Here is a 44,968-nt window from a genome sequence, read left to right on the forward strand (position 1 = left end):
GGCATCATTTGAAGAACAGCCCAGTCTCTGAAGTCATCGTCATAACGCTTCGGCATTGCTAGACACCTTCGCCCCCATGAATGGTTGAGTCAATCAACAGAGGTGACAGGTAGGCTGACACGGGGGGGCTTGTAAAAAAGTAAGTCGCCGTCAGGCGAAACCGCCAGCCGCAGCTCCCGAAGCAACGGATATGCCCCCAAGAGCAAGATCAAAAGCTAACCCCCTCACCCCAACCCTCTCCCCCAAGGGGGCGAGGGGGAAAGGGAGCCGATCTTCATGCAACGCAAAATCCGGCCCGACTCAAAATCAGTCACGGAGAAATTCAGCCACCTTCTGCGCAGCACCCGCCAAATGATCGGAGTGCGTAAACCCAGAAACCTTCAGCGGCTTCAAATCATGATCCCCCGCCACCAACCAAAACACCTCAATCCCCGGCGCTAACGAATACCCCTCAACCGCCTCGCGATTCCCCAGAGCATCCCGCTCCCCCTGCACAATCAACGTCCGAGTCTTCAAACCAGCCAAATGCTCAACCCGAGGCTTCTCCGGCTTCCCCACCGCATAAAACGGATACCCCAGACACACCAACGCATCCACCCCCAACTCATCCGCCACCAGACTCGCCATCCGCCCGCCCATCGACTTGCCGCCAACAGCCAAAACCCCAGCGACATGACGCCGCACAACCGCAAACACCTCCCGCCAGCAATCCAACAGTTTCGGCGCAGGATTCGGCGGCCGCTTCACCCCATCCACCCGCCGCTGCGCCATATAGGGAAACTCAAACCGCAACACGTTGACCCCAAGCCCGGCAAGGCGCCCAGCCATGTCGTTCATCCACTCGCTGTCCATCGGCGCCCCCGCCCCGTGGGCCAGAATCAGCGTTGCCGAAGCCTCACCAACAGCGGCATCCCAAAGCCACCCATGATCGAGCACACACTGCGCCCATTGATCCCCGTCAATACTGGCCTTGTGCTGTTTGTCCATGCTTGCCTCGCTTTTAGTCTGCCTATAACTCCAGGCGAAGGATTCGCGCCGTTTGCGCGCTCACTTCGGCTGAACCGTGGATGGGGAACCATGAACACTTCTATCAGTACCGCCTACAACTACAAGGTGGTCCGCCAATTCGCCATTATGACGGTGGTGTGGGGCATCGTCGGCATGGGCCTCGGGGTTTTTCTCGCGGCGCAATTGGTCTGGCCGGAACTCAACTTCAATTTGCCCTGGACCAGTTTCGGCCGTCTGCGCCCGCTGCACACCAACGGGGTGATCTTCGCCTTCGGTGGCTGCGCGCTGTTCGCCAGCTCTTTTTATTCGGTGCAACGCACCTGCCAGACGCAATTGTTCGCGCCGCAAATCGCCGCGTTCTGCTTCTGGGGCTGGCAACTGGTGATCCTGTTGGCGGCGATCAGCCTGCCGTTGGGTTACACCAGTTCTAAGGAATATGCCGAACTGGAATGGCCGATCGACATCCTGATCACCATCGTCTGGGTCGCCTACGCGATCGTGTTCTTCGGCACGATCATGCAGCGCAAAACCAAACACATCTACGTGGGCAACTGGTTTTTCGGCGCGTTCATCATCACCGTGGCGATTCTGCACATCGTCAACAACCTTGAGTTGCCGGTGAGTTTCACCAAGTCCTACTCGGTGTACGCCGGTGCAACCGACGCGATGGTGCAATGGTGGTATGGCCACAACGCCGTAGGCTTTTTCCTCACCGCCGGCTTCCTCGGCATGATGTATTACTTCGTGCCGAAACAGGCCGAGCGTCCGGTGTACTCCTATCGCCTGTCGATCGTGCACTTCTGGGCCTTGATCACCCTGTACATCTGGGCCGGCCCGCACCACTTGCACTACACCGCGCTGCCGGACTGGGCGCAGTCGCTGGGCATGGTGATGTCGCTGATCCTGCTGGCACCGAGCTGGGGCGGTATGATCAACGGCATGATGACCCTCTCGGGCGCCTGGCATAAGTTGCGCAGCGACCCGATCCTGCGCTTTCTCGTGGTGTCGCTGGCGTTCTACGGCATGTCGACCTTCGAAGGGCCGATGATGGCCATCAAGACTGTCAACGCCCTCTCCCACTACACCGACTGGACCATCGGCCACGTTCACGCCGGCGCGCTCGGCTGGGTGGCGATGATCTCGATCGGCGCGCTGTACCACATGATCCCGAAAATCTTCGGCAAGGCGCAGATGCACAGCGTCGGTTTGATCAACGCGCACTTCTGGCTGGCAACCATCGGCACCGTGCTCTACATCGCCTCGATGTGGGTCAACGGCATCGCCCAGGGCCTGATGTGGCGCGCAGTCAACGAGGACGGCACGCTGACTTACTCCTTCGTCGAAACCCTGGTGGCCAGCCATCCGGGCTTTGTCGTGCGACTGATCGGCGGGGCGATTTTCTTAAGCGGCATGTTGCTGATGGCTTACAACACCTGGCGCACCGTGCGGGCCTCGCAGCCTGCTGATGTCGTCGCTGCCGCGCAGATGGCCTGAGGAGTCCGCCATGAAACACGAAACGATTGAAAAGAACGTCGGCCTGCTGATGCTGCTGATGGTGTTCGCCGTGAGCATCGGCGGCCTGACCCAGATCGTCCCGCTGTTCTTCCAGGACGTCACCAACAAACCGGTGGAAGGCATGAAGCCCTACACCGCGCTGCAACTGGAAGGTCGCGACATCTACATCCGCGAAGGCTGCGTCGGTTGCCACTCGCAGATGATCCGCCCGTTCCGCGCCGAAACCGAACGCTACGGGCACTACTCGGTTGCCGGCGAAAGCGTCTGGGATCACCCGTTCCTGTGGGGTTCGAAACGTACCGGTCCGGACCTTGCACGGGTCGGCGCGCGCTACTCGGATGACTGGCACCGCGCGCACTTGTACAACCCGCGCAACGTCGTGCCGGAATCAAAGATGCCGGCCTATCCGTGGCTGGTCACCCAAGCGGTCGACAGCAGCCACACCGAAACCAAGCTGAAAACCATGCGCACCCTCGGCGTGCCGTACACCGACGACGACATCAGCGGCGCGGTCGCCAGCCTCAAGGGCAAGACCGAAATGGACGCCCTCGTTTCCTATCTGCAAGTGCTCGGCACTGCGATCAAGAGCAAGAGGTGAGCCATGGTCATTGAAATGAGTGCAGGCCTGATCCGCGGCCTCGGCACGGTCGTGGTGTTCGTCGCCTTCATCGGTTTGACCTTGTGGGTGTTCAACCGCAAGCGCACCCCGGAATTCGCCGAAGCACGCCTGCTGCCGTTCGCCGACGAGCCACTATCCGAAACAATTTCAGCCCCTGAAACAAGGAGTACCCGGCCATGACCACCTTCTGGAGTACGTGGATCTGCGTACTGACCATTGGCAGCCTGATCGGCCTGACCTGGCTGCTGATCGGCACCCGTCGGGGCGAGACCAAGGGCAGCGTCGACCAGACCATGGGCCACAGCTTCGACGGCATCGAGGAGTACGACAACCCGCTGCCGCAGTGGTGGTTCATGCTGTTCGCCGGCACGCTGGTGTTCTCGGTGGGTTATCTGATTCTCTATCCGGGCCTGGGCAACTGGAAAGGCATCCTGCCCGGCTATGAGGATGGCTGGACCGGCGTGCACGAATGGGAAAAGGAAATGAACAAGGCCGACGCACGGTTCGGGCCGATCTTCGCCAAATTCGCGGCGATGCCCCTGGAAGAAGTGGCCAAGGATCCGCAGGCGCTGAAAATGGGCGGTCGTCTGTTCGCCTCCAATTGCTCGGTGTGCCACGGCTCGGATGCCAAGGGCGCGTTCGGCTTCCCTAACCTTGCTGACAGCGACTGGCGCTGGGGCGGCGATGCCGAGACGATCAAGACCACCATCATGGGTGGGCGGATGGCGGCAATGCCGGCCTGGGGCGAAGTGCTCGGTGAGGCCGGGGTGAAAAACGTTGCCGCTTATGTGCGCCACGAACTGGCCGGCCTGCCGCTACCTGCCGACAGCAAGGCGGATCTGCAAGCCGGGCAGCAAGCCTTCAGCACCACTTGCGTGGCTTGCCACGGCGCAACTGGCCAAGGCACCCCTGCCATGGGCGCACCGAATCTTACTCACCCGGCCGGCTTCATTTATGGCACCAGCCTGACCCAACTGGAACAGACCATTCGCCATGGTCGTCAGGGGCATATGCCAGCGCAGAACGAATTGCTGGGCAACGATAAAGTGCAACTGCTTGCCGCTTATGTGTACAGCCTGAGCAACGGATTGAACACAGAAAAACTGATAACTGAAGACAACAAGAAATAGCGATTGCGCACACCACTGCCGCAGCTTTCTCGCTGCGGCAGTTTCCCGCCCCTTTGCGACGCATTGTCGCACCCCTCGGATCCTCTCCTTTCGGAACCCCGGATTCGGGTCTACGCTTCATCGAAGCGGACCGGCTGAAGTCGGTTTCCAGATCAATCCCGAACGATGCACGCCGTGAACCGGCTGATGGATTCGCCGCAAACGCAGGTAGATAACGGCTGTTGCGCCGATTGCCCGCAATTCCCCGATCACGACCCGTGAACGGGCACCGTTGATGGCGATCCGGATTGCGAGCTTTTTACGCGCACTGCGACATTTTGTCAGAGGCCATTTTTGACCCTACGCGGCGCATGGAAAGGCCGCAGAATCAGCGTTGGAAAGCATTGACCCAGGTCATGGCGCGTTGCAATGACCCCCTGCTTTATACATACTTGCGGCCGATTTTATCCCTATAAAAATACCCAAACCGTGGAACCTTAGAATGAGCACAGCAATCAGTCCGACTGCTTATAACTATAAGGTAGTCCGCCAGTTCGCCATCATGACGGTGGTCTGGGGGATCCTTGGCATGGGGCTCGGTGTCTTCATCGCCTCGCAACTGGTCTGGCCGGAACTGAACTTCGGTCTGCCGTGGACGAGCTTTGGACGCTTGCGCCCGTTGCACACAAACCTGGTGATTTTCGCCTTCGGCGGTTGTGCACTGTTTGCCACTTCCTACTATGTCGTGCAGCGAACCTGCCAGACGCGACTGATTTCCGACAGCCTCGCTGCCTTCACCTTCTGGGGCTGGCAAGCGGTCATCGTCGGCGCCATCATCACCTTGCCGCTGGGTTACACCACCACCAAGGAATACGCCGAGCTGGAATGGCCGATCGCCATTCTGCTGGCGATTGTCTGGGTCACTTACGGTCTGGTGTTCTTCGGCACCATCACCAAGCGCAAAACCAAGCACATCTACGTCGGCAACTGGTTCTACGGCGCGTTCATTGTCGTCACCGCGATGCTGCACATCGTCAACCACATGTCGCTGCCGGTCAGCCTGTTCAAGTCGTATTCGGCCTACTCCGGTGCCACTGACGCGATGATCCAGTGGTGGTACGGCCACAACGCGGTGGGTTTCTTCCTGACCACCGGTTTCCTCGGGATGATGTACTACTTCGTGCCGAAACAGGCCGAACGCCCGATCTACTCCTATCGTCTGTCGATCGTGCACTTCTGGGCGCTGATCACCCTGTATATCTGGGCCGGCCCGCACCACCTGCACTACACCGCCCTGCCGGACTGGGCACAATCGCTGGGCATGGCGATGTCGATCATCCTCCTGGCGCCAAGCTGGGGCGGCATGATCAACGGCATGATGACCCTGTCGGGCGCCTGGCATAAGTTGCGCACCGACCCGATCCTGCGCTTCCTCGTGGTATCGCTGGCGTTCTACGGCATGTCGACCTTCGAAGGGCCGATGATGGCGATCAAGACCGTCAACTCGCTCTCGCACTACACCGACTGGACCATCGGCCACGTACACGCCGGCGCCCTCGGTTGGGTAGCAATGATCTCGATCGGCGCGATCTACCACATGATTCCGAAACTGTTCGGCCGTGCGCAAATGCACAGCACCGGGCTGATCAATGCGCACTTCTGGCTTGCCACTATCGGCACCGTGCTTTACATCGCGTCGATGTGGGTCAACGGCATCACCCAGGGCCTGATGTGGCGTGCAATCAACGATGACGGCACCCTCACCTACTCGTTCGTCGAAGCGCTGCAGGCCAGCCACCCGGGCTTCATCGTCCGTGCGCTGGGCGGTGCTTTCTTTGCCAGCGGCATGCTGCTGATGGCTTACAACGTGTACCGCACCGTTCGCGCGTCGGATCCGGTTGAAGCCGAAGCCGCCGCCAAGATTGCCGTCGTTGGAGCTCACTGATGAAGCATGAAGCTGTCGAGAAGAATATTGGCCTGTTGGCCTTCTTCATGGTCATCGCCGTCAGCGTCGGTGGCCTGACCCAAATCGTTCCGCTGTTCTTCCAGGACGTCACCAACAAGCCGGTCGAGGGCATGAAGCCGCGCTCGGCGCTGGAACTGGAAGGCCGCGACGTGTACATCGCCAACGGTTGTGTCGGCTGCCACTCGCAGATGATCCGCCCGTTCCGCGCTGAAACCGAACGCTATGGCCACTATTCGGTTGCCGGTGAAAGCGTCTGGGACCACCCGTTCCTGTGGGGTTCCAAACGTACCGGTCCGGACCTGGCCCGTGTGGGCGGTCGTTACTCCGATGACTGGCAACGTGCGCACTTGTACAACCCGCGCAACGTGGTCCCCGAGTCGAAAATGCCGGCTTACCCGTTCCTCGTGGAAAACAAGCTCGACGGGAAGGAAACCGCGAAAAAAATGGAAGTCTTGCGCACCCTCGGCGTGCCTTACACCGACGAAGACATCGCCGGTGCACAGGATGCCGTGAAGGGCAAAACCGAAATGGACGCGCTGGTGGCCTATCTGCAAGGCCTGGGCACCATCATCAAAAGCAAACGGTGAATCTGATGGATATCGGGATGATTCGAGGCCTGGGCACCGTGGTCGTGATGGTGGCCTTCATCGGTCTGGCCTTGTGGGTGTTCAGCCCCAAGCGCAAGTCGGAATTCGACGACGCGACCATGCTGCCTTTTGCCGATGATCCCGAAGCCATCAAGCACGTCGAGCAAGCTTCTAGGAGTAACAAAGAATGACTACATTCTGGAGTCTGTACGTCACAGTCCTCAGTCTCGGTACGATCTTCGCCCTGACCTGGCTGCTGCTGTCGACCCGCAAGGGCCAGCGCAGCGAACAGACGGACGAGACGGTCGGCCACTCCTTCGACGGGATCGAGGAGTACGACAACCCGCTGCCGAAATGGTGGTTCATGCTGTTCGTCGGCACCATCATTTTTGCCCTGGGTTATCTGGTGCTGTACCCGGGCCTGGGCAACTGGAAAGGTCTGCTGCCGGGCTACAACTATCTGGATACCGAGAAGCAGACCGCGTTCGCCAACGGCCAGACCGGCTGGACCGGCGTCCACGAGTGGGAAAAGGAAATGGCCCGCTCGGACGCTCGCTTCGGTCCGATTTTCGCCAAGTTCGCGGCGATGCCGATCGAAGAAGTCGCCAAGGATCCGCAAGCACTGAAAATGGGCGGCCGTTTGTTCGCGTCCAACTGCTCGGTGTGCCACGGTTCCGACGCCAAGGGCGCCTATGGCTTCCCCAACCTGACCGACGCCGACTGGCGCTGGGGCGGTGAGCCGGAAACCATCAAGACCACCATCATGGGCGGTCGCCACGCGGTGATGCCGGCGTGGGCTGAAGTGATCGGCGAGCAAGGCGTGGCCGATGTGGCTGCCTACGTGGTCACCAACCTCGATGGCCGTAAATTGCCGGAAGGCACCAAAGCCGACCCGGCCAACGGTCAGAAACTCTTCGCCGCCAACTGCGTCGCCTGCCACGGCCCTGCCGGTAAAGGCACCCCGGCCATGGGCGCGCCTGACCTGACACACCCGGGCGCATTCATCTACGGCTCGAGCTTCGCGCAACTGCAGCAGACCATCCGCTACGGCCGTCAGGGCCAGATGCCGGCGCAGGAACAACTGCAGGGCAACGACAAGGTGCACCTGCTGGCGGCGTATGTTTACAGCCTGTCCCATGGTGAAAAAGCGCCGGAGGCAAAGGCTGAGTAAAGCCAACGCTTGAAGCAAAAAAGGCCCCGCCAATGAGAATTGGCGGGGCCTTTTTGCATCCTGGCATTCATGACTCGAAACGGTTGCTCAATGGATCTGAGCTGATAAACACGGTGCCCTTATGAAAATGACAAACCGATCGTCCTCGACCCGCCTTTCCGATTGCAGGGGAAATCTCAAGGTAGTAACGTTCCTACATCAGAATTTCTGGAGGCCAAACATGATGGCCATCACCACTATTTCAAGCCGCGAGTTCAACCAGGACACCAGTGCAGCCAAAAAAGCCACGCATCAAGGTCCAGTGATCATTACTGACCGAGGCAGGCCTGCCCACGTGTTGCTCAGCATCGAGGAGTACCAGAAACTGACGGGTTGCCAGACCAGCATCGTTGAGCTACTGGCGATGCCGGATGCGCTTGAAATCGAATTCGAACCCGAGCGCGCCGTCATCACTCCTCGCAGCGTGGACCTTTCCTGATGTTTCTGCTGGATACCAATGTAGTTTCCGAGTTGCGGAAGAACCAAGCCGACAGGCATGTGGTGAAATGGGCAAACAGCATTTCCCCAGCCAGCCTGTATCTATCCGCAATCACTGTGCTGGAACTGGAAACGGGCGTCCTGCGTATCGAACGTCGTGACCCTTCACAAGGCCAACTGCTGCGCAACTGGCTGGAACATCACGTCAAACCGGCGTTCTCTGGCAGAATCCTGCCGGTCGATAGCAGCGTCGCCATCCGGTGCGCACGATTGCACGTTCCCGACCGCAGCAATGAATGCGACGCCTTGATCGCCGCCACCGCGCTTGTACACGGGCTTACGCTGGTAACTCGCAACATTGCGGACTTCCAACACAGCGGCGTCAATCTGATCAACCCATGGATCGCTGCCAACACCTGATTGATGAATACCCCGCCCTATCAGCGGCGGGGCTTTTGTCAGGGGCGTTGGGCGAAGATTGAATGCACCACAGTGGTGTCGATCAACGTTCGATTGCGCCATTGGTTGTTCTTCACCAGGTACACCTGGAGTTGCTTGCGATCCTCAGTGAAACTGGCAATCAGATAGGTTTGCTGAGAGGTACTGCCACTCAGGTACATGGGCACGTTACCTTCCTGGTAGGCATCACCTCCGTCCTCGTGCAAATGGCCGGCAAAAATCGCCGTCACTCGATATTTGTTAACCATGTCGTAGAAGCGTTTCTGTTGCGCCTGGGTTCCCATGTGGTTCAACGGTTTATGCATGTTGATGATGATGGCGTAGCCCGACGCTCGCGCCAGCCTGAGATCCGTCTCGAGCCAGTCCAGTGCATCGTTGATTTCGAACGTCGTCGGGTTCAATGGATGAGCAATCCGGGCGGTATAGGTCGGTTCGTTGTTGAGCTGAACCATATGCACTTCGCCAATATTTTTCGAATAGGCGAGACTGCCCGAATAGGTCTTGCTCAGAAAGCCACTGGTAATCTTCAGATCAAAGTTATCGACCTTACCTTCATGATGCTCTTTGAACTCGACGATACTTCCTGCCGCACAGCTATTGCTAAAGCAATCATCGACATTGTTTTCATAGTCGTGATTACCAAGGCCGTAGAGATATTCGCCCTTGAAATGTTTATCCAGCAGTTCCTTCATGAACGAGCGCTGCCAGCCATGCCCGAATGCGGTTATATCACCATTGATCATCAGGGGAACCTGCGCTTGAGGGCCGTGCAGATTTCTGAATTCGGCAATGCTCGCAAGTTGGGTTTCCACCAGCCATTTCGAGCGCTCCTTGAATTCGGAATCGGATTCGGGGATGCGGCGATCGGTCTTGTCCGTCCACGGATATTGAGTATCCGAAGCAAACACCATGTGTTTCGGCATGTCAGTAGTGGCCTGAGCGGTAATAGCCGAAGCTAACATCCAGGCACCCACAAAGATGCTCTTGAGATTATTTAAATTCATGCTTTTAAATTCCATTTAAGTTAACTATCAATACGCAAAAGAATTTCGCGAGAGCAAAACTTATGCGAACACAGCTAAAACTTCAAAGCATTCATAAACAACAATCAAGTTTATATATTTCAGACCCAACACTTGTAACAGGCAGCCAATTCAATCTGTAGCTCTTGTAGCCGAAGTGGCAACGACGGACGGTTTGTCGTTCAACTTGCGACATCGACGGTTGTTGCTTGAACAAGCGATTGAAAAGATGAACTAGCCGCTTCGGCAAAACCGTCCATACTCAACAAGTCAATTGATCTGCGTCAGGCTTTTGCGCAATCGCTACACCATCCGCATTTTTTACCCAACGCGACCAAAGGTCGCACCCTTGAGCCAGAGCGGCAGGCGTATCATCACGCTACTGCAACAGCCCTTTTTGACTTCGGTTGGCACGTATCGACCGAGGCATTTTTCCACTGCCGTGGGATGCAATGATGAGCAATCAGATTCCGGTACACGACGTCACGCCGCCGAGCAAGAACGCGAACAACAGCGTCGACCTTTATGCCTCACGAGAAAAAATCTACACCCGTGCCTTCACCGGCCTGTTCCGCAATCTGCGGATGCTCGGCGGTGCGGCGTTGTTTCTGCTGTATTTCGGCACGGTGTGGCTGAACTGGGGCGGTCACCAGGCAGTGTGGTGGAACCTGCCGGAGCGCAAGTTCTTCATCTTCGGCGCGACCTTCTGGCCACAGGATTTCATCCTGCTCTCGGGCCTGTTGATCATTGCCGCGTTCGGCCTGTTCTTCATCACCGTGTACGCCGGGCGCGTCTGGTGCGGCTATACCTGCCCGCAAAGCGTGTGGACGTGGATTTTCATGTGGTGCGAAAAGGTCACCGAAGGCGACCGCAACCAGCGCATCAAGCTCGACAAGGCGCCGATGAGCGCCAACAAATTCCTGCGCAAACTGGCCAAGCACTCGCTGTGGCTGCTGATCGGTTTTGTCACCGGCATGACCTTTGTCGGCTACTTCTCGCCGATCCGCGAACTGGTCATCGAGTTCTTCACCGGCCAGGCTGATGGCTGGTCGTATTTCTGGGTCGGTTTTTTCACCCTCGCCACGTACGGCAATGCCGGTTGGTTGCGTGAGCAGGTGTGCATCTACATGTGCCCGTATGCGCGCTTCCAGAGCGTTATGTTCGACAAGGACACGCTGATTGTTTCCTACGACCCGCGCCGTGGCGAAAGCCGTGGCCCACGCAAGAAAGGCATCGACTACAAGGCGCTGGGGCTGGGTGATTGCATCGACTGCACGATGTGCGTGCAGGTCTGCCCGACCGGTATCGACATCCGCGATGGCCTGCAGATCGAGTGCATCGGCTGCGCTGCGTGCATCGACGCTTGTGACAGCATCATGGACAAGATGGATTACCCGCGCGGGCTGATCAGCTACACCACCGAGCACAACCTCTCCGGGCAGAAAACCCATAAACTGCGACCACGCCTGATCGGCTACGCCGTGGTGCTGCTGGCGATGATCAGCCTGTTGGTCGCCGCGTTCTTCATGCGCTCGCTGGTCGGTTTCGACGTCAGCAAAGACCGCGTGCTGTACCGCGAAAACGCTGAAGGCCGGATCGAAAACGTCTACAGCCTGAAGATCATGAACAAGGATCAGCGCGACCACACTTACCTGCTGCAAGCCGAGGGTCTGCCGGACCTGCGCCTGCAAGGCAAGCGCGAGATCAAGGTGGCCGCCGGCGATATCGTCAGCATGCCGGTCGAGTTGTCCAGCGCACCGGAACAACTGCCATCGAGCACCAACGAGGTGAAATTCATCCTCAAGGACGCCGATGACAACAGCGTCCACGTTGAAGCCAAGAGCCGATTCATCGGCCCACAAATCCGTTGAGAGAATTTTGAACATGCCCGCTGCAAACGCCGCAAGTCCTTGGTACAAGCACCTCTGGCCGTGGATCATCATCGCGATTCTGGCCTGCTCGGTGGCCTTGACCCTGTCGATGGTGACCATCGCGGTGAACAACCCGGACAATCTGGTCAACGACAACTATTACGAAGCGGGCAAAGGCATCAACCGTTCACTGGATCGCGAACTGCTGGCGCAAACCCTGAAGCTGCGTGCAGCGGTGCATCTGGATGATGTGACCGGGGAAGTCGATCTGCGCTTGAACGGTGACAGCCAGCCGCAAACCCTGGAACTGAACCTGATCTCGCCGACCCAGCCGGAAAAGGATCGCAAGATCGTGCTGACCCGCAGTGGCAGCGAGAGCGGGCGCTACATTGGCCAGTTGAGCGACAAGGTTGAAGGGCGACGGTTTGTCGAGTTGCTTGGCAGCCAGGATGAGCACGTGTGGCGCATGTTTGAAGAAGAACTGGTCAGCCATGACAAGGAGCTGCTGCTGGGTGATGAGCCATTGCAGGGCGCGGAAGATCTGAAAAAATAAGCCTTTTACTCTGATCGTTCCCACGCTCTGCGTGGGAACGCAGCCAGGGACGCTCCGCGTCCCAGCCGAAGCGGACGCGGAGCGTCCGGGGAGGCATTCCCACGCGGAGCGTGGGAACGATCATCGGAACGCGCACCATGACCAGCCCAACCCCCTGCTACCACTGCGCCCTGCCCGTCCCGTCCGGCAGCCGCTTCACCGCCGTCGTCCTCGGGCAGGCCCGCGAATTCTGCTGCCCGGGCTGTCAGGCGGTGGCCGAAGCCATTGTCGCCGGTGGTCTGGAAAGCTATTACCAGCATCGCAGCGAAGCGTCGGCCAATCCCGAAGCGCTGCCCGTGCAACTGAGCGATGAACTGGCGCTGTACGACCGCGCCGACGTGCAGCAACCCTTCGTCCGCCATGAAGGCGATCTGGCCGAAACCACCTTGTTGATGGAAGGCATCAGTTGCGCCGCCTGCGGCTGGCTGATCGAGAAACACCTGCGCACCCTGCCCGCAGTCGCCGAAGCGCGGTTGAACCTGTCCAACCATCGCCTGCACGTGCGTTGGGCCGACGCGCAATTGCCGCTGAGCCAGATCCTCGCCGAGCTGCGCCACATCGGTTACGCCGCCCACCCGTACCAGGCCGACCGCGCCAGCGAACAACTGGCCAGTGAGAATCGCCTGGCCCTGCGCCAACTCGGCGTCGCCGGTCTGCTGTGGTTTCAGGCGATGATGGCGACCATGGCCACCTGGCCGGAATTCAACATCGACCTCAGTCCCGAGCTGCACACGATCCTGCGCTGGGTCGCGCTGTTTCTGACCACACCCATCGTGTTCTACAGCTGCGCGCCGTTCTTCAAAGGCGCAATGCGCGATTTGCGTACCCGCCACCTGACCATGGACGTCTCGGTGTCGCTGGCGATCGGCAGCGCTTACATCGCAGGGATCTGGACGTCCATCACCGGGGTCGGCGAGCTGTACTTCGATGCGGTCGGTATGTTCGCGCTGTTTTTGCTCGCCGGACGCTATCTGGAACGCCGCGCCCGCGAACGCACCGCTGCCGCCACCGCGCAATTGGTCAACCTGTTACCGGCCTCGTGCCTGCGCCTGGATAGCGATGGCCAGAGCGAACGCATCCTGCTCAGCGAGTTGCGTGTGGGCGAGCGGATTCTGGTGCAGCCGGGCTCGATTCTGCCGGCCGACGGCAAGATCATCGATGGCCAGTCGAGCATCGACGAATCGCTGCTGACCGGCGAATACCTGCCACAGCCGCGCACGCTCGGTGATGCGGTCACTGCGGGCACGCTCAACGTCGAAGGCGCATTGACCGTCGAAGTGCAGGCGCTGGGACAGGACACGCGTCTCTCCGCGATCGTGCGCCTTCTTGATCGCGCTCAGGCGGAGAAACCGCGTCTGGCAGAAATCGCCGATCGCGCCGCGCAATGGTTCCTCCTGCTGTCGCTGATTGCTGCGGCAGTGATCGGCCTGCTGTGGTGGCAGCTGGACCCAGCGCGGGCGTTCTGGATCGTCCTCGCCATGCTGGTGGCGACCTGCCCGTGCGCGCTGTCGCTGGCGACGCCGACCGCCCTCACCGCCGCCACCGGCACCCTGCACAAACTCGGCCTGCTGCTGACACGCGGCCATGTGCTGGAAGGCTTGAACCAGATCGACACGGTGATTTTCGACAAGACCGGTACGCTCACCGAAGGCCGCTTGGTGCTGCGCTCGATTCGCCCGCTCGGCAGGCTCGACAGCGAGCAATGCCTGAGCCTTGCCGCTGCGCTGGAAAACCGTTCGGAACACCCGATTGCCCGCGCTTTCGGCCGTGCGCCGCTGGCCGCCGAGGACGTGCACAGTACACCGGGGCTGGGCCTGGAAGGCGTGGTCGGTGCGCAACGCTTGCGCATCGGTCAGGCCGAATTTGCCTGCGCCCTAAGCGGCGCGGCACTGCCGTCAATGCCTGATGAAGCCGGACAATGGTTGCTGCTCGCTGACTCCCACGGGCCGCTGGCGTGGCTAGTGCTCGATGATCGTCTGCGTGACGACGCTCCCGCCCTGCTCGCGGCCTGCAAAGCGCGGGGCTGGCGCACCTTGCTGTTGTCCGGCGACAGTTCGCCGATGGTCGCCAGTGTCGCCGCCGAACTGGGAATCGACGAGGCCCGTGGCGGCTTGCGCCCCGATGACAAACTGCAAGTGCTGCAACAACTGCACACGGAAGGACGCAAAGTGTTGATGCTTGGTGACGGCGTCAACGACGTGCCGGTGCTGGCTGCGGCCGATATCAGCGTGGCCATGGGCTCGGCCACCGATCTGGCGAAAACCAGCGCCGATGCGGTGTTGCTGTCCAACCGCCTCGACGCCTTGGTACAGGCCTTCGCGCTGGCGCGACGCACCCGCCGGGTAATCATCGAAAACCTGCTGTGGGCAGCGCTGTACAATGGCCTTATGTTGCCGTTCGCCGCCCTCGGCTGGATCACTCCGGTGTGGGCGGCGGTCGGCATGTCGATCAGTTCGCTGACCGTGGTGCTCAACGCCCTGCGCTTGACTCGCCTGCCGAGCGCGCCGGCCGCCGGCAGCCCGACCCAAACCCGCCCGCTGCCGGCCTGAGCCGCGCGGGCCTGGAGTTACCGATGCCAGCTCTCTACGTGATGATTCCCGCTGCCTTGCTCATCGTCGCCATCGCCGTGTACATCTTCTTCTGGGCGGTGGACAGCGGCCAGTACGACGACCTCGACGGCCCGGCACACAGCATCCTTTTTGACGATCAGGACCCCAACCACACCGCCGCGGTGGACGAAGCCAACGCCGGCAAACCGGACGACAAGGTGCCGCCCCATGCTTGAACTGGCGCCGCTGCTGGTCTCGGCGCTGATCCTCGGCCTGCTCGGAGGCGGCCACTGTCTGGGAATGTGCGGCGGCCTGATGGGCGCGCTGACCCTGGCGATTCCCAAGGAGCAGCGCAGCCGGCGCTTTCGTCTGTTGCTGGCGTATAACCTCGGGCGGATTCTCAGTTATGCCACGGCGGGATTGCTCATCGGCCTCGCCGGCTGGGCAGTCGCCAACAGCCCGGCGGCGCTGTTCATGCGCGTACTGGCCGGATTGCTGCTGATTGCCATGGGCTTGTACCTGGCCGGTTGGTGGAGCGGGCTCACCCGTATCGAAGCGCTCGGGCGTGGCTTGTGGCGCTTCATTCAACCGCTGGCGAATCGCTTGCTGCCGGTTTCCAGCCTGCCCCGCGCCTTGCTGCTCGGTGCGCTGTGGGGGTGGCTGCCGTGCGGGCTGGTTTACAGCACCTTGCTGTGGAGCGCGAGTCAGGGCAATGCGCTGGACAGTGCGTTGCTGATGCTCGCTTTCGGCCTCGGCACCTGGCCGGTGCTGCTCGCCACCGGGTTGGCGGCTGAGCGGGTGACGGCGATCCTGCGCAAACGCAGCGTGCGCGTGGCGGGTGGCTTGCTGGTGATAGTGTTTGGCCTGTGGACCTTGCCCGGGCCGCATCAGCATTGGCTTATGGGCCATTAAATGTGTGGCGCGGCCTTCGCGAGCAGGCTCGCTCCCACAGGTCTTGAGTACGCTGCAAATCCAATGTGGGAGCGAGCCTGCTCGCGATGACGCCCGCATGGACAACGCAAATCCCCGCCGTTGATGCAAATCAAGATGCCCTGCAATGCCCTCCCCTAGACTCGCCACACTGCCAGCCTATCCGGGGGAATGCCCGCATGCTCGACGCCATTCGTTGGGACTCTGATCTGATCCGCCGCTACGATCTGGCGGGGCCACGCTACACCTCGTACCCGACCGCCGTGCAATTTCACGGTCAGGTCGGCACTTTCGACCTGTTCCACGCCCTACGCGACAGCCGTAAGGCCCAGCGGCCGTTGTCGCTGTACGTGCATGTGCCGTTCTGCGCGAACATTTGCTACTACTGCGCCTGCAACAAGGTCATCACCAAGGATCGCGGTCGCGCGCAGCCGTATCTGCAACGGCTCGAGCAGGAAATCCAGTTGATTGCCTGCCACCTCGACCCGGCGCAAACCGTCGAGCAGCTGCATTTCGGTGGCGGCACGCCGACCTTTCTCAGCCACGACGAATTGCGCCAGCTGATGGCGCACCTGCGCAAGCATTTCAATTTGCTCAACGATGACTCGGGCGATTACGGCATTGAAATCGACCCGCGCGAAGCCGACTGGTCGACCATGGGCCTGTTGCGTGAATTGGGTTTCAACCGGGTCAGCATTGGCCTGCAGGATCTTGACCCGGCGGTGCAGCGCGCGGTCAATCGCCTGCAAAGCCTGGAAGAAACCCGCGCGGTGATCGATGCGGCGCGAACCCTGCAATTTCGCTCGATCAACATCGATCTGATTTATGGCCTGCCCAAGCAGACGCCCGACAATTTCGCCCGCACCGTCGAGGAAGTGATCAGCCTGCAACCGGATCGCCTCTCGGTATTCAACTACGCGCACCTGCCGGAACGCTTCATGCCCCAGCGGCGAATCAACAGCAGCGAACTGCCGAGCCCGGCGCACAAGCTGGAAATGCTCCAGCGCACCATCGAGCAACTGACCGCTGCCGGCTACCGCTACATCGGCATGGACCACTTCGCCCTGCCTGATGACGAGTTGGCGATCGCTCAGGAAGAACACACCCTGCAACGCAACTTTCAGGGCTATACCACTCACGGCCATTGCGACCTGATTGGCCTGGGCGTGTCGGCGATCAGCCAGATCGGCGATTTGTACTGCCAGAACAGCAGCGACCTCACGGCCTATCAGAACAGCCTGGCCAGCGCGCAGCTGGCGACCAGTCGCGGCCTGGTGTGCAACGCTGACGACCGCTTGCGCCGCGCAGTGATTCAGCAACTGATCTGCAATTTCAAACTTGAATTCGCCGAGATCGAGCAGCAGTTCAACATCGATTTTCAAGGCTACTTCGGCGCGCTGTGGCCGCAGTTGCAAGGTATGGCAGAGGATGGCCTGATCAGACTCGAGCGCGAGCGCATTGAGGTGTTGCCAGCGGGCCGATTGCTGGTGCGCTCGGTGTGCATGGTTTTCGATGCGTACCTGGAGCAGCAGAACCGCCAGCGTTTCTCCCGAGTGATTTAAGGCTTGGTCAGCAACGAGCCGACCTTGAGGTTCTGATCAGGATTGAGCGCCGACTGGTTCATCACTTTCGACAAGGAAAGGTTGGCGGTGATCAGGCCGCTGTTGAGGGCGGCGATGGCGCCACGTAATGCGGCGAGCTTGTTGATCTTTTCCTCGTTGGAGAGGGTTCTGTCTGACATGACCGCCGCCATGCGCGCTTTTTTCTCGATGATTTCTTTTTGGATCTTGCGAATCATCTTCAGCAACTGCTGGATGTTCTCCGGCAAGCCACTGTTGTCGATGTCACTGTTTTCGCCGCCGACAGCGGCGGATTTGGCGATGGCCGCGCCGGACAGCGACACTTTGACGCCCTCGACCAAGGTCGGGGTTGCCGTATTCGACAAGGCGTCGTCGCGGTCGATTGCAGCGTCGGGACCGGTTACCTCCGGCGAAGCAGCAATGCCGCTGCTACCGGGGCTTAGCGTGCCAATGGCGGTCATCGGGGCCTTCCTTGGATGAGTACTGATACTGGGTTATCGGCCGCCGGTGCTGCGGCTTTATGTCTGTAGGACAACGCCGCCGCGTGCTGGCCTGAATGTCCTTCCGTGGGTTACCCTTACGGCTTATGTGTGTTTTCCCACAAGGATTGAAGAAATGTCCGAGCCAGTCAAACTGCGCGCTCACAACCAGGCCCACTGCAAGGATTGCAGCCTGGCCCCGCTCTGCCTGCCACTTTCTCTGAATCTGGAAGACATGGATGCGCTCGACGAAATCGTTAAACGCGGCCGCCCGCTGAAGAAGGGCGAATTCCTGTTCCGTCAGGGCGACACCTTCGATTCTGTTTATGCAGTGCGCTCCGGCGCGCTGAAAACTTTCAGCCTGAGCGATGCCGGCGAAGAACAGCTGACCGGCTTCCACCTGCCGAGCGAACTGGTCGGACTGTCGGGCATGGACACCGAAAAACACCCGGTCTCGGCCCAGGCGCTGGAAACCACTTCGGTCTGCGAAATCCCCTTCGAACGCCTCGACGAACTCGCGCTGCAATTACCACAACTGCGCCGCCAGTTGATGCGGGTGATGAGCCGCGAGATCCGCGACGATCAGCAAATGATGTTGCTGCTGTCGAAGAAGACCGCTGACGAGCGCATCGCCACTTTCCTGGTCAACCTGTCGGCACGTTTCCGTGCTCGCGGCTTCTCGGCCAATCAGTTCCGTCTGAGCATGTCGCGCAATGAAATCGGCAATTACCTGGGCCTGGCGGTGGAAACCGTGTCGCGGGTGTTCACCCGCTTTCAGCAGAACGAATTGATCGCCGCCGAGGGCAAAGAGATCCACATCCTCGACCCGATCCAGTTATGCGCGCTGGCCGGCGGTTCGATCGAAGGCTGATCACGACCCGCGGTTGAGCGAATCGTTTCAGCCGCGGGTATACTGCGCCGTTTGCAGCCCTGCCAGGACACCCCGATGGTCTTCGACTCCTTCGACATCAAATCCCTGATCCGCCCCGTGATCGACTTCCCGAAACCGGGCGTGATCTTTCGCGACATCACCCCGCTGTTCCAGTCGCCGACGGCCCTGCGCCTGGTGATGGACAGCTTCGCCCACCGCTACGTCGAAGCCGACTTCACCCACATCGGCGCCATGGATGCCCGTGGTTTTCTGATCGGTTCGGTACTGGCCTACCAGTTGAACAAGCCGCTGGTGCTATTCCGCAAGCAAGGCAAACTGCCGGCGGACGTACTGGCCGAAGGTTACGCCACCGAGTACGGCGAAGCGTTTCTGGAAGTGCACGCCGACAGCCTGTGTGAAGGCGATTCGGTGGTGATGTTCGATGACCTGATCGCTACCGGCGGCACGCTGATCGCAGCAGCCAACCTGATTCGCCGCATGGGCGCGCGGGTGCATGAAGCCGCGGCCATCATTGATCTGCCAGAGCTGCAAGGTTCGCAGCGCTTGCAGGATATGGGTATCCCGACGTTCTGCCTGACGCAGTTTGCGTTGACTGATAAATAATCAAGATCTAAAGATTGATCGTTCCCACGCTCCGCGTGGGAATGCCTCTAGGGACGCTCTGCGTTCCAGCTTGCGATAGGGACGCGGAGCGTCCCGGGCTGCATTCCCACGCAGAGCGTGGGAACGATCATGCATCGGACGATCTTTTGCTTTTAGAGCCCCATCTGCTTGCTGATGATTTCGTTCATCACTTCCCGCGTTCCGCCGCCAATCGACAGAATGCGATTATCCCGATACAGCCGCTCCACCAGGCTTTCACGCATGTAACCGAGCCCGCCAAGGATCTGCACGGCTTCGGTGGTGATCCGGTCCGAGGTGTCGGTGGCGAAGTTCTTCGCCATGGAAATCTCCTTGATCACGCTCTGCCCCGCCGCCATTTTTGCCGCTTGCCGATACGTGAACTCGCGCGACACTTCCAGCGCCGTGGCCATTTCGGCGAGGCGATGTTTGATCACTTGAAATTTGCCGATGGGTTTGCCGAACGCCTCACGCTCGCGCGCCCACTTCAGGCTCTCCTCCAGCGCCAATTGCGCAGTCATGTTGGCCATCAGCGCCAGCGCCAGGCGTTCGCTCTGGAAATTGCCCATGATGCAGGCGAAGCCCATGTTCTCCCCGCCGATGAGGTTTCCTACAGGCACGCGGCAATCGTCGAAGAACAATTCAGCGGTGTCCGACGCCCACCAGCCCATTTTCTTCAATTGCCGACCGACACTGAAACCCGGCGTGCCCTTCTCGATCAGCAACAGGCTGATACCGCCAAACCCCGGCGCACCGGTGCGCACCGCGACCGTGTAGAAATCCGCGCGCACGCCGCTGGTGATAAAGGTCTTGCTGCCGCTGACCCGGTAGAAGTCGCCGTCACGCACGGCGCGGGTTTGCAAGTTGGCGACGTCGGAACCGCCGCCGGGTTCGGTGACTGCCAGCGCGCTGATTTTCTCGCCGCTGAGCACCAGCGGTACCACCCGCTCGCGAACTTCTGGCCGCGCCCATTTGACGATCGGTGGCAGGCCGATATCCAGCGAACCCAACCCCGCCACCAGGCCACCAGAGCCACAGCGCATCAGCTCTTCACTGGCGGCGACCTTGGCGAACAGATCGCCCTCATGGCTGCCGCCGAGCGCTTCGGGATAGCCGATACCGAGAATGCCCGCCGCACCGGCCTTGAGGTACAGCTCACGGGGAAAGCTTTCGGCTTCTTCCCACTGATCGATGTCCGGCAGGATCTCGCGTTCGACGAAACGTCTGACGCTGTCGCGGACCAATTGATGGCTGGGGTCGAAGTATTCCTGAAAGGCAGGCATGGGCGAGCTCCACGGAAGGGTTCGCCGACGTTAACCGAGCGCTTGCTTGGTTATCAATGAAATTGTGTGAATCAGATGGACCGCGGCGCACCATTCGCGAGCAGGCTCGCTCCCACAGGGGATTTGTGAACGACACAAAACCAATGTGGGAGCGAGCCTGCTCGCGAAGGCGTCAGTTCAGACGCCGCAAATTCAGAGGGAAATCGGTTTACGCCCGGCAAACGAATGCGCCAGCGTGCCGCCGTCGACCAGCTCCAGCTCACCGCCCAGCGGCACGCCGTGGGCAATCCGCGAGGCGACCAGGCCTTTGTGGTTGAGCAACTGCGCGATGTAGTGCGCCGTCGCCTCGCCTTCCACGGTCGGGTTGGTGGCGAGGATGACTTCGGCAAAGGTCCCCGCCTCTTCAATCCGCGCCATCAGTTGCGGAATCCCGATCGCTTCCGGCCCCAGGCCATCCAGCGGCGACAAGTGCCCCTTGAGCACGAAATAGCGGCCACGGAAGCCGGTCTGCTCCACCGCATAAACGTCCATCGGCCCTTCGACTACGCAAAGCAGCGTGTCATCGCGGCGCGGGTCGGCGCATTGCGGGCACAGATCGTCTTCGGTCAGCGTGCGGCATTGGCGGCAATGGCCGACGCCTTCCATGGCCTGGCTCAAGGCTTGGGCCAGACGGGTACCACCGCTGCGATCACGTTCGAGCAACTGCAACGCCATGCGCTGAGCGGTTTTCTGACCCACGCCTGGCAAGGTGCGCAGAGCGTCGATCAGTTGGCGAATCAAAGGGCTGAAGCTCATGGGTAAACAGTCCGACTAAACAACGAGACGCGGTTTATACCCGCGCCTCTGGCCAGCGTCAAATCCTCAGTCCTGGGCGACCCGGACCACCAGTTTGCCGAAGTTGCGCCCCTCCAGCAGACCGATGAACGCCTCGGGCGCCTGCTCCAGGCCTTCGACCACGTCCTCGCGGAATTTCACCTTGCCGTCGCGTACCCACGGCACCATGTGGCTGATGAATTCCGGCTGACGATCACCGTAATCGTCGAAGACGATGAAGCCCTGAATCCGCACACGCTTGGTGAGCAAAGTGCGTTGCAGCATCGGCAAACGATCCGGGCCGGTCGGCGCCTCGGCGGCGTTGTAGCCGGCAATCAGGCCGCACAACGGGACGCGCGCCTTGGGGTTGAGCAGCGGCACGACGGCATCGAAGACATGGCCGCCGACGTTCTCATAATAAATGTCGATGCCGTTCGGACAGGCCTTGGCCAGTTGCTCGGCGAAGTCATCGGCCTTGTGGTCGATGCAGGCATCAAAACCCAGCTCCTCGACCACGTATTTGCACTTCTCGGCCCCACCGGCCACACCGACCGCGCGCAGGCCTTTGATCTTCGCCACTTGCCCGACCACCGAGCCGACGGCGCCGGACGCTGCAGCCACTACCAGGGTTTCGCCCTCTTTCGGCTGGCCGATGTCCATCAGGCCCATGTAGGCGGTCATGCCCGGCATACCCATTACGCCGAGAGCCATAGACGGGCTCGGCAGGCCGGCCGGGATCGGCATGATGTTGCGGCCGTCGCTGATGCTGTGGCTCTGCCAACCGGTGGCGCCAACCACCAGATCACCTACGTGGAATTTCGGATGATTGGACTGCTCGACCCGACTGACCGCACCACCGGTCATGACTTCGCCGATTTGCACTGGCGCAGCGTAGGACGGAGCGTCGCTCATGCGCCCGCGCATGTACGGGTCGAGTGACAGGTACAGGGTTTTCAGTAGGACTTGACCGTCCTGCAGATCCGGCAGCGCCTCGCGCTCGAGACGAAAGTTCTCCGGGGTCGGCGCGCCGGTCGGGCGCGAGGCGAGGACGAAGCGTTGATTGAGGGTGAGAGGGTCGGACATGTCAGCGTCTCCTGTGAATGGGGAATTCGGTGTATAGGGAGCAGACCTTGGTAGCGGTGGTGTGTTCGATGTTTCTGCAGTTTTGACCGAGGCGCGCTCCCACTGATCGTTCCCACGCTCTGCGTGGGAACGCAGCCCGGGACGCTCCGCGTCCCAATCGCAAGCTGGAACGCGGAGCGTCCCCAGAGGCATTCCCACGCAGAGCGCAGGAACGATCCGCGCCGCGCAGAAACAAAAATGCCAGGCACGACGCCTGGCATTTTGTGTAGCTCATCTGCCGCCCAAAGGCGAATCAGAATGGCAGTTTCATACCCGCTGGCAGGTTCATGCCGGCGGTCATGCTGCCCATTTTTTCCTGGCTGTTGGCTTCGATCTTGCGCACGGCGTCGTTGACGGCGGCAGCGACCACGGCTTCCAGCATCTCTTTGTCGTCTTCGCTCAGGCCTTCGACCAGGCTTGGGTCGATGCTCACGCTTTTAACGTCGTGACGACCGGTCATCACCACGGTGACCATGTCGCCGCCGGCCTTGCCGGTGACTTCGGCGTTGGCCAGTTCTTCCTGCATCTTGGCCATTTTTTCCTGCATCTGCTGCGCCTGCTTCATCAGGCCGGCCATGCCACCTTTCATCATGGGAATCACCTCAAACGTACTTGGATAAAACAGCGCCCGGCCATCTTGGCCGAGCACCTTCAGTTATTAGCCTTGGGTGACCAAGGCGTCGACAGGTTCAATAGTATCGCTTCGCACCACCGCGCCGAACTGCTGAACCATCTGCTGGATGAACGGATCACCGTGGATCGATTCCTCCGCCTCACGCTGGCGATTGGCGCGGCGGCGCGAGGCGGCCTGGGCCGGGGTTTCCTGCTCAGGCTTGATCAGCTCGATGGTCAGCGTCAGCGTGCGCCCGTGGAACTGGTTCAACGCGTCGTTGAGACGACGCTGTTGCGTGGCGTTGAACAGGGCGCTGTGGGCCGGGTCAAGGTGCATCAGCCAGTGGTCGCCGTCGACCGCAATCAATGTGCAGTTGGCGGCGATGCTGCCGGTCATGCCGGAAATCGGCAGCTTCGGGAACAGCTCCAGCCATTGCAGGGCCAGGCCGGTGGCCGGCGCGGCGGCAGGTTCCGGCTCGGGTTCAGGCTCAGGATCGGCGGCGTGTTCGCTGGCCAGTTCGTCGAGATAGCTGTAGGCCGAATCCATGTCCGGCTCGATGTAGTCTTCATCCAGCGGCGGTTCGTCGTCCATGTCCATGCCCGGCGTAGCGGCATCGACGTCGGCGACGGACGGCTCGGGAATCGGCGCAGCGGCCCACTCTGGCGCATCCGGCACCACGCTGTCCGGGGTCGGCAGCGGCATCGGCGGCAGCTCGGGCTGCTCGCCAGCGGTTTCCAGCACTGGTTCGACGGCGGGTTGCTGAACGGGCGCAGGCTCGGCCTCGGCTTCCACCGGGTCGTTCCACGGCAGATCGACCGCGGCTTCGACGGCGACTGGCTCAGGCTCCGGTTGTGCTTCGACAACCGCAGCCACAGGTTCTGGCTCGGCAACCGGCGCCGCTACCGGTGCGGGCGCAGGTGTGGGCGCAACAGCCGCAGCGACCACCGGCGCAGGCTTCTGCGCGGCAGCCACTGAGTTGGCGGAATCAACTGTGGCCTGGCTGATCCCCACTGGCTTTAGCGGTTGCCTCGGTGCATCCGCCGTATCCGCCGGGCGGAACGCGAGCATTCGCAGCAAGACCATCTCGAAACCGCCACGCGGGTCCGGCGCGAGCGGCAAGTCGCGGCGACCGATCAGGCCCATCTGGTAATAGAACTGCACGTCTTCGGCCGGCAACGACTGGGCCAGAGCCAATACGCGATCACGGTCGCCGTGGCCATTGTCGACCCCTTCCGGCAGCGCTTGAGCGATGGCCACGCGGTGCAGCACGTTGAGAATTTCCGAGAGCACGCCGTTCCAGTCCGGACCTTGCTCGGCCAAGTGACGCACGGCTTCGAGCAACGCCTTGGCGTCGCCTTCGATCAGCGCATGCAGCACGTCATAGACCTGACCATGATCCAGCGTGCCGAGCATCGCGCGCACGTCGGTAGCGAGCACTTTGCCTTCACCGAACGCGATGGCCTGATCGGTCAGACTCATGGCGTCACGCATCGAGCCGTCAGCAGCGCGGCCGAGCAGCCACAGTGCATCGTCTTCAAACGGTACGTTTTCCGCGGTCAGCACATGGGTCAAGTGCTCGACCACACGCTCGGGCGTCATGTTCTTCAGGGAGAATTGCAGGCAGCGCGAAAGAATCGTTGCTGGAAGTTTCTGCGGATCGGTGGTCGCCAGGATGAACTTGACGTAGGGCGGCGGCTCTTCGAGGGTTTTCAACAGCGCATTGAAGGAATGGCTGGAAAGCATGTGCACTTCGTCGATCAGGTAGACCTTGAAGCGCCCACGACTTGGCGCGTACTGCACGTTATCGAGCAGTTCGCGGGTGTCTTCGACCTTGGTGCGGCTGGCGGCGTCGATCTCGATCAGGTCAACAAACCGCCCCTCATCAATCTCGCGGCACACCGAGCACTCGCCGCAGGGACTGGAGGTGATACCTGTCTCGCAGTTCAGGCACTTGGCAATGATCCGCGCGATGGTGGTCTTGCCGACCCCGCGCGTCCCGGTGAACAGGTAGGCGTGGTGCAGCCGTTGGCTGTCCAAGGCATTGATCAGAGCCTTGAGCACATGGGTCTGGCCGACCATTTCGCGGAACGAGCGTGGACGCCATTTACGTGCAAGAACCTGATAACTCATCGAAAACCGTCGCAGCGAAGGAAGCAGAAGCGGCTAATGCTAGCGGAGCAAGGGCAAAATTGCATCCGGTGTCCTCGTCTAATATGGCTAAGCTGCATCAGCAGAGGCTTTTATCAGCTCGGGATGGGGAATTACCGGAGCGTCTATGCGGTGGGCCGTGGCGGCATTGCTGGGTATCAGCCTCAACGCGATGGCAGCGCAAGCGCCGTTGCGCTTCGCCGTGCCGGACAGTTGGGCGATGCCGATGGTGCAACTGCAAGGCGGCAGACCGACCCAGGGCATCCTGCATGACGTCCTGCTCAGCCTGGCGACCCAGGTCGGCGCGCCAGCGCAATTCGTCGTCCTGCCGCGCGCGCGGGTACAGAGCGCCATGGAGCACGGCGACATCGACGTGCGCTGCTATGCCGCACAGTCGTGGCTGCCGAATCAGTCCGGCGATTACATCTGGAGCGTGCCGTTGTGGTTTCAGCGCGACCTGCTGATCAGCCGCAAGGAACAACCGGCGCAGATCAATCCCGCCCAGCTACCGCGCCAGGCCATCGGCACCGTTCTCGGCTACAGCTACCCTACCCTGCAACCGCTGTTCGACGCCGACCAGTTGCAACGCGAAGACGCGCGCAATCAGGAACAGGTACTGGAAAAGCTCCTAGCCGGGCGATATCGCTATGCGGTGAGCAATCAGTGGACGCTGGACTGGATCAATCAGCGCCTGCTGCCGGAGCAGCAGCTGCAAGGGGTCGCGGTGCTGCAAGAACAGAATATCGGCTGCTATGTGAGGAACGACCCGAACGTGCCGGTGCAGCGGATCCTGCGCACGTTGCTGCGGATGAAAATGTCCGGCGAGATCGACGACATAATCCGGTTGTACACCGGCGCCTCTTCAACCACACCCTAGCTCCCACAGGGTTGGCCGGGTCAATAACCGTGCGATTCGCGGAATTTTGGCTCGCGGCTGTGGTGATAATCGATCCACTCCACCACGTCGTAAGGCAGATAAAGCTGCTGCCGGGCACGGGACACGGCGATGTACACGGCACAGATGCGCTGATCGAACTCGTAGGCATCCTTGAATTTCTCGTTACTGAGCAACGTCCGGGTCAACAGCACGCGCCTGAACTCCATGCCGCCAGCCCGCTCGGCCATCATCAACAGGCAGGCTTTGCCTGGCTCGATGATCTTTTGGCTCAGGCGAGTCAGGTCGGCAATCATGAAGCCGTTTTGCAACTGCGCCTCGATCCACAAGAAAGCTTCATCGAACTGGTTGGCGGCGCGCACCTGCTGCCAATCAGCCATGTCGCTGAAATACGGGTGCGGTCCTTTCTCGCTGGACCCGGCATTGTAGAAATCGCGCCGGAACAGCTCGATGGCGGTGGTCATGAAATGCTTGATGTCGTCCTGCGCTTCCCGGTCGGGGAAACTGAAGGCGCAACTGGAGTCGTGCAGATGGATGGCCCACATCATCGTGTCCCACGGTGAAGCGGTCAGCACCACGCAACCTTCGGGCGGCACGAAGGCTTGCGGGTAGTACTCGATATCGACGTCGGCGTGACGAGCGCCTTCGAACGGCACTTTGCTCTTGTGCGTATGGCGCGAGATCAGCGGATTGACCAGGCGCTCGACATTGCGCCCCGAGCGCACCGAATAGCAGATATCGCTCTGACGAACTTCACGCTTGCGCTTGGGCGCCTCGCCCGTGGCCTGCTGATACTCATCGCCGAGGGTGATCAGCACCTGCTGCCCGCGCTCGATGATTTGCAGCAACGACGCCGGCACATCCTGGCTTTCGTCGATGATCACATGGGTGTAGCGCGGCGGGACGCGGCAACCGGCGAGACTGGCGCGTTTGATCATCAGCAACGTCGGAAAACCGCTCTGGCTGGCCCAGGCCGGATTGGCTTCCAGATACACCCACAGGCGACTGGAGTATTCCAACAGCGCTTGCGAGTCTGCGCCGGTCAAGGGCTGCTGGAAGTGCGGCAAGTGCCTGGCGGACAGCGTGTGATCTCTTGAGGCGCAGTACAGCTTGAGCACGCGCAGACAAACTTCGAGGGTGCCCGGCCCGTCGTGGTGGCGAAAGCCGAAGATATTCAGTTCCTGCGCCAGCGCCTGCTTGCCCGGGAGACGCGCCGGCGTCCTGGCCATAGGCAACCGGGGACCAAGCAGCTGAGCCTGGGCGAAATCGAAAAAGGTCTGGCCAATTTCCGTGTCGTGGACCTGCACGATGTGCTTGCGCAGCGTCGCCAGTTTCGCCGGGGTGCGCGCCAGCACCAGTGTGCGTTTCGAGCGCAGGCATTCGATCAGTGCGCTGAGCATGTAGCTCTTGCCGATGCCGGCATAACCCTGCACGTGCAGGTCTTCGTCGAGGTTGGCTCGGAAGGTTCGCAGCAGTTTGTCCTGCGCCGCGCTTAACCAGTGCTCCCGCTCGCGTGGCGTGACCATTTGCTGGCGAAACGGGTTGTTCTGTTGCTGATGGCGGATCTTGTAGTCCGCATCCCACTGCCCGCCGGGCAACAGAAATGCCTGCGCGGCGACTTCATCGGCCATGAGAAAGCGCAAGTTCAAGCCTTTGAGCGCATTGAGGCCGAAATACAATTTGCGCGAATCGAACAGACGCCGCGCCTCTGCAAGCAGTCCCGCCGATCCGGTGCGCCGAGAGGTGACAGACCAGTCAATGAGTCTGGCAAGAATCTTCTCCGCTGCGCTGGCGCTCAAATCCTGTTCCGTGGCCTGGGCGAGGTTCTGGATGACCAGCACTGCCGCCAGTTCCGGGTCGCTCAGGCTGGCCAGTGTCGCGTCACCCTCGGGCTGCAACAGCGCCGTACACGCATCATGGGTGATGGGCAGAAATACCGGGGTGGCCAAATCAAAATGTTCCGGGTGCATACAACCTCGCCGCCTGGGCTTTAATACAACACCAGATCAGTCCTGGTCATTCTCGTCGTGCATTTCATGGGACTGCGGCAAGTTTCCCTCACTGCCGGACTCGGGACTGATCCGCAGCTCGAAGGAGTAACCGCCGAGCGTGCCGGACATGCCGCGTCGTTCAGTGCCGCTGGCCACCGCCCCCGCATCGATCTGCGCCTGCACTTCGTAGAGCGCCATTTCCAGCAGTTTGCGCAGGTGTTCAGGGTTTTGCGCGCTGGCGTGCAGTTGCAGGTCGTACTGGCCGGCCACCGATTCAGCGAGGGCCGGCTGGTCCTGCACCGCGAGCGGCTGCGCAGTTTCTTCAGCCGCATTGAACACGGTCGAAGCCGCCAGAATCGCAGCGTGCTCTTCATCCATCAGGTCGAGCACTCGCGACAGCTCCAGCGTGCGTTCGGGCTGATCCTGCATCTGCGTTTTGACTTCCAGACGCCGCATCTGCCATTCGCGCAGTTTTTCACGAGTCAGATCGTCGATTTCACCCACTTGCCTTACCTCTCAATGCCAGGCGAGGGAGTATGCCACTGTTCCTGTCGACAGCCGCACGGGCACCGGGACGCTGCGCTGCTGATCCGCGCGTTTCTGATGGCGGATCAACGCCACTAGCCAAATCGCAGGCATAAAAAAACCGCAGTGGGCGAAACCCATGCAGTTCTGTCTGAAGCCTTGGCTGGTTCGTTAAGGTGGTGCCCCCACCAGCCACACCCCGGCACACAATGTTCCCGCTGTGGCTGCTTCCTTCCGGATCTGACCAGGTTCACGGGTAATCGTTGCGGGGGGACCGATGGGGTCACCATAACGACGCTTGCCTGTCGGCGAGCCGCGCCATTGTACCTGTCTGAGATGAACTTACAACCGTTGGTTGCAGATAAAAACCTGAACGGCTTCAAGGACATAAACATCACGGCCTGCGACACCTACAAGGCCAGCACCTCATCCGCCCTGCCGCCCGCCTGCTGGATCACCAGATGAATGAAGTGCAACTTGGCGATCGCCGCCGCCGGCAGTACGAACGGGTAGAAATCCGGCTGGCCCATGCTGCGCGACAGTTCGTTGAGCATGCCGGCCAGTTCGATCCACGCATTGACGAACGACAGGAATGCCGTGCCGCCGGGGTGCTCCGGATCGTACAGGGTGCTGGTGGGAAATGGCTGATAGTCGAAGTCCATTTCCCGCGCGCTCATGCCGAAGCCCAGCGCCGTGTCGACCGCATCCATCATGTGCAGGTAATGCGCCCAGGTTTCCGCCCAGTCTTCCCACGGGTGCATGGTCGCGTAGGCACTGACGTAGTGCTGCGGCCAGTCCAGCGGCGCGCCTTGCTGGTAATGCCGGTCCAGCGCCTCGGCGTAACTGGCGCGCTCGTCGCCGAACAGATTGCGGAACGCGTCCAGCCAAGGGCCGTTGGCGATGAGGCGATCCCAGTAGTAGTGGCCGACCTCATGGCGAAAATGCCCGAGCAGCGTGCGGTAAGGTTCGTGCATCGCTGCCCTGACCTGCTCACGGTGAGCGTCGTCGGCCTCTTTGATATCGAGGGTGATCAGGCCATTGGCGTGGCCGGTCATCGGCGCGTTGCCTTCCAGGTCGACACCGATGAAGTCGAACGCCAGCCCGGTTTCTTCATCCGTGGTTTTCGGGATGACCGGCAAGCCGAGGGTGATCAGTTGCGCGACCAGTCGACGCTTGGCGATTTCGACTTTGCGCCAGCGTTCGGGATTTTCCGCGACGGACAGGTCGGGAATGGTGCGGTTGAGGCTGCAAGCGATGCACAAGGTGTCGTGATCGTTGGCCGGCAGCAGCCAGTTGCACGCGGCGGGCATGTCGAGGTTGGCGCAGCGGCGGAACAGTCCGGCGTCGGGATCGGCGTCGAGTGTCCAGGTGCCCTCTTCCGGCCCCGGCTGCAGCGAGGTCAGGCGACTTTCTTCAGGTTGATAGCCGAGCAAGGCGTTACACGCCAGGCACTGACTGTTGCGAAAGAACAGCGACTGGCCGCAACGGCACGGCCAGACTTTGCTGTTGCGCGAGGATCCGGCCACGAACGGCGCGATGATGCGGGAACTGAGCTGCTCGAAAAAACGGTGCATGGCGATCTCTCCCTGGGACTGGCCAAGACTAGATCATCCTGAAGACAACATCGTTCCCACCCATAACCGCGCAGCCGGGTGATAGCACTATTGTGGCGAGGGGATTTATCCCCGCTCGACTGCGCAGCAGTCGCAAAAAACCGTACACGCGATACAGATAAAATGATCGGCCGCAGGGTTTTGGGGTCGCTGCGCAACCCAGCGGGGATAAATCCCCTCGCCACAGGTGTCCATCCGGAGAGGGGTAAAACCCCTCACCACAGGGGTTCATCCGGTCAGACAGGGACGCCGTGGGTTTTGAGGAAGGCGATAAACGCTTCTTCGTCCATGACCTTCACCCCCAGTTCGTTGGCCTTGGTCAGTTTCGAGCCGGCACCCGGGCCTGCGACCACGCAATGGGTTTTCGCCGACACCGAACCGGCGACCTTGGCACCCAGGCTTTCCAGATGATCCTTGGCCACATCCCGGCTCATCAACTCGACCTTGCCGGTCAGCACCCAGGTTTCGCCGGACAGCGGCAGACCTTCGACGACTTTTTTCTCGCTCTGCCAATGCATGCCGAAATCGCGCAGCTGCTGCTCGGCCCGCTCGGCCAGTTGCCGATGCTCAGGCGAGGCGAAGAACTCGCGCACCGAGTTGGCCTGCTTCTCGGGCAATGCCTGGCGCATGTCCAGCCAGTCAGCGTTCATCACCGCTTCCAGCGAACCGAAGCGATCGGCGAGTTTCTGCGCACCACCGGGGCCGACGAAGGGAATGTGCAGTTTGTCGAGCAAGCCGCCCAGGGTGGTACTGGCGGCGAATTCGGCGCCCAACTCGCCTTGATCCTGAATCTGCAAACCATGGCCGAGCAATTCGCTGATGACCTGCTGGTTGTGCGCATCCTCAAAGAAACTGTGAATCTCGTGCGCCACTTCCAGGCCGACGTCCGGCAGGTAGGTCAGCACATGCGGCAAGGCCTGTTGCACGCGCTCCAGCGAACCCAGCGAACGCGCCAGCACCTTCGCCGTCTCTTCGCCGACATCGGGAATGCCGAGGGCGTAGATGAAACGTGCCAGGCTCGGTTGCTTGCTGTCTTCGATGGCTTTGAGAAGCTTGTTGCTCGATACCTCGGCAAAGCCTTCCAGATCGACGATGTCGTCGAACTTCAGCGCATACAGATCGGCCGGCGAGCTGACCAGACCTTCGTCGACCAGTTGCTCGACGCTCTTGTCGCCCAAGCCTTCGATGTCCATGGCCCGACGCGAGACGAAGTGAATGATCGCCTGCTTCAATTGCGCGCCACAGGCCAGTCGGCCGACGCAGCGATACACCGCACCTTCGCTGAAGGTTTCCTTGCCCTTGCTGCGCTTGACCAGTTGCGTGCGTTCAACGTGGGAGCCGCACACCGGGCAGCTTTCAGGAATGGCCACCGGGCGCGCGTCATCGGGGCGACGCTCGATGACTACCTGCACCACTTGCGGAATCACATCACCGGCGCGGCGAATGATCACCGTGTCGCCGATCATCAGGCCCAGCCGCGCGACTTCGTCCATGTTGTGCAGCGTGGCGTTGGCCACGGTGACGCCGGCGACTTTCACCGGTTTCAGACGCGCCACCGGAGTCACCGCACCGGTGCGGCCGACCTGGAATTCCACGTCGAGCAGCTCGGTGAGTTCTTCCATCGCCGGGAATTTGTGTGCGATCGCCCAGCGCGGCTCGCGGGCGCGGAAGCCCAGTTCACGCTGGTCGGCGATGCTGTTGACCTTGAACACCACGCCATCGATTTCATAGGCCAGCGAGTTACGGCGTTCGCCGATGTCGCGGTAATACTCCAGGCACTCATCAATGCCCTTGGCCAGCTTCAGTTCGTGACTGATCGGCATGCCCCACTTCTGCAACTGCTTGAGGTTACCGATGTGGGTGTCGGCGATATCGTGAGACACCTGACCGATGCCATAGCAGCAGAATTCCAGCGGACGATTGGCGGTGATCTTCGAGTCGAGCTGGCGCAGGCTGCCTGCTGCCGCGTTGCGCGGGTTGGCGAAGGTCTTGCCGCCGATTTCCAGTTGCGAAGCATTGAGGCGCTCGAAACCGGCCTTGGACATGAACACTTCACCGCGCACTTCCAGCGTCGCCGGCCAGCCTTCGCCGTGCAGCTTCAGCGGAATATTGCGCACGGTGCGCACGTTGACGCTGATGTCTTCGCCCGTAGTGCCATCGCCCCGGGTGGCGCCGCGCACCAGCAGACCGTCCTGATACAGCAGGCTGACCGCCAGGCCATCGAGCTTCGGCTCGCAGCTGTATTCCACCGCCGCGCCGCCACCGAACAGATCGCCGGCCGGCACGTCGAGGCCTTCGTTGACGCGGCGATCGAACTCGCGCATGTCGGATTCTTCGAAAGCGTTGCCGAGGCTGAGCATCGGAATTTCGTGACGCACCTGAGTGAACGCGGTCAAAGCCATGCTGCCGACGCGCTGGGTCGGCGAGTCGCTGGTGATCAGTTCTGGGTTGGCCGCTTCCAGCGCCTTGAGCTCGTGGAACAAGCGGTCGTACTCGGCATCGGGAATGCTCGGCTCGTCGAGAACGTGATAACGATAGTTGTGCTGATCCAGCTCAGCGCGCAGCTCTAGAATGCGGGTTTTGGCGGCGGTCATGGGTGTTCTCTCATAAAGCAAAAGAGCAGCCGAGGCTGCTCAATTATTTTGCCGATCGTCTTGTTAAACAGGAACGACCTTTTGTATCAACGCTTCTGGGTCAATGCGCGGCGTTCGAATTCAACAATGCGCTGACGGTAGTGTTCGATCGTCTGCGCGGTCAGTACGCTGCGCTGATCGTCTTTCAGTTCGCCGTTCAGTTCCTGGGACAGCTTGCGGGCTGCCGCGACCATCACGTCGAAAGCCTGCTTCGGATGACGCGGGCCTGGCAGACCGAGGAAGAAGCTCACCGCCGGAGTGCTGAAGTGGTCGATGTCGTCCAGATCAAAGATACCCGGCTTGACAGCGTTGGCCATGGAGAACAGTACTTCGCCGTTGCCGGCCATGCTTTCGTGGCGGTGGAAAATGTCCATCTCGCCGAAACGCAGGCCGCTTTCGAGAATGTTCTGCAGCAGCGCCGGGCCTTTGAAGCCGGCCGGGTCGCGGCAGATCACGCTGATCACCAGGACTTCTTCGGCTTGCGGCTGATCTTTTTCCGCCACGGCCGCTGCAGGCTTGCTGTCTTCGGCGAAATCGTCATCGCGGCTGCTGAAGCTCGGGCCGCCGTCCAGATCGAGGTCGAGGTTCAAGTCGCCCTGCGCCGGGCCGTTGCTGCCGCGCTTGCCACGTTTCGAGCCGGATTCACGCGGCTCGCGGGCTTCGCGGTTGGGCATGCTCACCGACGGCAGATCGTGCTCGTCCAGTTGCGGCTCTTTGTGCGTGTCCAGGACGCGGGCCGGGCCCAACAGCTCGGCGCTGGTATCCTCGTCCGGCAGATTGGACAGGCTCCGGTCGAGACGGAATTTCAGCTTTCCCTTGCCGCCGCGCATACGGCGCCAGCCATCGAAAAGAATACCGGCTATCACAATGATGCCGATGACGATCAGCCACTCGCGCAGACCGATTTCCATGTAATCCCGTGCCTCTATAAAAAATGCTGAAAAATAAGGGGTTTACACTGCGTAAACCGCTTTAAAACGTGGCGCCAACTCTATGTTCTGACAGGCGTTTTGCCCACGTATACGAAAAATTGACATTAAACTAGCACGACCAAAGACAACTTTACACCGTCTGTCTCATTTGGCTTGCGCGAATATGTCGATTGGCCATTCAGCCGGTATCAGTAAAAAGTCCTACAGACCTCCAAAACTATTCCGACACCACACCGACTCAGGCATCCACCATCGCCATCGCCTCCTCGACATCCACCGCCACCAGTCGCGAACAGCCCGGTTCATGCATCGTCACACCCATCAACTGCTCGGCCATTTCCATGGCGATCTTGTTGTGGGTGATGTAGATGAACTGCACGGTCTGCGACATCTCTTTGACCAGGCGTGCGTAGCGTCCAACGTTAGCGTCATCCAGTGGCGCGTCAACCTCATCGAGCATGCAGAACGGCGCCGGGTTCAACTTGAAGATGGCAAAAACCAGGGCCAGTGCAGTCAGGGCTTTTTCGCCGCCGGAGAGCAAATGGATGGTGCTGTTCTTCTTCCCGGGCGGCTGCGCCATGATCGTCACCCCTGTATCGAGTAGATCTTCGCCCGTCAGTTCCAAATACGCGCGCCCGCCACCGAAAACTTTCGGGAAAAGTGCCTGCAAACCACCGTTGATCTGATCAAAGGTATCTTTGAAACGGTTGCGGGTTTCCTTATCGATTTTGCGGATGACGTTTTCCAGGGTCTCCAGCGCCTCGACCAGATCGGCGTCCTGCGCATCCAGATAACGTTTACGCTCCGATTGTTGCGTGTATTCATCGATGGCCGCGAGGTTGATCGCACCCAGGCGCTGAATCCGCGCGTTGATGCGTTCGAGTTCTTCTTCGGCTTCGCGTTCACTGGCTTGTGCGGTCAATGTGGCGAGCACGCCATTGAGATCGTAGCCATCTTCGAGCAATTGATCCTGCAAAGCCTTGCGCCGTACGGTCAGCGCCTGCCATTCCATGCGTTGCTGTTCGAGCTGGCCGCGAATCAACTGCGATTGCTGCTCGGCCTGGGTGCGGCGCTTTTCCGCGTCGCGCAATTCCCGATCGGCGTCTTCCAGAGCGATCTGCGCGGTCTTGAGTTCTTCATCGACGGTCATGCGCTTGTCGAGCAGTTCTTCGAGTTTCAGACGCAGCTCTTCCAGCGGCGCCTCGCCCTCCTCCAGATTCAGGCTCAACTGCTCGCGCTTTTCCGTGAGGCGCTCGGCCTGCATCTCCAGACGCTCCAGCGCCTGTCGCGTGGAGTCATGCTGGGCGCGCAACGAGCCGAGACGCACGGCCAGTTGATGGGCGTGATCCTTGTGCTGCCGCGCTTCCTGACGCACGCGATCGAGGCGTTCGCGCAGGCTGTCGCGCTGGGCCAGCAGCAACTCGCGCTGCTCGGTGTCGAGCGCCATGGAATCCAGCGCTTCCTGCAAATTCATGCGCGCTTCGCCGACCTGTTCGTGCTCAAGCTCGCGCTGTTCGGCGAGTTCGACCAGTTCTTCATCGAGACGGGTGCGGCGCAATGTCAGCTGTTCGGCTTTGGCCTTACCAGCAGACAACTGCGCTTTCAGTTCGCCTTGCTGGCGCGCTTCGTCCTGCAGCAAGCGGCGCAGATGTTCGCGGCCGTTTTCCTGCTGGCGCTGTTGCGCGCGCAGGGTTTGCAGGCGGGTTTCCATGGCCTCGACAGTGGCTTCGCGCTCCTCACGCTCCAGTTGCAGGTCTTCGATTTCCTGGCCACGGGCGAGCATGCCGCTTTCCGCTTCGCTGGCACGACGTACACGCAAGAAGTGCCGACCGACCCAATAGCCATCGCGACTGATCAGGCTTTGCCCGGCGCTCAACTGGCCACGCAAGGCCAGCGCCTGTTCAAGGCTGTCGACCGGTTTGACCTGGCCGAGCCACGGCGACAGATCGATCTGCGCCTCGACTTTGTCCAGCAGACTGCCCGCCACCCGCACGCCATCGCTGGCCGGGCTGAGCAGGCGCAAATCGCCTTGGGTGAAACCGGACAGATCGAAGCCGCTGAAATCGTCGACCAGCACCGCTTGCAGATCGGCACCGAGCACGGTTTCCACCGCCAGCTCCCAACCCGCCTCGACCTTCAGGCCTTCGGCCAGGCGCGGACGCTCGGCGAGGTTGTGTTCCTTTAACCATTCGGCGGTGCCGGTGCCCGGATCGAGCGCCGCTTGCTGCAAGGCTTCCAGCGACGCCAGACGCCCATTGAGCCGCTGCAGATCGCCCTGCGCCTGCTGCTGCGCGCTCAGCGCCTGCTGCAATTCCTGACGCAGTTGTTCGAGCTTTTCGACCTGTGCTTCTTCGCTGGTCTGTAAATCTTCGAGGGTCGCTTCGGACTCGGCGAGCTGCTCGTTGAGCGCCATGATCGCCGCGTCTTCCGGGTCGGCGGACAGCAACGCACGTTCTTCGGCGAGGCGTTTCTGCCGGTCAGCCAGACGCTCCATGCTGCTTTCCAGCTGCTGAATCCGCGACTGCTGGACTTCAGCCTGACGGCGCGGTTCGGCAGCGGTCAGGTTGAAAGCATCCCACTGCTCCTGCCAGCCGTGCATGGTGGTTTCGGCTTCTTCGAGGGCCGCAGCGGCTTCCTCGGCGGCGGCGCTGGTGACTTCCTGTTCTGGCGTGAGCATGTCCAGCTCTTCGCCGAGGGTCAGCAACAGCGTGCGGTCGTGGCCCAGGTGCGACTCGGTTTCCAGACGCGCGCGCTCGGCTTCTTTCAGATCGTCCTGCAACTGGCGTAACCGCTGCTGGCCATGCTGAATGCTCTGCTCGACCCGGGCGATGTCGCCGCCGACCGAATAGAAGCGGCCCTGCACCAGATTGAAGCGTTCGGACAGGTCGTGGTGACCGTCGCGCAGGCGCTCGATGGCCGCATCAGCGTTACGCTGTTCAGCGACCAGCGCTTCGAAGCTGACTTCCTGATTGCCGATGATCGACTCGCGCTGGCCGACCTGCTCGTTAAGATCCTGCCAGCGCAGGGCCGACAGTTGCGCCTTGAGCTGACGCTCTTCGGCCTTGAGTTCCTGATACTTTTTCGCCGCCTCGGCCTGACGGTGCAGACGTTCGAGCTGGCGCTCCAGCTCTTCGCGCAGGTCGGTCAGGCGGGCGAGGTTCTCGTGGGTACGGCGGATACGGTTTTCGGTCTCGCGGCGACGCTCCTTGTACTTGGAGATGCCGGCGGCTTCTTCGATGAAATTGCGCAGGTCTTCGGGCTTGGATTCGATCAGCTTGGAGATCATCCCCTGTTCGATGATCGAGTAGCTGCGCGGGCCGAGGCCGGTGCCGAGGAAGATATCGGTGATGTCGCGCCGACGGCATTTGGTGCCGTTGAGGTAATAAGTGGTCTGGCTGTCGCGGGTGACTTTGCGGCGGATGGAAATCTCCGCGTAGGCGGCGTATTCGCCGAGCAGCGTGCCGTCGGAGTTGTCGAAGACCAGTTCGATACTGGCCTGGCTCACCGGTTTGCGGCTGGTCGAGCCATTGAAGATGACATCGGTCATCGACTCGCCACGCAGGTTCTTCGCCGAACTTTCGCCCATCACCCAGCGCACGGCGTCGATGATGTTCGACTTGCCGCAACCGTTCGGCCCGACGACCGCCGCCATGTTACTGGGGAAGTTCACCGTGGTCGGGTCGACGAAGGATTTGAACCCCGCCAGTTTGATGCACTTCAGCCGCACGCTCAGGCAACCGTCAGCGCAGACACCACCAGATCGCAGCTGCGCTGGGCATACGCCGTGAGCACGATGCGGATCTGCGGCAAATCACGGGCGAGTACGGCGGCGAGCAAGCGTTCGAACAGTTCGAGGAATTCGCTCATTTCCGCCTTGCGCTGTTCGAGGGCGAGGAAATACGCGCGGCTCATCGCCGGCTGGAGGTTCTCGACGGTTTCTTGCAGGTACGGATTGTTGGCAAACGGATAGGCGGCGCGCATCACCGCGAAGCTGTCATCGACGAAGCTGCGGATATCGCCGCGTTCGTAATTGGCGGTCAGGCGCTGCTGGATCTGCACGAACGGCGCCATGTCCGACTGCACTTGCCAGCCATTGGCCACCGAATTGCCTAGCAGGATATACAGCTCGCTCATCAGCGTGCACAGGCTCTGCACCTTGTGCGGCGTCAGCTCGGTAACGTGGGCGCCACGACGCGGCAGGATCGCGATCAGGTGACGGCGCTCGAGGATCAGCAAGGCTTCGCGGACCGAACCGCGGCTGACGTTGAGCGCCAGCGTGACCTTCTGTTCCTGGATGCGCTCTCCCGGCTTCATTTCGCCACGAATGATGCGTTCGGCGAGGTGGTGAGCGATTTGCTCGGCGAGGCTGTCCGGCGCCTTGAACGTCATGGTTGTCCTTCAAACTCTATCGATCTGCACAAGCGGCGCAGTGTAGCGCAAATGCACGGTCATGGCGGAGTGCCCACTCAGCGGTTTTTGGCACGAATCCCGCAAAAAAGCGCAGTGACCGATGAAGGTCAATACTGAATAGACACGCTGTTGATCGACGAAACGGATTTTCCTGACCTTTAAGTCAGAAAACCATTGACCGAAAAGTCAGACCTGCTAAATTCGGTTTACGTCGGTTAACAACAATAATGAGTCTGCGAGGCCTTCCGTGATCCAGTTTTTACTTAACCAGGAACTCCGTAGCGAGCACGCCCTGGACCCGAATCTGACTGTGCTCAATTACCTGCGTGAACATGTGGGCAAGCCCGGCACCAAAGAAGGTTGCGCCAGCGGCGACTGCGGCGCCTGCACCGTGGTGGTTGGCGAGTTGCAGACCGATGATATGGGGCGTGAACATATTCGCTATCGCAGCCTCAATTCGTGCCTGACTTTCGTCTCGTCCTTGCACGGCAAGCAACTGATCAGCGTTGAAGACCTCAAGCACAAGGGCGAACTGCACAGCGTGCAGAAAGCCATGGTCGAGTGCCACGGTTCGCAGTGCGGCTTCTGCACCCCCGGTTTCGTCATGTCGTTGTTCGCCCTGCAAAAGAACAGCGATGCGCCGGATCAGGCCAAGGCTCACGAAGCGCTGGCCGGCAACCTCTGCCGCTGCACTGGCTACCGGCCGATTCTCGCCGCTGCCGAACAATCCTGCTGCGCCAAGCCAGCGGATCAGTTCGACGCCCGCGAAGCCGAAACCATTGCCCGCCTCAAGACCATTGCGCCGACCGATATCGGCGAACTCAACAGCGGCGACAAGCGCTGCCTGGTGCCGCTGACCGTCGCTGACCTGGCCGATCTCTACGACGCTTATCCACAAGCGCGGCTGCTCGCCGGCGGTACTGACCTGGCACTGGAAGTCACCCAGTTTCACCGCACTCTGCCGGTGATGATCTACGTCGGCAACGTCGCCGAAATGAAGCGCATTGAAACCTTTGCAGACCGCATCGAAATCGGCGCCGCCACCGCCCTCTCCGATTGCTACGAGGCCTTGAATGCCGAGTACCCGGACTTCGGCGAATTGCTGCACCGCTTCGCCTCGTTGCAGATCCGCAATCAAGGCACCCTCGGCGGCAACATCGGCAACGCCTCGCCGATCGGTGACTCGCCACCGCTGCTGATCGCCCTCGGCGCGCAGATCGTGCTGTGCAAAGGCGAAACCCGCCGCACCTTGAACCTGGAAGACTACTTCATCGACTACCGCGTCACCGCGCGCCAGGAAAGCGAGTTCATCGAAAAAATCATCGTCCCGCGCGCCAGCGCCGAGCAGTTGTTCCGTGCCTATAAAGTGTCGAAGCGCCTGGACGACGACATCTCCGCCGTCTGTGCTGCGTTCAATCTGCGCGTGGAAAATGGCGTGATCAGCGACGCGCGCGTGGCCTTCGGCGGCATGGCGGCGATTCCGAAACGCGCTGCGCATTGCGAAGCCGTGCTGCTCGGTCAGCCGTTCAACAACGCCGTGATCGAACGCGCCTGCGCCGCGCTGGCCGAAGATTTCACACCGCTCTCGGACTTCCGCGCCAGCAAGGAATATCGCCTGCTCAGCGCGCAGAACCTGCTGCGCAAATACTTCATCGAACTGCAAACACCGCACATCGAGACTCGGGTGACCGCTTATGTCTAACCATCACGCCGTAGAGAAGACTCAAGCTGAATTGGCCGAACTGTTCGCCCAGGATCTGACCACCGGTGTCGGCCGCAGCGTCAAGCACGACAGCGCCGCCAAGCATGTGTCCGGTGAAGCGCAGTACATCGATGATCGGCTGGAATTCCCCAACCAATTGCACCTGTATGCGCGCCTGTCGGACCGTGCCCACGCGAAAATCCTCAGCATCGACACGTCGCCGTGCTACGCCTTCGAAGGCGTGCGCATTGTCATCACCCACGAAGACGTGCCGGGCCTGAAGGACATCGGCCCGCTGATGCCGGGCGACCCGCTGCTGGCCATCGATGACGTGCAGTTCGTCGGCCAGCCGGTGCTGGCAGTCGCGGCGAAAGACCTGGAAACCGCGCGCAAGGCAGCAATGGCGGCGATCATCGAATACGAAGATCTGGAACCGGTGCTCGACGTCGTCGAAGCCCTGCGCAAGCGCCATTTCGTGCTCGACAGCCACACCCATCAGCGCGGCGATTCGGCTTCGGCGCTGGCCACGGCTGAACACCGTATTCAGGGCACGCTGCACATCGGCGGCCAGGAGCACTTCTATCTGGAGACGCAAATCTCCTCGGTGATGTCTACCGAAGATGGCGGGATGATCGTCTACTGCTCGACGCAGAACCCGACCGAAGTGCAAAAACTGGTCGCCGAAGTGCTCGACGTGTCGATGAACAAAATCGTCGTCGACATGCGCCGCATGGGCGGTGGTTTCGGTGGCAAGGAAACCCAGGCCGCGAGCCCGGCGTGCCTGTGCGCGGTGGTCGCGCACCTCACCGGCCAACCGACCAAGATGCGCCTGCCGCGCGTCGAAGACATGCTGATGACCGGCAAGCGCCACCCGTTCTACGTTGAGTACGACGTCGGTTTCGACAGCAGCGGCCGTCTGCACGGGATCAACATGGAGCTGGCCGGCAACTGCGGCTGCTCGCCGGACTTGTCGGCCTCGATCGTTGATCGGGCGATGTTCCACTCGGACAACTCGTACTACCTCGGCGATGCGACCATCAACGGTCACCGCTGCAAGACCAACACCGCCTCGAACACTGCTTATCGCGGCTTCGGCGGCCCGCAAGGCATGGTCGCCATCGAAGAAGTGATGGACGCGATTGCCCGGCATCTGAAGCTCGACCCGCTGGCGGTGCGCAAGGCCAACTACTACGGCAAGACCGAGCGCAACGTCACCCACTACTACCAGACCGTCGAGCACAACATGCTCGAGGAAATGACCGCCGAGCTGGAAGAAAGCAGCCAGTACCACGAACGCCGCGAAGCGATCCGTCGCTACAACGCCAACAGCCCGATCCTGAAAAAAGGCCTGGCGCTGACTCCGGTGAAGTTCGGTATTTCCTTCACCGCGAGCTTCTTGAACCAGGCCGGTGCGCTGATCCACATCTACACCGACGGCAGCATCCACCTGAACCACGGCGGCACGGAAATGGGCCAGGGCCTGAACACCAAAGTCGCCCAGGTCGTGGCGGAAGTGTTTCAGGTCGAAATCGATCGTGTGCAGATCACCGCGACCAACACCGACAAAGTGCCGAACACCTCGCCGACCGCGGCCTCCAGCGGCGCCGACCTGAACGGCAAAGCCGCGCAGAACGCAGCACAGACGATCAAGCAACGCTTGGTCGAATTCGCCGCGCGGCACTACAAGGTCAGCGAAGAAGACGTCGAATTCCGCAACGGCCACGTGCGTGTGCGCGAGCAGATCCTGACCTTCGAAGCGCTGATCCAGCAGGCGTATTTCAATCAGGTCTCGCTGTCCAGCACCGGCTTCTACAAGACTCCGAAAATCTACTACGACCGCAGTCAGGCGCGGGGCCGTCCGTTCTATTACTTCGCTTTCGGCGCAGCCTGCTGCGAAGTGATCGTCGACACCCTGACCGGCGAGTACAAGATGCTGCGCACCGACATCCTGCACGACGTCGGCGCCTCGCTGAACCCGTCGATCGACATCGGTCAGGTCGAGGGCGGTTTCGTCCAGGGCATGGGCTGGCTGACCATGGAAGAGCTGGTCTGGAACAACAAGGGCAAGCTGATGACCAACGGCCCGGCCAGCTACAAGATCCCGGCGGTGGCGGACATGCCGCTGGATCTGCGGGTGAAACTGGTGGAAAACCGCAAGAACCCGGAAGACACAGTGTTCCATTCCAAAGCCGTCGGTGAACCGCCGTTCATGCTCGGCATCGCCGCTTGGTGCGCAATCAAGGACGCGGTGGCGAGTCTCGGTGATTATCAGCATCAGCCGAAAATCGATGCGCCGGCCACGCCGGAGCGGGTGTTGTGGGGCTGCGAGCAGATGCGCCAGCTCAAAGCGGTGAAAGCTGTCGAAGCTGAAACCGCGGTTGTTTGATGATCGTTCCCACGCTCTGCGTGGGAATGCAGCCCGCGACGCTCTGCGTCGCATCCTGAACAGCGGACGCGGAGCGTCCAGTGATGCATTCCCACACAGAGCGTGGGAACGATCTGAGAGGTGTGTATGTACAACTGGATCGACGCCCTCGCCGACCTGCAGAATCAGGGCGAGCCCTGTGTGCTGGTGACGATCATCGAAGAACTCGGCTCGACGCCACGTAATGCCGGCTCGAAAATGGTCGTCAGCGCCGACCGCCTGTTCGACACCATCGGTGGCGGGCATCTGGAATTCAAAGCCATGCAGATCGCCCGCGAGATGCTCGCCAGCGGCAAGCAGGACACCCATCTGGAGCGCTTCAGCCTCGGCGCCAGTCTCGGCCAGTGCTGCGGTGGCGCTACGGTGTTGCTGTTCGAACCGATGGGCCAGGTGCAGGCGCAGATTGCCGTGTTCGGTGCCGGCCATGTCGGTCGCGCCCTCGTGCCGCTGCTGGCCAGCCTGCCCTGCCGGGTGCGCTGGATCGATTCGCGCGAGGCCGAGTTTCCTGAACACATCCCCCACGGCGTGCGTAAAATCGTCAGCGAAGAGCCGGTGGATGAAGTCAATGACCTGCCCGCCGGCAGCTACTGCATCGTCATGACCCACAACCATCAGCTCGATCTGGAACTGACCGCGGCGATTCTCAAGCGCAACGATTTCACCTGGTTCGGCCTGATCGGCTCGAAAACCAAACGCGCCAAATTCGAACACCGCCTGCGTGATCGTGGTTTCGACCCGAGCGTGGTGCAGCGCATGCGCTGCCCGATGGGCATCGGCGAAGTCAAAGGCAAACTGCCTGTGGAAATCGCCATCTCCATCGCCGGTGAAATCATCGCCACCTATAACGCCAACTTCGGCCAGCACAGCGCCCGCGCCGAACCGATTGCCCGATTGCTGCCCGCCTCGCGCCGCAGCCAGTCCGCCAAACTCAAAGCCTCAAACTGATTAGAGAACCCTCATGCCTCTGACTCGCAAAGCCTACCGCGCCGCCATTCTGCACAGCATTGCCGACCCTGCCGAAGTCGGCATCGAAGCCTCCTATGAATATTTCGAGGACGGCCTGCTGGTGGTCGACGACGGCAAGATCAGCGCCCTCGGCCACGCCAGCGAACTGCTGCCAACCCTGCCGGCGGATATCGAGATCAACCATTATCAGGATGCGCTGATCACCCCCGGTTTTATCGACACGCACATTCACCTGCCACAAACCGGCATGGTCGGCTCCTATGGCGAGCAACTGCTCGACTGGCTGAACACCTACACTTTCCCCTGCGAGAGCCAGTTTGGTGATAAGGCTCACGCCGACGAAGTGGCCGATATTTTCATCAAGGAACTGCTGCGCAACGGCACCACCACGGCGCTGGTGTTCGGCAGCGTGCATCCGCAATCGGTGAATTCGTTTTTCGAGGCCGCCGAGAAGCTTGATCTGCGCATGATCGCCGGCAAGGTGATGATGGACCGCAATGCCCCGGATTATCTGGTCGATACCGCCGAATCCAGCTACGTCGACAGCAAGGCGCTGATCGAGCGCTGGCACGGCAAGGGCCGCTTGCACTATGCGGTGACGCCGCGCTTTGCGCCGACCAGCACTCCGGAACAACTGACCCTGGCCGGGCAATTGCTGACGGAATATCCGGATCTGTACATGCAGACCCACATCAGCGAGAACCTCAAGGAGATCGAGTGGGTCAAGGAGCTGTTCCCGGAGCGCAAGGGTTACCTCGACGTCTACGATCACTACCAATTGCTCGGCGAACGCTCGGTATTCGCCCACGGCGTGCACCTGTGTGACGAAGAATGCGCGCGACTGGCAGAAACCGGCTCGGCGATCTCGTTCTGCCCGACCTCGAACCTGTTCCTCGGCAGCGGCCTGTTCAACCTGCCGATGGCCGAAAAGCATAAGCTCAATGTCGGCCTCGGCACCGACGTCGGCGGCGGTACCAGTTTCTCGCTGCTGCAAACCCTCAACGAAGCCTACAAGGTCATGCAACTGCAGGGCGCGCGGTTGAGCCCGTTCAAGTCGCTGTATCTGGCGACCCTGGGTGGTGCGCGGGCGCTGCGCCTGGAAGACAAGATCGGTAACCTGCAACCGGGTTCGGATGCCGACTTCCTAGTGCTGGATTACAACGCCACGCCGCTACTGAGCTACCGCTTGAAACAGTCGAATAACATCGCCGAGACGTTGTTTGTGCTGATGACCCTGGGCGATGACCGCACCGTGGCGCAGACGTATGCAGCGGGGGCGCTGGTGCATCAGCGCTAGGTTTTCCTGCACTGATCGTTCCCACGCTCTGCGTGGGAACGATCATCCCCGGAGGTGTTTACCCCGGGGGATTTTTATTGCCTGTCAGATCCCCTTCGCGAGCAAGCTCGCTCCCACATGGGAATGCATTTCAAATGTGGGAGCGAGCTTGCT

38 protein-coding genes and 1 other RNA gene are annotated in these 44,968 nt (G+C 60.8%); 23 read left to right on the plus strand and 16 right to left on the minus strand.

The window, feature by feature from the left end:
* Positions 1-306 precede the first annotated feature (306 nt).
* Positions 307-987, minus strand: coding sequence for an alpha/beta family hydrolase (locus QMX86_RS12505; protein WP_122705769.1), 681 nt, complete (start codon positions 985-987; stop codon positions 307-309).
* 90 nt (positions 988-1,077) lie between these two features.
* Here QMX86_RS12505 and ccoN (QMX86_RS12510) point away from each other — a divergent pair, with 90 nt between their 5' ends.
* From ccoN (QMX86_RS12510) to QMX86_RS12555, 10 genes are all read left to right on the plus strand, one after another.
* Positions 1,078-2,502: a cytochrome-c oxidase, cbb3-type subunit I gene (gene ccoN, locus QMX86_RS12510; protein ID WP_282385970.1), complete on the plus strand. Its 1,425-nt coding sequence runs from the start codon at positions 1,078-1,080 to the stop codon at positions 2,500-2,502.
* Between the two features lie 10 nt (positions 2,503-2,512).
* The gene (gene ccoO, locus QMX86_RS12515; RefSeq protein WP_003223389.1) at positions 2,513-3,121 is read left to right on the plus strand and encodes a cytochrome-c oxidase, cbb3-type subunit II; all 609 of its coding nucleotides are present in this window, start codon (positions 2,513-2,515) and stop codon (positions 3,119-3,121) included.
* Positions 3,122-3,124: 3 nt separating this feature from the next.
* A complete protein-coding gene (locus tag QMX86_RS12520; RefSeq protein WP_071171610.1) occupies positions 3,125-3,322 on the plus strand; it encodes a cbb3-type cytochrome c oxidase subunit 3 in 198 nt (65 codons plus the stop codon).
* Entirely contained in the window at positions 3,319-4,272 is a 954-nt protein-coding gene (gene ccoP / locus QMX86_RS12525) for a cytochrome-c oxidase, cbb3-type subunit III (RefSeq protein WP_071171609.1), read from the plus strand. Before QMX86_RS12520 ends, ccoP (QMX86_RS12525) begins: the two co-directional genes overlap by 4 nt.
* A gap of 481 nt (positions 4,273-4,753) precedes the next feature.
* Positions 4,754-6,196: a cytochrome-c oxidase, cbb3-type subunit I gene (ccoN, locus tag QMX86_RS12530; RefSeq protein WP_024012334.1), complete on the plus strand. Its 1,443-nt coding sequence runs from the start codon at positions 4,754-4,756 to the stop codon at positions 6,194-6,196.
* Positions 6,196-6,804: a cytochrome-c oxidase, cbb3-type subunit II gene (ccoO, locus tag QMX86_RS12535; protein ID WP_007917161.1), complete on the plus strand. Its 609-nt coding sequence runs from the start codon at positions 6,196-6,198 to the stop codon at positions 6,802-6,804. Before ccoN (QMX86_RS12530) ends, ccoO (QMX86_RS12535) begins: the two co-directional genes overlap by 1 nt.
* A 5-nt stretch (positions 6,805-6,809) precedes the next feature.
* Positions 6,810-6,995, plus strand: coding sequence for a CcoQ/FixQ family Cbb3-type cytochrome c oxidase assembly chaperone (locus QMX86_RS12540; RefSeq protein ID WP_016775513.1), 186 nt, complete (start codon positions 6,810-6,812; stop codon positions 6,993-6,995).
* Positions 6,992-7,975 (plus strand): cytochrome-c oxidase, cbb3-type subunit III, encoded by a 984-nt coding sequence (ccoP, locus tag QMX86_RS12545; RefSeq protein WP_071171608.1) that lies wholly within the window; start codon positions 6,992-6,994, stop codon positions 7,973-7,975. Before QMX86_RS12540 ends, ccoP (QMX86_RS12545) begins: the two co-directional genes overlap by 4 nt.
* 223 nt (positions 7,976-8,198) lie before the next feature.
* A complete protein-coding gene (locus QMX86_RS12550; protein ID WP_038861980.1) occupies positions 8,199-8,453 on the plus strand; it encodes a type II toxin-antitoxin system Phd/YefM family antitoxin in 255 nt (84 codons plus the stop codon).
* Positions 8,453-8,872, plus strand: coding sequence for a type II toxin-antitoxin system VapC family toxin (locus QMX86_RS12555; protein WP_110601377.1), 420 nt, complete (start codon positions 8,453-8,455; stop codon positions 8,870-8,872). Before QMX86_RS12550 ends, QMX86_RS12555 begins: the two co-directional genes overlap by 1 nt.
* A 38-nt stretch (positions 8,873-8,910) precedes the next feature.
* On the opposite strand, the gene QMX86_RS12560 is transcribed toward QMX86_RS12555, so the two are convergent.
* A complete protein-coding gene (locus tag QMX86_RS12560) occupies positions 8,911-9,873 on the minus strand; it encodes a metallophosphoesterase (protein WP_236249062.1) in 963 nt (320 codons plus the stop codon).
* 515 nt (positions 9,874-10,388) lie between these two features.
* Between QMX86_RS12560 and ccoG the strand changes: the two genes are divergently transcribed.
* The 6 genes from ccoG (at position 10,389) to hemN (ending at position 17,437) form a co-directional block, all read left to right on the plus strand.
* Positions 10,389-11,804, plus strand: coding sequence for a cytochrome c oxidase accessory protein CcoG (gene ccoG / locus QMX86_RS12565; RefSeq protein WP_041479087.1), 1,416 nt, complete (start codon positions 10,389-10,391; stop codon positions 11,802-11,804).
* Between the two features lie 13 nt (positions 11,805-11,817).
* Entirely contained in the window at positions 11,818-12,357 is a 540-nt protein-coding gene (locus QMX86_RS12570) for a FixH family protein (RefSeq protein ID WP_056784237.1), read from the plus strand.
* A 137-nt stretch (positions 12,358-12,494) separates the two neighbouring features.
* On the plus strand, positions 12,495-14,945 hold the full coding sequence (locus QMX86_RS12575; protein ID WP_282385975.1) for a heavy metal translocating P-type ATPase: 2,451 nt from the start codon (positions 12,495-12,497) through the stop codon (positions 14,943-14,945).
* Positions 14,946-14,968: 23 nt separating this feature from the next.
* Positions 14,969-15,181: a cbb3-type cytochrome oxidase assembly protein CcoS gene (gene ccoS / locus QMX86_RS12580; protein ID WP_016773869.1), complete on the plus strand. Its 213-nt coding sequence runs from the start codon at positions 14,969-14,971 to the stop codon at positions 15,179-15,181.
* Complete coding sequence (locus QMX86_RS12585) at positions 15,174-15,857, plus strand: sulfite exporter TauE/SafE family protein (RefSeq protein ID WP_282385979.1); 684 nt, start codon at positions 15,174-15,176, stop codon at positions 15,855-15,857. The genes ccoS and QMX86_RS12585 overlap by 8 nt, the downstream gene beginning before the upstream one ends.
* A 197-nt stretch (positions 15,858-16,054) precedes the next feature.
* A complete protein-coding gene (hemN, locus tag QMX86_RS12590) occupies positions 16,055-17,437 on the plus strand; it encodes an oxygen-independent coproporphyrinogen III oxidase (protein ID WP_252887620.1) in 1,383 nt (460 codons plus the stop codon).
* On the opposite strand, the gene QMX86_RS12595 is transcribed toward hemN, so the two are convergent.
* Positions 17,434-17,916, minus strand: a complete 483-nt coding sequence (locus QMX86_RS12595) for a hypothetical protein (RefSeq protein ID WP_016773866.1) — start codon at positions 17,914-17,916, stop codon at positions 17,434-17,436. The genes hemN and QMX86_RS12595 overlap by 4 nt on opposite strands.
* Positions 17,917-18,070: 154 nt before the next feature.
* Between QMX86_RS12595 and fnr the strand changes: the two genes are divergently transcribed.
* A complete protein-coding gene (gene fnr, locus QMX86_RS12600) occupies positions 18,071-18,805 on the plus strand; it encodes a fumarate/nitrate reduction transcriptional regulator Fnr (RefSeq protein WP_016773865.1) in 735 nt (244 codons plus the stop codon).
* Between the two features lie 75 nt (positions 18,806-18,880).
* Positions 18,881-19,429 (plus strand): adenine phosphoribosyltransferase, encoded by a 549-nt coding sequence (locus QMX86_RS12605; RefSeq protein WP_024012326.1) that lies wholly within the window; start codon positions 18,881-18,883, stop codon positions 19,427-19,429.
* A gap of 152 nt (positions 19,430-19,581) precedes the next feature.
* Here the strand turns inward: QMX86_RS12605 and QMX86_RS12610 are convergent, their stop codons facing one another.
* The 5 genes from QMX86_RS12610 to dnaX form a co-directional block, all read right to left on the minus strand.
* A complete protein-coding gene (locus QMX86_RS12610; RefSeq protein WP_071171602.1) occupies positions 19,582-20,730 on the minus strand; it encodes an acyl-CoA dehydrogenase family protein in 1,149 nt (382 codons plus the stop codon).
* Positions 20,731-20,922: 192 nt separating this feature from the next.
* A complete protein-coding gene (gene recR / locus QMX86_RS12615) occupies positions 20,923-21,525 on the minus strand; it encodes a recombination mediator RecR (RefSeq protein WP_110646920.1) in 603 nt (200 codons plus the stop codon).
* 66 nt (positions 21,526-21,591) lie between these two features.
* A complete protein-coding gene (locus QMX86_RS12620; protein ID WP_110646919.1) occupies positions 21,592-22,626 on the minus strand; it encodes an NADP-dependent oxidoreductase in 1,035 nt (344 codons plus the stop codon).
* A gap of 292 nt (positions 22,627-22,918) precedes the next feature.
* Positions 22,919-23,257: a YbaB/EbfC family nucleoid-associated protein gene (locus QMX86_RS12625; RefSeq protein WP_003223337.1), complete on the minus strand. Its 339-nt coding sequence runs from the start codon at positions 23,255-23,257 to the stop codon at positions 22,919-22,921.
* Positions 23,258-23,323: 66 nt separating this feature from the next.
* Positions 23,324-25,408 carry a DNA polymerase III subunit gamma/tau gene (gene dnaX / locus QMX86_RS12630; RefSeq protein WP_282385122.1) on the minus strand — a complete coding sequence of 695 codons (2,085 nt, stop codon included), beginning with the start codon at positions 25,406-25,408 and terminating at the stop codon, positions 23,324-23,326.
* 145 nt (positions 25,409-25,553) lie between these two features.
* Between dnaX and QMX86_RS12635 the strand changes: the two genes are divergently transcribed.
* A complete protein-coding gene (locus QMX86_RS12635) occupies positions 25,554-26,303 on the plus strand; it encodes a transporter substrate-binding domain-containing protein (protein WP_073474002.1) in 750 nt (249 codons plus the stop codon).
* A 20-nt stretch (positions 26,304-26,323) separates the two neighbouring features.
* Here the strand turns inward: QMX86_RS12635 and QMX86_RS12640 are convergent, their stop codons facing one another.
* The 8 genes from QMX86_RS12640 to QMX86_RS12675 form a co-directional block, all read right to left on the minus strand.
* Positions 26,324-28,291 carry a hypothetical protein gene (locus QMX86_RS12640; protein WP_282385120.1) on the minus strand — a complete coding sequence of 656 codons (1,968 nt, stop codon included), beginning with the start codon at positions 28,289-28,291 and terminating at the stop codon, positions 26,324-26,326.
* A 36-nt stretch (positions 28,292-28,327) separates the two neighbouring features.
* Entirely contained in the window at positions 28,328-28,816 is a 489-nt protein-coding gene (locus QMX86_RS12645; RefSeq protein WP_206075001.1) for a hypothetical protein, read from the minus strand.
* Between the two features lie 204 nt (positions 28,817-29,020).
* An RNA gene (gene ffs, locus QMX86_RS12650) (signal recognition particle sRNA small type) lies at positions 29,021-29,117 on the minus strand.
* A gap of 130 nt (positions 29,118-29,247) precedes the next feature.
* Positions 29,248-30,411, minus strand: coding sequence for a putative zinc-binding metallopeptidase (locus tag QMX86_RS12655; RefSeq protein WP_073473998.1), 1,164 nt, complete (start codon positions 30,409-30,411; stop codon positions 29,248-29,250).
* A gap of 275 nt (positions 30,412-30,686) precedes the next feature.
* Positions 30,687-33,044: an NAD-dependent DNA ligase LigA gene (gene ligA, locus QMX86_RS12660; RefSeq protein ID WP_122747105.1), complete on the minus strand. Its 2,358-nt coding sequence runs from the start codon at positions 33,042-33,044 to the stop codon at positions 30,687-30,689.
* Between the two features lie 86 nt (positions 33,045-33,130).
* Positions 33,131-33,994, minus strand: a complete 864-nt coding sequence (gene zipA, locus QMX86_RS12665) for a cell division protein ZipA (RefSeq protein ID WP_016773851.1) — start codon at positions 33,992-33,994, stop codon at positions 33,131-33,133.
* 259 nt (positions 33,995-34,253) lie between these two features.
* Complete coding sequence (gene smc, locus QMX86_RS12670; protein WP_073473993.1) at positions 34,254-37,742, minus strand: chromosome segregation protein SMC; 3,489 nt, start codon at positions 37,740-37,742, stop codon at positions 34,254-34,256.
* Positions 37,743-37,744: 2 nt separating this feature from the next.
* Positions 37,745-38,404: a GntR family transcriptional regulator gene (locus QMX86_RS12675; RefSeq protein WP_039763015.1), complete on the minus strand. Its 660-nt coding sequence runs from the start codon at positions 38,402-38,404 to the stop codon at positions 37,745-37,747.
* Between the two features lie 268 nt (positions 38,405-38,672).
* On the opposite strand from QMX86_RS12675, the gene xdhA reads away from it, so the two are divergent.
* From xdhA to guaD, 4 genes are all read left to right on the plus strand, one after another.
* Complete coding sequence (gene xdhA, locus QMX86_RS12680) at positions 38,673-40,127, plus strand: xanthine dehydrogenase small subunit (RefSeq protein WP_073473992.1); 1,455 nt, start codon at positions 38,673-38,675, stop codon at positions 40,125-40,127.
* Complete coding sequence (gene xdhB / locus QMX86_RS12685) at positions 40,120-42,513, plus strand: xanthine dehydrogenase molybdopterin binding subunit (protein WP_282385115.1); 2,394 nt, start codon at positions 40,120-40,122, stop codon at positions 42,511-42,513. The genes xdhA and xdhB overlap by 8 nt, the downstream gene beginning before the upstream one ends.
* Positions 42,514-42,639: 126 nt before the next feature.
* Complete coding sequence (xdhC, locus tag QMX86_RS12690) at positions 42,640-43,497, plus strand: xanthine dehydrogenase accessory protein XdhC (protein WP_282385113.1); 858 nt, start codon at positions 42,640-42,642, stop codon at positions 43,495-43,497.
* Between the two features lie 13 nt (positions 43,498-43,510).
* Positions 43,511-44,815 (plus strand): guanine deaminase, encoded by a 1,305-nt coding sequence (gene guaD, locus QMX86_RS12695; protein ID WP_263219290.1) that lies wholly within the window; start codon positions 43,511-43,513, stop codon positions 44,813-44,815.
* Positions 44,816-44,968: the final 153 nt, after the last annotated feature.

The sequence above is a fragment of the Pseudomonas sp. PS01270 genome (genome assembly GCF_029959775.1).
GTDB classification, from domain to species: domain Bacteria; phylum Pseudomonadota; class Gammaproteobacteria; order Pseudomonadales; family Pseudomonadaceae; genus Aquipseudomonas; species Aquipseudomonas atacamensis.

What these genes read in the sequence shown, in the direction of transcription:
- ligA (WP_122747105.1), bottom strand. Translation starts at nt 33,044, where the DNA reads ATGACCGCCGCCAAAACCCGCATTCTAGAGCTGCGCGCTGAGCTGGAT.
- ccoS (WP_016773869.1), top strand. Translation starts at nt 14,969, where the DNA reads ATGCCAGCTCTCTACGTGATGATTCCCGCTGCCTTGCTCATCGTCGCC.
- hemN (WP_252887620.1), top strand. Translation starts at nt 16,055, where the DNA reads ATGCTCGACGCCATTCGTTGGGACTCTGATCTGATCCGCCGCTACGAT.
- recR (WP_110646920.1), bottom strand. Translation starts at nt 21,525, where the DNA reads ATGAGCTTCAGCCCTTTGATTCGCCAACTGATCGACGCTCTGCGCACC.
- ccoG (WP_041479087.1), top strand. Translation starts at nt 10,389, where the DNA reads ATGAGCAATCAGATTCCGGTACACGACGTCACGCCGCCGAGCAAGAAC.
- QMX86_RS12550 (WP_038861980.1), top strand. Translation starts at nt 8,199, where the DNA reads ATGGCCATCACCACTATTTCAAGCCGCGAGTTCAACCAGGACACCAGT.
- guaD (WP_263219290.1), top strand. Translation starts at nt 43,511, where the DNA reads ATGCCTCTGACTCGCAAAGCCTACCGCGCCGCCATTCTGCACAGCATT.
- QMX86_RS12610 (WP_071171602.1), bottom strand. Translation starts at nt 20,730, where the DNA reads ATGCCTGCCTTTCAGGAATACTTCGACCCCAGCCATCAATTGGTCCGC.
- zipA (WP_016773851.1), bottom strand. Translation starts at nt 33,994, where the DNA reads ATGGAAATCGGTCTGCGCGAGTGGCTGATCGTCATCGGCATCATTGTG.
- ccoO (WP_007917161.1), top strand. Translation starts at nt 6,196, where the DNA reads ATGAAGCATGAAGCTGTCGAGAAGAATATTGGCCTGTTGGCCTTCTTC.
- dnaX (WP_282385122.1), bottom strand. Translation starts at nt 25,408, where the DNA reads ATGAGTTATCAGGTTCTTGCACGTAAATGGCGTCCACGCTCGTTCCGC.
- ccoP (WP_071171609.1), top strand. Translation starts at nt 3,319, where the DNA reads ATGACCACCTTCTGGAGTACGTGGATCTGCGTACTGACCATTGGCAGC.
- QMX86_RS12595 (WP_016773866.1), bottom strand. Translation starts at nt 17,916, where the DNA reads ATGACCGCCATTGGCACGCTAAGCCCCGGTAGCAGCGGCATTGCTGCT.
- QMX86_RS12625 (WP_003223337.1), bottom strand. Translation starts at nt 23,257, where the DNA reads ATGATGAAAGGTGGCATGGCCGGCCTGATGAAGCAGGCGCAGCAGATG.
- QMX86_RS12605 (WP_024012326.1), top strand. Translation starts at nt 18,881, where the DNA reads ATGGTCTTCGACTCCTTCGACATCAAATCCCTGATCCGCCCCGTGATC.
- QMX86_RS12520 (WP_071171610.1), top strand. Translation starts at nt 3,125, where the DNA reads ATGGTCATTGAAATGAGTGCAGGCCTGATCCGCGGCCTCGGCACGGTC.
- QMX86_RS12570 (WP_056784237.1), top strand. Translation starts at nt 11,818, where the DNA reads ATGCCCGCTGCAAACGCCGCAAGTCCTTGGTACAAGCACCTCTGGCCG.
- QMX86_RS12655 (WP_073473998.1), bottom strand. Translation starts at nt 30,411, where the DNA reads ATGCACCGTTTTTTCGAGCAGCTCAGTTCCCGCATCATCGCGCCGTTC.
- QMX86_RS12585 (WP_282385979.1), top strand. Translation starts at nt 15,174, where the DNA reads ATGCTTGAACTGGCGCCGCTGCTGGTCTCGGCGCTGATCCTCGGCCTG.
- xdhB (WP_282385115.1), top strand. Translation starts at nt 40,120, where the DNA reads ATGTCTAACCATCACGCCGTAGAGAAGACTCAAGCTGAATTGGCCGAA.
- QMX86_RS12640 (WP_282385120.1), bottom strand. Translation starts at nt 28,291, where the DNA reads ATGCACCCGGAACATTTTGATTTGGCCACCCCGGTATTTCTGCCCATC.
- QMX86_RS12540 (WP_016775513.1), top strand. Translation starts at nt 6,810, where the DNA reads ATGGATATCGGGATGATTCGAGGCCTGGGCACCGTGGTCGTGATGGTG.
- xdhC (WP_282385113.1), top strand. Translation starts at nt 42,640, where the DNA reads ATGTACAACTGGATCGACGCCCTCGCCGACCTGCAGAATCAGGGCGAG.
- fnr (WP_016773865.1), top strand. Translation starts at nt 18,071, where the DNA reads ATGTCCGAGCCAGTCAAACTGCGCGCTCACAACCAGGCCCACTGCAAG.
- ccoN (WP_024012334.1), top strand. Translation starts at nt 4,754, where the DNA reads ATGAGCACAGCAATCAGTCCGACTGCTTATAACTATAAGGTAGTCCGC.
- QMX86_RS12560 (WP_236249062.1), bottom strand. Translation starts at nt 9,873, where the DNA reads ATGTTAGCTTCGGCTATTACCGCTCAGGCCACTACTGACATGCCGAAA.
- ccoN (WP_282385970.1), top strand. Translation starts at nt 1,078, where the DNA reads ATGAACACTTCTATCAGTACCGCCTACAACTACAAGGTGGTCCGCCAA.
- QMX86_RS12505 (WP_122705769.1), bottom strand. Translation starts at nt 987, where the DNA reads ATGGACAAACAGCACAAGGCCAGTATTGACGGGGATCAATGGGCGCAG.
- QMX86_RS12635 (WP_073474002.1), top strand. Translation starts at nt 25,554, where the DNA reads ATGCGGTGGGCCGTGGCGGCATTGCTGGGTATCAGCCTCAACGCGATG.
- QMX86_RS12555 (WP_110601377.1), top strand. Translation starts at nt 8,453, where the DNA reads ATGTTTCTGCTGGATACCAATGTAGTTTCCGAGTTGCGGAAGAACCAA.
- ccoO (WP_003223389.1), top strand. Translation starts at nt 2,513, where the DNA reads ATGAAACACGAAACGATTGAAAAGAACGTCGGCCTGCTGATGCTGCTG.
- QMX86_RS12620 (WP_110646919.1), bottom strand. Translation starts at nt 22,626, where the DNA reads ATGTCCGACCCTCTCACCCTCAATCAACGCTTCGTCCTCGCCTCGCGC.
- ccoP (WP_071171608.1), top strand. Translation starts at nt 6,992, where the DNA reads ATGACTACATTCTGGAGTCTGTACGTCACAGTCCTCAGTCTCGGTACG.
- QMX86_RS12575 (WP_282385975.1), top strand. Translation starts at nt 12,495, where the DNA reads ATGACCAGCCCAACCCCCTGCTACCACTGCGCCCTGCCCGTCCCGTCC.
- QMX86_RS12675 (WP_039763015.1), bottom strand. Translation starts at nt 38,404, where the DNA reads ATGACGTTCAAGGCGCCGGACAGCCTCGCCGAGCAAATCGCTCACCAC.